Origin of the sequence: Burkholderia cenocepacia, from assembly GCF_900446215.1 — a bacterium.
Classification (GTDB): domain Bacteria; phylum Pseudomonadota; class Gammaproteobacteria; order Burkholderiales; family Burkholderiaceae; genus Burkholderia; species Burkholderia cenocepacia.
The window spans coordinates 518488-575834 of sequence record NZ_UAQZ01000007.1 but is presented as its reverse complement, the minus strand read 5'-3'; the positions used below and the strand labels follow the sequence as shown (position 1 = coordinate 575834).

The window sequence follows — 57347 nt, the reverse complement described above, 5'->3', positions numbered from 1 at the left end:
GACGCCAGCCTGGATCCGGCGACGTGAATCCGGCAGGCGGCAGCGCGGCAACCGGCAACCGGCAACCGGCCACACGGAGGGCGCATGGCATCGAATACGACGACGATCGACATCCGCGCGGCCACCGCCGCCGATGCACCGGCCATCGCCGGCATCCACGTCGCGTCGTGGCAAGCGACCTACACGGACATCATGCCGGCCCCGTTCCTCGCCGGCCTGTCGGTCGAAAAGCGCACGGCCGCATGGCGCGCGGTACTCGACGCGGGCCGGCCATGCGTCGCGCTCGCGTTCGCGAACCACGCACCGACCGGCTGGATCGCGTACGGCCCGACGCGCGACGCCGACAAGGACCGGGCGTGGGGCGAAATCGAAGCGATCTATCTGCATCCTGCGCATTGCGGGCAAGGGATCTGTGCGCGGCTGGTCGACCATGCATGCCGGGCGCTGCACGACGCGGGTCATGCATGGGTGTCGCTGTGGGTGCTGGTCAAAAACCGTCGGGCAAGAGCATTCTACGAACGCGAAGGTTTCGTCGCCGAAGACGACATCAAGACCTTCGAGATCGACGGTACGCCGATCGAGGAAGTGCGCTACTGGCGCGCCCTACCGAAGCGGTCGCGATGACGGCAGCGCCTCCTCCGTCGCCAATCGTTCCTGCATCAGCTGCAGCAGCGCGCGAATCTTCGCGTTGACCGAATTCCGGCTCGCGTAAGCGGCATGCAGCTGCAGCGGCGCCGGCGCCATCTCCAGCGGCACGCGCACCAGCCGCCCTTCGGCAAGCTCCACCGCGCACGCGCGTTCGACCAGAATCGCGAAGCCGATCCCGTTCACCGCCGCGAGGCCCGCCATCTCGCCGCTATTGACGCGATACCGGCTCGCCACCGGAATCTTGTGAATCCGTCCGTCGCGATCGGCGAACTGCCACGGCTGCCCTTTCAGCGTGCTCAACGTCGTGATGCACGGCAACTGCCGGAGCTGCTCCGTCAGGCCGGGCATCCCGACCCGCGCGACCAGTGACGGCGCGGCCACGACGACGCTCGGCAAACTCGCGAGCGGCCTGACGACGAACGCACTGTCGTCCAGCTTGCCGCGATTGACGATGATCGACAGGTCGATATCGTCGCGCAGCGTCGACATGCCCGCGAGGCTGGTATCGCAGTCGATCTCGACACGCGGATGGCGGCTCGCGAATTCCGCGACGATCGGCCCCAGCATGCGCGGCCCGATTTCGCCCGGGACGCAAAGCTTCAGCACGCCGCGCAATTCCGTTTGCTGCGACGTCAGCTCGCATTCGGCCTGCGTCAGCGCGTCGAGCATCGGCCGCGCACGCTCGTGCAGCAACCGCCCGGCCTCGGTCATCCGCAGGTGGCGCGTGCTGCGCTCGAGCAAACGTACGCCGAGCCGCGACTCCAGTTGCGCCACATGACGGCTCACGTTGGAACCCGGCAGCGCGAGCATGCGTGCGGCGCCGGCAAAGCTGCCTTCATCGACGACCGTCACGAACACACGCACCGCATTCAGATCCAGCTTGCTACGCATCATTATCCCGTTTTAGGTATCAAAGCCTGCCGATTTCGATGGCTTATCCCGCCAGAGACCATAATTTACGATGCTCATCCCGTCAATGCGACGCCCGGGCACGCACCCGCGGCCAGCGAGCGTTCGCACGACACAGGCAAGGAGCGTCATGAACATTGCAATCCTGGGCGCCGGCGTGGCCGGCATGAGCACCGCACTCGCGCTCGCCGGGCGCGGCCACGAGATCCGGCTGTACGAACGCAGGCCGACGGAATCGACGATGGGCGCAGGCGTGGTGCTGTGGCCGAATGCCGGCTTCGTCCTCACCGAGCTCGGCCTGCTGCCGGACATCGTCGAGGCCGGCGGCCGCCTGCATGCGATGCGGCGCATCGACCGGCACGGCACCCTGCTCAAGGCCACCGAGATCGGCGCGCTCGACCGCCGCATGGGCTTCCCGACGGTGTCGATCCTGCGGCGCGACCTGCAGGCCGTGCTGACCCGGCACCTCGCCGCGCGCGGCATCGAGGTCCACTTCGGCCACGGCGCAACGGCCATCGATACCGGCGCGGACGGTCGCGCCGTCGTTCGCTTCGACAACGGCACGACGATCGCCCCCGATCTCGTGATCGGCGCGGACGGCCGCATGAACTCCGTCGCGCGACGTCATGTGGTCGGCGACAACACCCCCGTCTATCAGGGCTTCGTCAACTGGATCGGCGTCGCGCAAAGCAATGCGCCGCTGGTCGACGAAGTGTCGATATTCGATTACTGGGGCACGCGCGAACGCTTCGGCATCGTCGCGCTGGACCGGCATCGCGTGTACTGGGCGGCGGCATGGCCGGAAGCCGACAGGTGCGATACGGCGGAAGACGATCCGCGCGGGATGCTGGAACGGCGCTTCGCGCCGTGGCCGGCGCCCGTCACGGACGTGATACGTGCGACGCCAGCGGACACGCTCACGAAGATCCGCGTGCACGATCTGGATCCGGTCGACGCATGGCACCGCGGCAACGTACTGCTGATCGGTGACGCCGCGCACGCGCCGCTCCCGACCTCCGGACAAGGCGCCTGCCAGGCGCTCGAAGATGCGTGGCATCTTGCCCGGTGCCTCGACGAATACGATTCAGCCAACGGCGGCGATCTCGATGCGGCGCTTGCGGCGTTCACGCTGCGGCGCAGCGGGAAAACCGCCGCGATCACCGAGCGTGCGCGTGAATTCGCGCACCTGTTATTCAGCGACGACGTAAGCGACAGCGCTCGACAACGGATCGATCCGGTCGCCGAAATCGAAGCGCTGACGAACGCGTGGGGCGCGCACCTGCCGATGGAACAGGCGCGCGGACGATAAGCCGTGCGGACGGCGGCATCGGCTCACAGAAACCAGCGATACTCCCGCGCGCCGATCTCATTGCGGAAATCCAATTCCTCCTGCCGCTTGTTCTCGCAATACACCATCACGAACTCGCTGCCGAGCCCGTCGCGCACGGCCGGATGATCCTGCATCGCGGCGACCGACGACAGCATCTCCTTCGGAAAATCGATCCCGCTGCCGCGATCCTCGTTGAGTGGCGCGATCGGTTCGAGGCGCGCATCGAGCCCGTGCTCCATCCCGCTGAGGATCGCCGCGAGCACCAGGTACGGGTTCGCATCCGCACTCGCGAGCCGGTGCTCGATCCGCAGGTTGCGGGCGTCCGACTCGGGAATGCGGATGCACGCGTCGCGATCCTCGAAACCCCAGCTCGCGCGGCTCGCCGCGTTGACCATCGACCCGTAGCGGCGGAACGCATTGTGATTCGGCGCGAACACGGGCATGCAATGCGGCAGCAGCGCGAGGCAGCCGGCCACCGCGTGACGCAACGGCCGCTGCCCGTCCGCCGCAAGCAGGTTGCGCCCCGCGTCGTCATACAGGCTCACGTGCACGTGCATGCCGCTGCCCGGCGCATGCAAATACGGCTTGCCCATGAAGCTCGCGCGATAGCCATGCCGCAACGCGACACCGCGCGTGCTGCGACAGAACAGCGCCGACCAGTCGGCCGCGCGCAGCGCGTCGTCGGTATGCCCGAAATTGATCTCGAACTGGCCGGGCCCGAGCTCCGCGGTGATCACCGTCGCATCGACGCCCTGCTCGCACGCGGCTTCGACCATCTCGTGCAGCACGTCGGAGAAACGCGACAGGCGCTCGATATGCATGTTCGGCTGATCGTCGCGGTCGTCGCTCAGGCGGTCGCGCGGATACTGCGGCATCCCGTCCGCGAGCTGCGCGGCGAACAGGTAGAACTCGAGCTCGAATGCGACGACCGGCCGGATGCCGCGCGCCGCGAAGCGCCGCAGCACGCGTGCGAGCACCTCGCGCGGCTCGAATTCGATCGGGGAATCGGTGCCATCGGAACTGATCAGCATCTGCGCGAGCGGTTGCCGCTCCCAGCGCACGGGCTTCAGCGTGCCGGGGATCAGGCGGCGCGGCGCATCGGGATCGCCGTCGTTGAAGCAGTAGTCGCCGATCTTGTAGAGGCCGCCCTGCGTGCCGAGCAGCACGCAGTTCTGCGGCAGCTTCAGCAGCGAGCCCGATGCGACTTTCTCGAGCGCATCGATCGGATAGCGCTTGCCGTAGAAGTGCCCGGGCAGGTCGAGGCAGATCAGGTCGACATAACGGATCTCGGGGTGCGCCTGCCGGAATGCGCGGACTTCACTGACCAGCGCGGGAACGACGTCAGCCATGTCTCATCCTTTCCATGTCTTGTATGGCGGTGCCGCGGCGCGGCGATCCGGATTCATGCGACGCACGGGGCAACACATGCCGCATCTCGATCAGTACTGCAAACAGGCTGCGCGGCGGGGCCGCCTCCAACACCGCCCGCCCCGCTGACTACTCAGGTGAATACCCAGATCACGCGCGTCGGCGCGTCGGTCAGGTTCGCGTAGCGGAAGCGCTTGTGCGCGGGCAGCTGGAACGCATCGTTCGGGCCGAGCGTGACCGGCGTGTCGTCGCCGTCGATCCAGATCGTCAGTTCTCCTTCGAGCACGAAGCCGCCCTGCTCGTCGCTGTCGTCGACCGGCCGCTCGCCGCTGCTCGCGCCCGGCCCGAGATGGCTTTCGAGGATCGAGAAACGCGACCGCATGTTCGGCGACACGAGGATGTCGGTAATGCCGGCCGCGTAATACACGGTGCGGCGTTCGTCGGGCCGCGTGACCCACGGCACGCTGCGCGGCTTGCTCAGGCTGTAGAAATAGGTGGTCGGCACGCCGAGCGCCTCGCCGATCGCGGTGAGATCCGCGACCGTCGGACGCGACAGCCCGCGCTCGACCTGCGACAGAAAGCCGACCGAGCGGCCGATCCGTTCGGCGAGATCGTTCAGCGTGACCTTGCGATGCTTGCGCAGGTCGCGGATCAGGATCGCCAGACTTTCTATCTCTTCCTGTTCGTTCATGATGGATTCCGGTGCAATCAAACGGTATCGCGCAAACGGTACCAGGCCTTGCCGATCGCCTCGAGCGGCGCGGCCAGCCGGCCGCCGCCGGGAAAGCGCGGGTTGCGGATGCGCTGGTACTGCGCGAGCAGACGGGTGTCGCCGAGCACGGCGTCGGCCACCGCGCGCGCGCCGGCGAGCGTCGGCAGCACGCCGTGCCCCGAAAAACCCTGCAGCCAGAAGCGCTGCCCGTGGCGGCCGATGTCCGGCGTGCGGCGCATGCTGATGTCGATGTGACCGCCCCACGCGTAGTCGAGCGGCACGCCGGCCAGGTGCGGAAACACGCGTTCGAGGTGCGGGCGCGTCGCCGCCGCGATATCGGCCGGGATGCCGCCGAGATACGTGCAGCCGCCGCCGAACAGCAGCCGGTTGTCGGGGCTCAGGCGGAAGTAGTCGGGCACGAACTGGTTGTCGATCACGCAACTGTTGCGCGGCAGCAGCGCACGCGCGACGTCGGGTGCGAGCGGCGCCGTTGCGACCTGATACGTGCCGACCGGCAGCAGCCGGCGCGCGAGATCGCGGTCGAGCCGGTCGACGTACGCATTGCAGGCGAGCACCAGCACGTCCGCCCGCACTTCGCCACGCGTCGTGCGGGCGACGTGGCCGCCGGCCGTCTCGCGGCAGTCGAGCACGCGACTCTGTTCGAAGATGCGGCCGCCCGCGCGCTCGATCGTCTGCGCGAGGCCGAGCGCGAGCTTCAGCGGGTTCAGGTGGCCGGCCTCCGGATCGTGAAGCGCGGCCAGATAGCGCGTGCCGCCGATCCATTCAGGCATCTCGTCGCGCCCGATCACGCGCAACCGATCGTAGCCCCAGCGCTCGGCCGCCTCGTCGCGCGCCTGCGCCAGCATCGCGACGCGCCGCGGCCGCACCGCGGCCCACAGGCTGCCGGGCCGGTAGTCGATGTCGAACCCGTGCCGCGCCGGCAGTTCGCGCACCTCGGCCGCCGCCCAGCGCATGCTGTTCCACAGCAGCCGCGCGCCGTCGCGGCCGAGCGCATCCTCGAGGGGCTGCATGTCGCACGACCAGCCGAGCAGCGCCTGTCCGCCGTTGCGGCCCGATGCGGCCCACGCGACGCGGCTCGCTTCCAGCATGACGACGCGCTTGCCGGCAAGCGCGAGCCGCAGCGCCGTATGCAACCCGCTGAAACCCGCGCCAACGACCAGCACGTCGGCGTCGACGCGTTCGTCCAGCACCGGCCGATGCGGGATCGGCGCCGGGTAGGTGCCGGCGTAGTAGCTTGCGACGTGACGGTCGGACTGCACGAACATGCGGACTCCCGTGAAAATTACGCCGAGAAATTTCATGAAAAACTAGCATGACAATTTCACGAGAGCAAGCGTGAGACCGACGGTCTATCAGTCCGACCCGACTGTCGAGATGCGTCCAACTTGGAATTTTTTCGTTCAAGTTGAAACCGACCCTAGCCTGGGTCCACAAGACTGTCCCGTTTGGAAGTGGAAAATTCCGGCATGACGTTGTCATCGAGACCAGGAGAGCATGCCGGCACGCCAGCATGGGCGCTGCAACCTAGGAGACCAGGTCGTGGCAGGTGTGAAGAAAGACGCGACATCTTCATCACCGATAAGGTGCAACAGTTGCTTTGCTCTCGACAGCCCGACGTAACGCAGTTGCGATTCACCGTGGGTCCGTTAATGCCGCGAGCTTCGTGTGTAGCGTCCTAGGCCTTCAATCAGCGGCGAACCACGTTGAAAACTCACTCAGACACCCGTGGTTAGCAGACTGCTTCGGCAAGCTCGACGTTCTTCGAGCTTGCCCAAAACCTCCACAGTGCCTTGCCTCGCGAATTTCTGACCTACACCATCGGCAACTGCCGCACCGACTTGCCGGTGAGTTGCGCGACGGCGTGCGCCACGGCTGGCGCGACCGGAGGCACGGCAATTTCACCGACCCCGGTCGGTTCGGCCGTGCTCGGCACGACGTGGATTTCGATCGCTGGCGCCTCCGCCATCTTCAAGACCGGATAGTCGGGGAAGTTGGATTGAATGACCCGTCCGTCCTTGATCTGAATCTGGCCGTACAACGCAGCGCTCAGCCCGAAGATGATCCCGCCTTCCATCTGCTGCGCGACGATGCCGGGGTTGACCACCGTTCCACAGTCCGCCACGCAGACGACGCGATGCACACGTGGCTTGCCATCCTTGAGCGACACCTCCACCACCTGTGCCACCACGGAGCCGAATGCGTTGTGCAGCGCCAGCCCGCGCGCACGCGGTGCGCCATCGGCGGCGGGCGCGAGCGGCTGGCCCCAGCCTGCCGTCTGCGCCGCGATGTCGAGCACCTTCCGCTCACGCGGATGCGCTTTGAGCAAGTCTCGCCGCATCGCCAGCGGATCGAGCTTGGCGGCGGCAGCCACATCGTTCAGGAAACTTTCGAGGAAGAACCCCGTGTACGAGTGGCCGACGCTGCGCCAGAACCCGATGGGTACCGGTAAGTCGACCACCAGATGCGCAATGTGTTCGTGCTCGATCTCATACGGTTGGTCGAACAAACCTTCGGCCGTATAGCGGTCAATGTCGAGCGACGGCGCACCGAACAGGCGCTCCAACTCGCCTGCCAGGATCGACTGGCCCGCACTGCGCGAGGCGATGGCCGTCACCCTGCCGTTCTCGACGCGAGCCTTCAGCCGTGCGATGGCCTGGGGGCGGTAGAAGTCGTGCTTGATGTCATCTTCGCGCGACCAGATCACCTGCACCGGGCGGCCTGCCGTCCTGGCGGCGATCGTCACCGCCTGCCCGACAAAGTCCGACTCCAACCGTCGCCCGAAGCCGCCTCCGATGAGCGGGATTTCGATGTGTACCTGGTCGCGGCTCACGCCTGCCGCGCGGGCTGCGACCAGTTGGGCCAGCGTGGCGACCTGCGTGGGTGCCCAAAGCTGCACTCGATTCTTGGTCACCTGCGCCGTGCAGTTGATAGGCTCCATCGTGGCATGCGCAAGATACGGCGCACTGTATTCGGCCTCGACAATGGTCGCACCCTGTGCATTCTCAAAGGCCTTCAGCCCATCACCCGTCGAACGGTAGGTGAAGCTCCCCTTGTCGCTGTTCAGCGCGCCGACGAGTTGTTGATGGATGTCAGCCGAATCCAGGGTGGCATGTGGGCCATTGTCCCACTCGGGTTCGAGTGCCCCAAGGGCTTGGCGTGCCTGCCAGTAATGGTCTGCCACCACGGCGACGCCCGGAGCGCCGCCCGTCGAGCCGTCGAACGGCACGACATACCGCACGCCGGGCATCACAAGGGCCGCTTTCGCGTTGAAGGTCTTGAGCTTGCCGCCGAATATCGGGCACATAACGACAGCGGCATACAGCATGCCGGACGGCCTCACGTCGATGGCGAAGCGGGCGCTGCCATCCGTCTTGGCGGCGATGTCGTTGCGCGGCGCAGGCTTGCCCACCAGTTGATATTGCGAAGCGGGCTTGAGCGTGACATTGGACGGCGGAGCAATCTCGCGTGCCTTCTGCGCGACCGCGCTGAAAGGCATCTGCTTTCCGCCCGGCCCGATGAGTTGCCCTTCCCGCACCGTCACCAGCGTCGACTGCACGCCCCATTCGCGCGCGGCTGCCTCCACCAGCGTGGCGCGCGCGGTTGCGGCGGCCTCGCGCACGGGTTGCCACCCGTCGGCCATGCTGCTGCTGCCGCCGGTGATGATGAGACCGATTTCGCGCGCGCTCTTGGCCATGATCCAATGCAGTGCGCGCGCCCAGAGCTTGTCCGCGTCGTCCGGATGCAGCGGCAGCGAGCTGTCGCCCATTGCGACGACATTACCGTAGATGCGTTCGATCGGCGATGACTCGATGCTCACCCGCGTCAGCGGAATATCGAGTTCCTCCGCGGCCAACATCGACAGCCCAGTGTGGATTCCCTGCCCCATCTCGACACGCGGCATGGCCAGGATCGCATTGCCTTCCGAGGTGATCTTGATCCAGCCATTCAGGGCAATCTGACCGGACGTTTCGGGAAACACCGCGGGATCACCGAGCCGGCTGCGTGGAGGCATCACGCCCCAGCCCACCACCAGCGCACCGCCAAGGCCAACCGCCCCCAGCAGAAATCGGCGCCGCCCAGGGCGTGCAATCCTGGTGTCGGCGCTCATGCGTGGCCGTCCCGCAGCACTTTCGCCGCACGCTTGATCGCTATGCGCACGCGCGGATAGGTCCCGCAACGGCACAGGTTGGTGATCGCCGTGTCGATATCGGCGTCAGTCGGATCGGGCTGTCTCGTCAACAGATCTGCCGCCGCCATCAGCATGCCGGACTGGCAATAGCCGCACTGAGGTACCTGTTCGTCGACCCACGCCTGCTGTAACGCATGGCGTTTCTCCGGCGATTCCGCCAACCCTTCGATCGTGGTGATACGCTTGCCGGCGACCGCTGCCACGGGCAGGACACAAGATCGTACCGCCGTACCATCCAGATGCACGGTACACGCGCCGCAGGCAGCGACGCCGCAGCCGAATTTCGTGCCCGTCAGGTTCAGGTGGTCACGCAGCACCCACAGCAACGGGGTAGCCGGGTCGCAGTCGACGTTGACCCGTTGGTGGTTGACGTCAAGATCCATGTATCGCTTCCTTGCCTCGTATCACAATGGCCCAGCCTACTACCCGCACCTTAAGGTCAAACCAAACTTTAATGTCAAGCGCCCGGACGCAAATAACTTTTGGCTGGTCGCACGGTGACCGGCCAGAATACGCAATCCACAAGGACGCCAGCCGAGCAGACTGCGGCTCCTGATAACGGCAGACCCAGGCGGGCACCGCGTACTCCGGAAGGCGACTGTTGCCGTCCAGTGCCCGTCCATCGACCGCATTGCAGTTTGCACCGACGCTATCTGAATCGCACTTCCGCGTCGGCGCCTACGCATGATCGCCTTCATCGGTGCGTTCATGATGAACGACCTGGCGTGACGTCGGGAACGAAGCTCCCTGGACTCCTCAGCTCGCCCTCGACCGATAACGTGCACATGAGAGTCACGTGCTTGCATCGATACCGCCGAATGATGTGGTCAGCGCGAAGCACTGCTCAGCCGAAGGAACGCAAAAAAGCTTGACCATAGACTTAACTTGAAGGTTATGGTTTGCCATGGCATGCGCTACGAGCCCATGGTCACGCTTGTGGCATCAGGCAAAGGGCGACATGTTCGCGGCTATCGCCTGTGACCGATGAAGGGAGACTCACCATGACCAAACGCATACTTCACGTTGTCAGCAATGTCGCCAACTACGCGGATCAATCCGAGCCGACCGGCCTGTGGTTGTCGGAACTGACCCATGCGTGGCACGTCTTCGCCGAACACGGGTACGACCAGCGCCTCGTCAGCCCCAGGGGTGGCGAGTCCCCGCTGGAACCTCGCTCGCTGAAATGGCCGCTCGCCGATGCCTCGGTAAAGGAGTGGCTGAACGACAAGGACCGCCAGAAGCTTTTGGCGACGACGGCAAGCCCCGATCAGATCGATCCGGCGGATTTCGATGCGATCTATTTCACGGGCGGGCACGCCGTCATGTGGGACTTTCCCGACGATGCCGGACTTCAACGGCTCACGCGAGACATCTACGAGCGCGGCGGTATCGTGTCGTCCGTATGCCATGGCTACTGCGGCTTGCTGAATACGAGACTCGCCAACGGCACACTGCTCGTCGCCGGCCGCCGCCTCACCGGCTACTCGTGGGTGGAGGAGGTGCTTGCGGGCGTCGCGAAGAAAGTGCCCTACAACGCCGAGGAAGAGATGGTGAGGCGCGGCGCACTTTACGAAAAAGCGTTGCTGCCGTTCACGTCGAAAGTCGTTACAGATGGCCGCTTGGTAACAGGGCAGAATCCCCAATCGGCAAAAGCAACGGCCGAGCAGGTCGCGGCTCTCCTGTAACGGCAGGCAGCCCGGGACGCCAGCGGACATCCTCGCCTAGCCTTTTCCGGACGGTCGGCGGCGTCCGGCCTTGCCGGCGCCCTTCGTTCGGGCCGCACCGTCCAGTTCCCTCGACTGCATCTGCGACAACAGGCGCGTTGCATTGGCGCTGCAATCGATCTCGTCGGGCTTGGCCTCGATCTCGGCCATCAACGACACGAGATGCACCTTGTTCTGCGCCAGCTTCACCTGCATGGTCTCGATATCCCGCACCTTATGACGGAGCGCCTCGAGCAGCGCACCGCGCTGCCACTGCACGAGGTCGGGCGGCAACAACATGCGGATCTCGTCCAGGCTGAAGCCGGCCTTTTGTGCTGCCGTGACCAGACCGAGCACGACCACAGCGTCCGGCGAATAGATCCGATAGCCGTTGGGTTGCCGCTCGACGGCCGTCAACAGGCCGATGCGTTCATAGAAGCGGATGCGCGACGGCGTCAGGCCAGTACGCTCCGCCAGATCCCCTATCTTCATGTCTTGGGTGCGAAAGTGCCCAGACGGGTGGGCATGTTCAGGACCAGTTGCGCGTCCTTGACGACGTCCATACGAAGCACGGTGGACGCTCCGAGTCCGTCAAGCAGCTGACTCAACGGCCCGCCGTGCCGCGACAGTTCGACGTCGCGCGGAAAGAGTCGCTGCACGAACGACAGCATGTTGGTCTGCACCAGTGTCTGGTGCCACTCGCCGTCGATCCGGTTGATCATGGTTGCCGTCGCCATATGCGACTGCGACGGAACATTGCGCAACTCGGGAAGCGGCGCACGCAAGGTCAGGTCCGGCTTGCCGCCGGGACCGGCGATGCTGGCTTTTACGTCGGCGCCGATGTGCACGCCGATTTCCGTGCGCCATTTTGGCAACTGATATCCATACAGTCCGCGCACCCGCGCGATTTCCGTGGTCACCGGCAGCGCAAGAACATGCGCGTGGAAGCTGCGGTGTCAAACGCATTTGAAATCTGAGCCACTTCGCGCCTGATCGCGCAAAGTAAAACTGAGCCAGTCGTTACTTCTTCGATGACGAGACGTGACCGGCTTGACGTTGCTGTCTCAGTCTGTAGCTGTCTCCTTTGATCTGGATGATGTGGGCATGGTGCAGGATGCGGTCGAGCATCGCTGCAGTCAGTGTGGTGTTGCCACCGAAGGTCTCGTCCCACTGCGCAAACGGCAGGTTGCTGGTCAGGATCATTGAACCGCGCTCGTAGCGTTTGGCGACGATCTGGAAGAAGTGGCTGGCCTGATCTCCCGAGAGTGGCAGATAGCCAATCTCGTCGACGATGAGCAACCTCGGGCCGAGAATGTTGTGTCGAAGTACGGCGTCGTATCGCTCCTGTCGGCGTGCGGCCTCGAGCTGCAACATTAGATCCGCCGCCGTAATGAACTTCGTCTTGATGCCGGCCTGCGTTGCAGCGTATCCGATCGCTATCGCGAGATGCGTCTTGCCCACGCCTGACGGGCCAAGCAACACGGCGTTCTCGCCCCGTTCGATGAAGCGCAGGGTGGCGAGCTCGTCGATCGTCTTGCGCGGGGCCCCGACGGCGAAGCTGTAGTCGTAGTCATCCAGTGTCTTGAGAGCGGGGAACCCCGCCATGCGCACCAGTGTTTGCCGCGAACGAACTTGCCGCGTCTCTCGTTCGTGCGCGAGCGCGTTCTCGAGGAAATCGAGGAAACTCCATTGTTTGGCCGCCGCGTCGCTGGCCAGAGCGACGTATCGGTGCATGAGCCCCTCGAGCTTCAAACTCTGGCAGTGCCCGTCGATGCGTTCCTGCTGCAAGTTCATGCGCGCACCTCGGTCAGTAATTGCTGGTAGACGGACAACGGGTGCTGGATCGACATTGCTGGATCAACGCGTGGCCGAGCGACGGCACGAGCCGGCAATCGGGGCACCGCGTAACCCGGCATATCGCGCAAGCAAGCCCGTTCGCGTTGCTCCAACAGAATCGCGGGTGCCAGCCCTGTAACCGGATGCACTCGCTGGTTAGCCACGTCGCGCAGCCATTTACTCACCTCGACGTTCGCAGTCACGGCATCGAGCATCAAGCCGGATTGCTTGAGCCGGCTCGCCAGCGGCACATAGAAATTGCCACGCAGGTAGCGGTGGAATCGCTCGACCTTGCCTTTGGTTTGCGCGCGGTACGGTTGGCACAGTCTGGGTAGGAAGCCGTACCGCTTGGCCAGATCGAGCATGCCGGCGTGCCAGCGGTGTTGACCGTCGCCATATGCATCGCGCTCGACAACGATAGTCTTGGCGTTGTCGTAAAGGATCTCGCGAGGAACGCCACCCAAGGCTTCGAACAGCGCATGATGACAGGCGACCAGCGTCTCGGCGCGTTCATCGGTGGTGAAGCGTGCCCAGCGCCACCGACTAAACCCGAGCGTGGCGGTGAAGGCGTAAAGCGGGTCGGTGCCTCGGCGGAAGACCACGAAATCGCACTGCATCTGCCGGCCAGGCTCGGTCTCGAACCTCACGACCGGGTCTGGCTTGGGCACGGACTTATGCGCGTTCATGAAAGCCTGCAGGCTTCGCAGTTGGCCCTCGTAGCCGCGCGCACGCAGCTCGCGCAGCAGCGCCGGCGCAGCGATGATCTCGGGTGCTGCGGCGCTCATGCGATCGAGGATGTACGCCTCGAACGCTCCGAGCTTGGTTGGCCGCGGTTCACGCGGCTTGTAGCGCGGCACGTCCTCGGCCGACAGGTACCGCGCCACCGTGTTGCGAGAAATACCCAGGCGCCGCGCGATCTCGCGCTCCGATACGCCTTGGGCTTTGAGCACATGGATTTGCATCCACTGTTCCTTCTGGAGCATCGCCAGCCTTTGCGCGCAAAAGGCTGACTGTACTGAAAGGTGGCTCAGATTTACTTCGCGCGAAGTGGCTCATTATTACTTTGCGCCCAACATGCGGCGTCGCATGGAAGCGAGCAGTTCCGGCGCATGGGGCCCCCGCGCCCCCGGCCGGCGGATCACCACCGCTACGGAAACTTCGTCGTAGGGGTCGTTATCGCAAACGGAATACGAGAAGAAGGTCAACGCCACGAGTCCATGGCCCGGATAGGCGCGCAGTGGCTCGAGAGGCGTCGGCAACATTGCACGCAATCGATCGGCAGGCGCCAGGAACAGCAGCTGAACGTTACTTGAGCGGTAGTAGAAGTTCGGCGCCCACGTCGGACCAACCGTGGATGTGACGAGCCGCTTCGGGATCCTGCGAAAAAAATCGATGTTTCCTGCGGCAGGGTCTCTCGCCACCTCGTCGAGATCCGGGTTCATCCGGTAACGGTCATAGTAGCCGCCGGCAGGCACCTCGACCTTGTGCTCGCCAAACTCGACCTGAATGAACCGCTTATCCATATTCGTTGACCTTTCTCGGTGATTGAACCGGCAGGCGAGCCTGAAAAGGCATACCGATTAACAGCCGGCAACAATCACTCTAAGATTGAATATGACTTTAAGGTCAAGTACTTCGCAACGAATCGGAATGAATCGATACGCGTGGTCTACGCCGCAGCCGCTGGCTTATGCGAATCCCGAACCGAACGGACGACGGGGACCTCCGGCTGCGGCGTTTGGTCAGTCACTGACGGATCCGGAACGGATATCCCAGTCGGCGCGCTGGAAGGCAAGCGCGCTCGCCGCACGGCGCGCTTGCTCGGCAGGTGTGGGGATCAGCCGGTGGTGGAACCGTCGGGCTTGCCTAAATCAGGCGTAATTCCTGCTTCGCGGAGACGGTCCAGCACGCGCTTCTTGTTGTCGACACATTCAATTCCGTCCGGCCTGTCCTCGATACTCGCGATCGCGACGACAAGTTGGGCCCGGGTATGGTCGAGACGCTTGCGGATGCCATCGATCTCCTCCACCTTCTGCTTGAGTGCATCGAGCAATGCGCGATGATCCCATGCGCCCGGGCCGACCGGTAGCAGTTGTCGAATCTGCTCGAGCGTAAACCCCGCCTGCTGCGCGATCGAGATCAACCCCAGGAGAATTTCCGCCTCCGGGGGATACTCCCGATAGCCATTCGCTTGGCGCTCCACCACCCTGATCAATCCCTCTGCCTCGTAGAAACGAATACGTGAGGCCGTCAGACCACTGCGCTTCGCCAACTCTCCGATTTTCACGCCACACCCCAAAAAACTATTGACATTAACGTTGACTTTAATCCTAAAGTTGACCGGCGACTACATGGTGAAGCCCGACTGACTCGGGGGCAAGCGACCGCCTCGCGGCCTACCGAGTATTTCGAATTGTCTCAACAAACGGAGCGCATTGTCTCACCCAGGCCGCAAATGGTGACGTCGGCCTGCGCGTCGCCGGCAGAGTGACCGGATCCCAGCGCCATCGTCACGTTGCCGTTTCGTCAGTCACCGTCACAAAAGGAGTCGCCCGCTACCGAGCAGCAACGATCGCCGTACACGTCACTGGTTGTCAACTTGAATATCGAAAAGGAGTGCTGATCATGGGATACGTCACAACAAAGGATGGCGTTCAGATCTTCTACAAGGACTGGGGTCCGCGCGACGCGCAGGTCATCTTCTTCCATCACGGTTGGCCGCTCAGCGCGGACGACTGGGATGCCCAGATGCTCTTTTTCCTGTCGCACGGGTACCGGGTCATCGCGCATGACCGCCGCGGTCACGGACGCTCCAGCCAGGTGTGGGACGGTCATGACATGGATCATTACGCGGACGACGTCGCCGCTGTCGTGAACCATCTCGGCGTGCAAGGCGCGGTTCATGTCGGCCACTCCACCGGCGGTGGCGAAGTCATTCACTACGTCGCCCGTCATGGCGAAGACCGCGTCTCGAAGGCCGTGCTGATCAGCGCTGTGCCGCCGCTGATGGTCAAGACAGACAAGAACCCGGGCGGCCTGCCGAAGGACGTGTTCGATAACCTGCAGGCGCAACTGGCCGCGAACCGTGCTCAGTTTTATTACGACGTTCCGGCCGGCCCGTTCTACGGCTACAACCGTGCCGGCGCGAAACCGTCGCAAGGCGTGATCTGGAACTGGTGGCGCCAAGGCATGATGGGCAGCGCCAAGGCGCATTACGACGGCATCGTCGCGTTCTCGCAGACCGACTTTACCGAGGACCTGAAGAGCACCACGATTCCCGTGCTCGTGATGCATGGTGATGACGATCAGATCGTCCCCTATGCCGATTCCGGCTTGCTGTCGGCGAAGCTCGCTCGGAACAGCACGCTGAAGACCTACAAGGGCTTCCCGCACGGCATGCCTACGTCCAACGCCGACACGATCAACGCCGATCTGCTCGCGTTCCTGCGAGGGTAATCGCGACGGGTGCCGGAAAAGAAACACGCCCGGCACCCGCCTGCCTCCTTCCGGGAAAGCACACTGCCTCCCCGAGAAACACTCACACATTATTCAAGTGTCCGTTCGCGCGGCTCACAGCACGCGGGAGCATTGCTCCCGGCGACCGCTCCGTGCATAGCGATACACCCACACGTCCTCATACAGGTGCTTATGTCGAACGAAGGGCAGTGCCCATTCAACCATGCCAACGGCGGCGGCACGACCAATCGCGATTGGTGGCCAAACGAATTGCGCCTGGATCTGCTCAGCCAGCACTCGAGTAAAACCGACCCGCTCGACCCTGGCTTCAACTATGCCGAAGCCTTCAACAGCCTCGACCTCGACGCGCTCAGGAAAGATCTGGCTGCCCTGATGACCGACTCCCAGGACTGGTGGCCGGCGGACTTCGGCCACTACGGTCCGTTATTCGTACGGATGGCCTGGCACAGTGCCGGCACCTATCGCATGGGCGACGGGCGCGGCGGCGCCGGGCGCGGCCAGCAGCGCTTCGCGCCGCTCAACAGCTGGCCGGACAACGTGAGTCTCGACAAAGCTCGCCGCCTGCTGTGGCCGATCAAGCAGAAGTACGGTCAGAAGATCTCGTGGGCCGATCTGCTGATTCTCACGGGTGACGTTGCGCTTACCACGATGGGATTCAAGACCTTCGGCTACGCCGGTGGCCGCGAGGACACGTGGGAGCCGGATCGCGACGTCTACTGGGGCAGCGAGACGACCTGGCTTGGCGGCGACCTGCGCTACGACAAGGGCGGCGCCTGCGAATCGCAACACGGTGGCAACGCCGGGCGCAACCTCGAAAATCCGCTTGCCGCGGTGCAGATGGGCCTCATCTACGTGAATCCGGAAGGTCCGGACGGCAATCCCGATCCCGTCGCGGCAGCGTACGACATCCGGGAGGTCTTCGGACGCATGGCGATGAACGACGAAGAAACCGTGGCGCTGATTGCCGGTGGTCATGCCTTCGGCAAGACGCACGGCGCGGGTCCGGCCGACAACGTCGGTCTGGAACCCGAGGCTGCCGGTCTCGAGCAGCAAGGGCTTGGCTGGAAGAACAGCTTTGGCACCGGCAAAGGCGCGGACACGATCACGAGCGGCCTCGAAGTCACGTGGAGCGACACGCCGACTCAATGGGGCATGGGCTTTTTCAAGAACCTGTTCGGATACGAATGGGAACTCACGAAGAGCCCCGCAGGCGCTCACCAGTGGGTGGCGAAAAACGCCGAACCGACGATCCCGCATGCACACGATCCGTCGAAAAAGCTGCTGCCCACCATGCTGACCACCGATCTCTCGCTGCGCTTCGACCCCGTCTACGAGAAGATCTCGCGTCATTTCATGGACAACCCCGACGTGTTCGCCGACGCGTTCGCGCGCGCGTGGTTCAAGCTCACGCACCGCGACATGGGACCGCGCGCCCGATACCTCGGGCCGGACGTGCCGACCGAAGAGCTGATCTGGCAGGATCCGATTCCTGCGGTCGATCATGTGCTCGTCGACGACACGGACGTTGCCCCGCTCAAGGAGACGATCCTTGCCTCGGGGCTTTCCGTGGCCGAGCTCGTGTCCACCGCATGGGCGTCGGCATCGACATTCCGCGGCTCGGACAAGCGCGGCGGCGCCAACGGCGCGCGTATCCGCCTCGCGCCGCAGAAGGACTGGGCCGTCAACGAGCCCGCACGATTGGCCAAGGTTCTGAAAGTTCTCGAGCGCATTCAGGGCGAGTTCAACAGCACGCAGCCTGGCGGCAAGAAGATTTCGCTGGCCGATCTGATCGTACTGGCCGGCGGCGCCGGCATCGAGCAGGCGGCGAAGCGCGCTGGCCACGACGTGGTTGTGCCGTTCGCGCCCGGCCGGATGGACGCCTCTCAGGAACAGACCGACGCGCACTCCTTCGCGGTGCTCGAACCGGTCGCAGACGGTTTCCGTAATTTCGTCAAGGGCAAATTCGCGGTGCCGGCCGAAGCGCTGCTGATCGACAAGGCGCAACTGTTGACGCTGACCGCCCCACAGATGACGGCGCTCGTCGGCGGACTGCGCGTGTTGAACGTCCAAACCGGCGACGAAAAACACGGCGTTTTTACCGACCAGCCCGAAACGCTGACCGTCGATTTCTTCCGCAACCTGCTCGACATGGCGACCGAATGGAAGCCGATTGCCGGCGAAGACACCTATGAAGGACGTGACCGTCGGACCGGTGAGCTGAAGTGGACCGGTACGCGCGTGGATCTGGTGTTTGGTTCGAATGCCGTGCTGCGGGCATTGTCCGAAGTCTATGCGAGTGCAGACGGCGAGGCGAAGTTCATTCGTGACTTCGTGGCGGCCTGGGTCAAGGTGATGAATCTCGATCGATTCGATCTCGCCTGACAAAAAGCGGTGGTACATCGATGCGAGCGGGCTGCCGGGGGAACCGGCCCTGTCCGCTCGCATCCAGTGGCGATGACTATCGCTGTTCGGCCCGACATGGCAAGTGCCGGGCCGTGAAGCTCGTACGCGGAGGTACGACGCGACAATGCCGCTGTTCCGAATCGTACTACTGCTTCCGGCCCGGAGTCGGGCCGGCACGCAGTCGTCACTCCAAATCTATCCGAGAAACGCAATGCCTGCTGACGCTTTCACACCTCCTACCGAAATGACCGCGATCGAAATCGTCCATCCCGGCGGTCCCGACGTACTCGTTCCAGCCCGACGTCCGGTGCCGCGCCCCACCGACGAACAGGTCCTGATCCGCGTTCACGCCGCTGGCGTCAACGGTCCCGATGTCTTCCAGCGCAAGGGCTTCTACAATCCGCCACCGGGCGCATCGGACATCCCGGGCCTCGAGATCGCGGGCGAGGTCATCGACGTGGGGAGCGCAGTGAAGCGCTTCAAGCGCGGCGATGTCGTGTGCGCGCTCGTTACCGGTGGTGGTTATGCCGAATATGCAGTGGCCGATCACCGGGTCACCATGACGCTCCCGAAGGGACTTGGTGTCGTCGAAGCCGCGGCAATGCCGGAAACGTTCATGACGGTCTGGCTCAATCTTTTTCAGCGCGGCAAATTACAAGCCGGCGAGTCGGTTCTCATCCATGGCGGCGCTTCAGGTATCGGCACCACGGCGACAATGCTAGCCAAAGCATTCGGTGCGTCGAAGGTCATGACCACCGTCGGATCGGAGGTTCATCGCGAGGCCAGCCTGCGTCTTGGGGCCAATCACGCGATCAATTACCGGGACGAGGATTTCGTCGAAAAGGTGAACGAGTTCACGAATGGAAACGGTGTCGACGTCATTCTCGACATCATTGCCGGAGACTACGTCGCACGTAATTACACGATCGCTGCAATGAACGGCCGCATCCTGCAGGTGAGTGTATTGAAAGGCCCCGCCAAAGACCTCGATCTGTGGCCGATGATGACGAAACGCCTGACGCATATCGGTTCGACGCTGCGCTCACGAACACCCAACGAGAAAGCGGAAATTATTCGTGAACTGGAGATGCATGTCTGGCCGTTGATCCAGGCGGGAATGGTCAAACCCCAGGTTTACAAGACCTTCCCGTTGAAGGACGCGCGCGGGGCTCACGAGTTGATCGATTCCGGCGTGCACATTGGCAAGATCGTTCTCGTCACCGACGCGCTCCCGGCAGAGTGAGCCCGATCGACAGATCGGCGCGGTATCGGAAACAGGCGGCCTCTTGCTGGAGAGGCCGCCTTGACCTTTAGCTCTTGATGAACTTCAGAATGTCCGCGTTGATGACATCCGCATTGGTCGTCAGCATCCCGTGCGGGTAGCCCGGATAGATTCTCAACCTCGCGTTCTTGAGCAGCTTTGCGGACAGCACGCCGGCATCCTTGTATGGCACGACCTGGTCGTCGTCACCATGCAGGACCAGCGCCGGTTGCGTGATCTTCTTCAAGTCTTCGGTGAAATCCGTTTCCGAGAAGGCCTTGATGCAGTCGTATTGAGCCTTGATTCCACCCATCATGCCCTGACGCCACCAATTGCGGATGACGCCTTCGGACACCTTCGCGCCCGCCCGGTTGAAGCCGTAAAACGGTCCCGACGGCACGTCGAGGTAGAACTGCGCCCGGTTGGCGGCAAGCTGCTTCCTGAAGCCGTCGAAGACTTCAATCGGCGTTCCGCCGGGGTTGCGCTCGCTCTTCACCATGACCGGTGGCACTGCGCTGACCAGAACGATCTTTGAAGTCCGCTTCATGCCATGACGCGCTACGTAGGCAGCAACTTCCCCGCCCCCGGTCGAGTGCCCGATGTGGACGGCATTCCTGATATCGAGCGCCTCGGTCAGGTCCGCGAGATCGGCAGCGTAGTGATTCATGTCATTGCCGTCGGCTGTTTGCGTGGATCGCCCATGCCCACGACGATCATGGGCGATGACGCGATAACCATGCTCGACGAAGAACAGCATTTGAGCGTCCCAGTCATCCGCCGACAGCGGCCAACCGTGACTGAAGACGATCGGCTGGCCTTTGCCCCAATCCTTGTAGAAGATCTCGACGCCGTCCTTCGTCACGATCTTGTTACCACGGTCAGCCTCTCCTGCCGACGGATAAATCGGATGCTTGGCTGATGCGGCACCGGCCGTGCCACTCGAAGAAAACAAGGGCAGCGCCATCGAGGCAGCCGCTACTGCACCCGCTCCGATCATCAGTTCGCGACGAGATTTGCTGATGACGTCGACTTCATCCTTACCGATCATGACAGCCTCCTTTGGTAATCGAAAAGCGGCTACATCTGACCACCCGATACCCGAACCGCGTACGATCACGCTCCCGGTACCCCCGTTGCGCAAACTCGATGACCACGCGCCCCGTTTCCTGCTACTTGCTCTGCCGGCATCGGCAGCCAGTCAATTCGTTTCCCTGAGCCGCTTGACGACCGCCTCGGCAATTTCCTTGCTCGATTGCGGGTTTTGCCCGGTGATGATCCGGTCGTCACTGACGACATAGGATGTAAAGGGAAGAAACGCCTTCTTGTAGCGCGCACCACGGCTCACAAGTGCATCCTGCAAGAAGAGCGGAACCTGTGACTTCATGCCGGACAGCGTCTCCTCCATGTCGGAGAAGCCCGTCACCGGCACGCCCGCGAGGAGAGACTTGCCTTCGGCGTCCTGGAGCGGCAACAACGCGGATACGCCATGGCAAACGGCCGAGACGACACCCCCCTGACGATAAATCTGCTCGCTGACGGCCTTCAGCGCCGCGTTGTCGGGAAAGTCCCACAACGTACCGTGCCCGCCAGTGAAGTAGATCGCCTTGTAGTCGGCGGGATCGACGGCCGCGGCCGGCAAAGTCGCCTTCAATCGCGCCATGAAAGCAGGATCGGCCAAATGTGCGCGTGCCGAATCATCCAGGTAGAAAGACTTCAGGCTGCGCTCGTCGATCGGGACTTCACCCCCCGCCGGACTCGCAAAATCCATTTGCAGCCCGGCTGCCTGGGCGACGTCATAGAAATGAGTCAACTCGGTGAACCAGAGGCCGGTCGTATCCGATCGAGACGGATACTTCGAGTGATTGGTCATCACGACCAGAACCTTGCCGTTCAGCTGTGGCACGCCCTCGTTCCGCGCAACGTCGGCTGCATAGGCGTATCCGCCCGTCAGCACGGAAATCATGATGGCCAGGAGCCAATGCCTCAAAAGCCAACGCTTGAACATTCTCGATTCCTCATATAAGTCGGCGCGACTTCGGGTCATGACTCGATCGCACCGCACTGAAGCAACGACGTGAAAGGATGCAGACGAAATCCTAGGATTGAAGTTAAGTTGAATGTCAAGTGATCACGGTGCGCCATCGCCACACCGCCACGCGTCCGGATGCCGTGGCGCTCGGCGGCGTCCGTCTCGAGAATCAGCATCGCCACCGATCGATACGACGTTGTCGTGTCACCGATCCGGTCGCATGCCCGCACCAACCCGGCCTCGAACCGACTGAGCATCCATGGCCGTGGATCGCGTTAGCTGATGCAGGCAGGTGCCTCACCGACATAATTTTTATTAATTTAGCTTAGCTAAATACATTTCCGGCGAGAACGAGGAATGCCTTTCCCAGTCGCGAACAGTGCCGGGCATCGAGCCGTCGGGAGACCGAATACTGCAGGGTCGGATGTTCTCGCACACCGATACGCAGATGTACCGCCTCGGCGCGAACTTCAATCAGCCGCCGATCAACCGTCCGCGCGTGCGCGTCACGAACAACAACCAGGACGGTGCGCTGAACTTCGGCGACCGCAAGGGCGAAGCGAACTACGAGTCGTCAACGCTGAACGAACTCGCGCAGAACCCGCGTGACAAGTCAGAACAGCGCTGTCGTTCGCCGCGCTGTTCGGCCGCCTCGACCTGCTGCCGGTACTCGTCGCACATGGCGCGAACCCGGATCACGTCGATGCGCTCGGTTGTACCGCGCTACAGAACGTGATCCTGCAAGGCAACGACGCACGGTTGCCGCGCTCGAAAAGGTTGGCTCCGCACCGAGTGCGGATGTAACGTTGCGATCGTTGCCGTAACCGCTTGACTTTGAACTTGCCTTCAAGGTTAGCCTAGTGTCCATCGTCATTCGACACAAGGTCACGAAGGTATCCGACATGCAAACGATACTGGGAGCGAACGGTCAGATCGCCACGGAACTGGCGCGGGAATTGCGCCGCCTCAACACCGGCGAAATCCGCCTCGTCAGCCGCAATCCGCGCAAGGTCAACGACACCGATAGCTTGGTGTCGGCCAATCTGCTTGATGCGCGACAGACCGCCCAGGCGGTGAAAGGCAGTGACATCGTCTACTTCACGGCGGGCCTGCCCCCGGACACGGAGCTGTGGGAAACGCAGTTTCCGGTGATGTTGAAGAACGCGCTGGATGCGTGCCGCGCGGAAGGTGCTCGATTCGCCTATTTCGACAACACCTACATGTACCCGCAGAACAACCGGCTGCAGACGGAGTCGACACAGTTCGCGCCGGTAGGCCGCAAGGGCAAGGTGCGCGCGGCAATGGCGTCGATGGTGCTCGAAGAGATGGCGCGTAGCGACATCCCGGTGCTGATCGGCCGGGCACCCGAGTTCTATGGCCCCGGCAAGACGCAGAGCTTCACGAATGCGTTGGTCATCGACAAGCTGAAGGAAGGCAAGAAGCCGAAGGTGCCGTTGCGTGACGACACGCGGCGCACGCTCATCTGGACGCCCGACGCGAGCCGTGCGCTCGCGACGCTCGGCAACTCGCCGGACGCGTTCGGGCAGACCTGGCATTTGCCGTGCTGCGACGACCGGCCGACCTACCGGGAGTTCGTCGACATGGCCAGCGCCGCGTTTGGACGACCGCCCGCCTATTCGATCATCGGGAAAGGGGCGTTTTGGATCGCGGGCCTCTTCTCCCCGCAGGTACGTGAGATCCGGGAGCTTCTGCCTCGCTACGAGCAGGACAATCTCTTCGATTCCACGAAGTTCAAGCGCCGATTCCCCGAGTTTGAGGTGACAACTTATCGACAGGGCCTTGAACTGATTCGACGGGAATTCTAAACGTTTGGGGCACGCGGACACCGTCACCCCCTCGTTGCGCGATCCAGCGGGCTTGGCGGGCTCACCGGGCTTAGTCGTGGGGCAGCGTCACACCCGCCTCAATAAAGGAACGTCAACGATGACGCGATTCAGCGATGCGCCGATCATCGGGCAGTCGCGACAGGCGTGACATCGACCGACCCGCCCCCAACCTCGTCGCCCCTGCCACCCACTCCCAGTCCTTCGGGCTGGCAAGATATCTCGCCGCCGGCCGGATGCGGTTCGTCTGCGCCTGCCCGACGGCGACCGCCGAGCGTTCTTCAAGAATGCATCGGAAGCGTCAGCGCACCGATGCTCACCGGGCCACCGGTCAGCATGACAGGGCCATCGTCGCCGATCAACACGGTGTCGGAATGGCGAAAGCCACCGATGCCTTCAACATAAATTCCGGGCTCGATGGTCAGGCACATGCCTGGCTCGATGATGCGTTCGTAACCGTCAGCGAAAAACGGCGCTTCGCGCCCGGTCACGTCCATACCGTGCCCAGTGCGGTGCAGCAGTCGGTCACTCATACCGGCGCGCCGGAAATACGTGCGCGGGCTTGAGTGCGGTCCGCGGTTGCTCATTGCACGCGGCAAATCGACCGAAAAGGTGACGGTCAACAAGCGCAGTTGATACGCCATGTAAAGCAAGGGTTAGTACGTACGGCGGCGAGCGCGACATGCACCAGATTCATGTCGTCCATTTTTGTCTCGAATTTGACCGCGATTATGGACGCTCATATCGTGGGGCACATCGAATCGATACGACTCGCGCCGCTTCTGGAGCATCAGGGAAGCGGGAACCATCACTTCATGTCTTCCCCCACCATGAACCCTGAAGCTCTGAACTCCGATCTGGGCGCGCTCGCTCATCCCCGATCCGCGCGGTCCGCGAGCAACGTGCGTCGTGCCGTTACCACGGCCGTACTCGGCCAAATCCTCGAGTGGTACGACTTCTTCTTGTACGGCACCGCGGCCGCGCTCGTCTTCGGCAAGCTGTTCTTTCCGGTCGGCACCGATCCGCTGACGGGCACCATCGCTGCATTCGGCGGGTTCACGGTCGGCTTTATCGCCCGGCCGATCGGTGGCGTGCTATGTGGCCATATCGGCGACCGGTACGGCCGCAAGGCCGTCATGACACTTACGCTGCTCACGATGGGTACGGCCACCGTCCTGATGGGCGTTCTGCCAACGTATCGGCAGGTCGGCATCGCGGCACCCGTCATGCTGGTGCTGTTGCGCATTCTTCAGGGGCTTGCCGCCGGCGGTGAATGGAGCGGCAGTATTTTACTGATCCACGAGAACGCGCCGCGATCCAGGCGCGGTGCACTCGCCGCCTGGAGCCCCTGTGGCGCCGCACTGGGCTTCGTATTGTCCACGGGCGCGTTCCTGCTGGCGAAAAACGTTCCGGCGGACGACTTCCACAGCTGGGGATGGCGCCTTCCGTTTCTGGCCAGCGCCGCACTCGTCGTCCTCGGCCTCTGGATGCGCCGCTCGATTGGAGAAAGCGCCGCGTTCGCCGAAGTGAAGGCGACGCGCCATGAAAGCCGGATGCCTGTCATCGAAGTGTTGCGCCAATGTCCGCGCGAAGTGCTCACTGTGTTCGGCCTGCGGTTTGGCGAGGGCGCGGCATCCTACCTCTTCTTCGCTTTCTCGATCACCTACGCGCAGTTTCTCGGCATCACGTCGAGCTGGATTCTCGGCGGTCTGTGCATCTCCATGCTGCTGATGATACCCGTCTCCCTGTTCTTCGGCTGGGTGACCGACAAGGTCGGACGCAAGCCGGTCTATCTCGCCGGCGCGATCGCGATCATGCTGGTGGCATGGCCCTACTTCGTGCTGTTGGGTTCGGGCGAGTATTGGAAGGTAGTGGCCGCGCTTATCCTCGCCAACAGCGTCACGCTCGGCATTCTCCAGGGCGCACAGCCCGCGTTCATCAGCGAGATGTTGCCGGTGCACCTGCGCTTTTCGGGACTCGGCATCGGCCGCGAAGTCTCGTCCGTGCTCGGTGGCGGCCTCTCGCCGATGATCGCGACCGCGCTGCTCGCGCACTATCACAGCGCCGTGCCGGTCGCCATCTATCTGGGCGTACTCGGACTCGTGACCGTCGTCGCCACGTTGCTCGCACGCGAGACATTTCCGAAAGCGATGCGCGCTGCTGTTCGTCAGCAGCCCGAATGACATCCCCACACCAGCAACCGCGAGGTATCACTCATGCAAGACCTTCAAAGCGAAGCCATCATCGAATCGCATAACGACTATCCGCAGTATGCCGCGCCGCTATCGCTCGATGCGCTGATTGAAGAAGTCGAGCGTCGCCGTGACGAATTCGACAAGGTATCTCATGTGCCGCGCGATATGATCGGCAAGATGAAACGCGCGGGCATTTTTCGCGCGAGCACGCCGAAACGTTTCGGCGGCGATGCGCTGCCGCCGGCGCGCTTCCTCCAGATGCTCGAACGCATCGCGATTGCCGACGGCTCGACCGCGTGGGTCGCGGCGTTCGGCTCCGCCAATACCTACCTTGCGTCATTGCCGGTTGAAACGCAAGCGCAGATCTACGCATCGGGACCCGACCAGGTCTTCTCAGGGGGCTTGTATCCGCTGCAAAAGGCCGAGCGCGCACCCGGCGGCTTTCTCGTGTCGGGACAATGGCGCTTCGCCAGCGGCTGTAAAGGTGCGGACTGGATCGGCGTAGGAATCGGCGGTGTGCCTGCTGGCGCGGACGACAAGAACGCCGGCAAGCCGTTCACGGCGGTCTTTCCGGCAAGCGAAGTCGAGATCGTCGACAACTGGAACGTGGTCGGCATGCAAGGCACGGGCAGCCACGATCTGCGCCTGAAAGACAAATACGTCGACGAACAATGGACCTTCGTGCGCGGCGGCACGCCGCTGATCGATGAGCCTCTGTATCGGTATCCCGCCATCGCCTACCAGGCGCAGGTGCATGCGGCAGTCAACCTTGGCCTGGCGCGTGCCGCACTCGATCTGCTGGCGGGGATGTCTGGCGTGACGAAGACCACCACGGGCGCGCCACGTCTTGCCGATCGCGCGTACTATCGTTCAGGGCTCGCGCAGGCGGAAGCCCAGTTGCGCAGCGCGCGGGCATTCTTCTTCGAGTCCGCGGAAACATCGTGGCAAACGGTGCTGGCTGGCGATCCGGTGCTGCCCGCGGAAGCAAATTTGCTGCGTCTGTCTGCCACCCACGCGGCTCACACCTGTGCGGATATCGTGATGCAGGCGTACAAGATGGCGGGCATCGGCGCGATCTATCGCGAGAACCGCATGCAGCGTCTTGTACGGGACTCGATCGTCGTCACCCAACACGCTTTCCTCGGCGAAGGCAACTACGATGCATCGGGTGCGGTTTTCGTGGGTATTCCTCCCGTCACGCCGTATCCCTGAATATGCGCCTCTCCCCGAAAGGACAGCAGCCATGACCCACGATCAAGCGCGTGCACAGTTTCGCAACGCAATGGCCTCGCTCGGCGCGGCCGTCAACGTCATCACCACGGACGGCCCGCACGGGCGCTGCGGTATCACCGCAAGCGCCGTATGCTCCGTGACCGACACGCCACCAACGATGCTCGTCTGCATCAACCAGTCGAGTTATGTTCACGACGTACTGCTCGGCAATGGCCGCGCGTGCATCAATGTGCTGGGCGCGCACGCGCAAGCGCTGGCGCGTGTTTTCGCGGGCATGGACGGATGCTCGATGGAAGAGCGCTTTGCGCGCTGCGGCTCGCGCCCGGGCGCCCTGCAGCTCCCCGTGCTCGACGATGCGATCGCGAGTCTTGAAGGCCGCATCGTAGACAGCAAGCAGGTTGGCTCGCATTCGGTGCTTTTCGTACAGGTCGAACACATCGCCTCGCACGAAGACGGCGACGGCCTCGTGTACTTCGCCCGGCAGTTTCATCGGCTCGCGCGCGTGGCCGCTCCATGCGAGGTGGCGTGATCATGCAAGTCTGCCTGTTTCTGATCGGGGGGAGTGGACAGCCATCCCTACTGGATGTCGCGCCCCTGCAGCGCATTGAAGGATTACGCGGCCTGGTCGTGCATGAACCGATAAGCCAACGGGTCGACCCGCGCATCGCACCAACTGCCGATGCGCCGTCGAGCGTGCTGCAACTCTATTTCGACGAACTGGCGACGCTCGAGGCGGCCGCGGCCTGCGACGGTCCGATTCACCACGCTCTGCAGGCGCAATCGACAGTCGAGCACTTCACGCAGCAGGCCATGGCGGTACGCACCCTGGCACCATCCACGCCGGGGGGCGAAGCACGCGTGCAGCGGTGCACCTATCTCGTCGCTTACGACGGCCCGGCGGATGACTTCGACACATGGCTCGCGCATTACCTGCAGCATCACGCGCCGCTGATGTCGACCTTGCCCGCACTGCGCGAGCTGGAGATCTATACGCGCATCGACTGCACCATCGGCCTGCCGTGCGCGCGCGCGGAAGCGATGCAGCGCAACAAGGTCGTCTTCGACGATGCGTCGGCGCTCGCCGACGCGCTCGCTTCGCCGGTGCGCGACCTGATGCGCAGGGACTTCCACACCTTGCCGCCCTATCGAGGTGGTACGCCGCATTTTGCAATGCGCAGCACATACGGTAATCTCGCCACACATTGATGGCCGCATGGCGCGACCAGCGCTCGTTCGTGAGTCAACCCGTATGACGAAGCCCAACTCCGGTATCGCCGATCTGAACCTGCTGCGCGTGTTCCTTGCCATCTGGGATCTGCGCAGCCTGACCGCTGCCGGCGACCGTCTGGAATTGACCCAGCCCGCGGTGAGCCATGCCCTGCGGCGCTTGCGCACCATCTTCGACGATCCGCTTTTCGTGCGCACGCCCACCGGCATGGTGCCGACCGATGCCGCGCATCGGCTGTATCCGCCGCTCGCGCAGGCGTTGTCGATCATCAACGAGGCGGTCCAGCAACTCGCCAAGTTCGATCCCGCGACCGCCCGGCGCGTGTTTCGCATTTCGATGTCGGACATGTCGGAATTCTATTTTCTGCCGCCGCTGGTCGCGCTGCTGGAACGCGACGCGCGCGGCATTCGAATCGAAGCGGTCAATGTTCCGGTGGAATCCGTCAGCGCCGCCATGCGCGCCGGCGAAATCGATCTGGCGCTCGGCTACGTGCCGGGCCTCGACGCGGGATGCGTCAGCGAGACCCTATTCGTCGACGAGCATGTCTGCGTGGTGCGCGCCAATCATCCGCTAGGCAAGGCGCGGCCGACACGCGACGATCTGACCGCCTTGCGCTACGTCTACGCGAGCACCAACGCCACGGGCCATCGCATGGTCGAGCAATGGCTCGACGAGCTGAACTTCAAACGCGATGTCGTGGTACGGCTGCCGCACTTCGTCGTGGCGCCCGAAATCGTGATGAACTCGGACCTGGCGGTGATCTTCCCCAAGAGCCTTGCGCAGCGCTTCAATCGCGGGAGGGCCTTTCGCATTCTGCCATTGCCATTCACCCTGCCGCCCATCGAGATCCAGGTGCACTCACACACGCAATTCACGAGCGACCCGGGCGTCGCATGGTTGCGCGACACGATCTATTCGATGTTTCGTCAACCCGACGGCTGACGCGCATTGGCTGCGTCGATATCAGGCCATCCTTTCGGCGAATTCGACCGCGCCGACTGTCACCTTGACACTGTTCGTCATGCGAAGGCGTTTGCGGCTCCTGCATGGTGGACGTCGTGAGCGGCGAGCCGGAACATCGCGATCAGGTCCGAGTCAAGCGGAACGCTCCAGCTCCGACCGGGATCACATCGTTTTGAAACTCGCGAGGGTGTCGGTCATCAGGTCGCGCATCCACGCGTTGCCTTCATCGTCGTGAAAGTGTTCGTGCCAGTGCATCGTCACCGCGACTTTCGGCAACGGCACCGGCAGCGCGTAGATGTTGAACGCGTCGCCTTTGTTGAGAATACGCGCGAGTTTTTCCGGCAGCGTGGCGAACAGATCCGTGGCAGCCAGCACGCCGGGCGCCGCCACGAAATGCGGCAACACCAGCGCAATATTGCGCCCGACGCCCTGTGCGCGCAGCGCATCATCCAGCGCGTCATGGCTGTGTTCGAGCGAGCGAACCTGAACGTGCGACGCGGCAAGAAACTGCTCCAGTTTCAGTTTTTTGCCGTCGGGCAGATCGTCGCGTTTGCGCGTCATGCACACATACGATTCCTCGAAGAGCACGCAATGGCGCGTGCGTGGCAGTAGCGACGGCAGGTTGCCGATTGCGAAATCCAGCCGACTCGCGCGCAACGCTTCTTCGATTTCTTCGACCGGCAATGGCGCTACAACAAGTTTCACGCGCGGCGCGGCGTCATGCAGCACGGCGCAGATCGCTGGCAGATACGCCATCTCCCCCGCATCCGACAGCGACAGGCGAAATGTTCGCGTGCTGGTAGCCGGATCGAAGCGCTCGGCGTGACGCAACGCTTGCCGCACGGTGTCGAGCGCGCTCCCGACGATTTCGGCCAGCTCGAGTGCGACGGGCGTGGGCTGCATGCCCGTGCGGGTCCGGACGAACAGCGTGTCGTCGAACAAAGTGCGCAATCGCCCAAGCGAATAGCTGACCGCCGGTTGAGACAGTGCCAGACGCTCGCCCGCGCGCGTCAGACTGTGCTCTTCCACGATAGCCTGGAAAACGCGCAAAAGATTCAGATCGATATGGTCGATGGATGTCATGACGGACAGCTTGATACATGGGCCGAACTGATTTGACGGCGCGCGGTGAAGCGATTTGACGCATGGTCATCGAAAAGCGAGACCGGTGTCAACGAGAGGATTCGCCGAGCGCATCGCCAGGCTCGCGTGACTCGCCCGTCAACCCGAGCGGACATCATGTCAAAGAGAGTCGTGCTCGTGAGCGACGCGGGCTAACTCGCGGGCTTGCACAACGTCTCAGCGGGGCTTCCGGCCTGATGACGGGACGCCCGCTTCGTCACGTCCGATCGGCATTGCTCACGGCGCACGTGCATGAACCCGATTCATGCCGGCCATTATTGGCCGGAATTTGACGGCATAAAGTCGTCCTTCGATACTCGATTCCGCTCTGCGCCGCAGCGCTCGCCGACACAAGAACCATGGTGACAATTAAAACGTTCCACGCTTGAACGATGGATTCAAGGAGAGATGACAGCCATGATTTCACGGAAACACAACCCGTTGAAAAAAGCCAAAGCCTGCGCTTCACCGATGCACGATAGCGGAAGGCGTTTGCCCGTGCTGTTCGTTTCGTCAACGCTCGCCGTCTTGCTGTCAGGTTGCGGCGGCGACGGCTCCTCCGTCACTTCGGACCCCACGATCGCCGTGACCGCCGACGGCGCCGTACAAGGCACCCTGAACAACGGCGTGATCGCATTCAAGGGTATTCCGTTCGCGGCTCCGCCAGTCGGCGACTTGCGCTGGAGACCGCCGCAGCCCGTGGCCGCATGGAGCGGCGTGCGCCAGGCCACGTCTTTCGTTCATGACTGCATGCAGACGAGCGGCCCGAACGCGACGCTGACGGTCACACCGTCTGAAGATTGCCTGTACCTGAATGTATGGCGCCCGCTAAGCGGCAACGGCAAGAATCTGCCCGTCATGGTCTGGATTTACGGTGGTGCATACGTCATTGGCGGCACGTCGATGCCGACATATGACGGCACGCAGTTCGCCAGGCAAGGCGTCGTCATCGTCACCGTGAACTACCGTCTCGGCCGGTTCGGTTTCTTCGCACATCCGGCCGTGACGGCGGTCGCCGCGCAATCCGGCGAGATGTTGGCCAACTACGGCTACATGGATCAGATCGCCGCGCTCAAATGGGTACAGCGCAACATCGCGAACTTCGGCGGCGACCCGGCAAACGTCACGCTCTTCGGGGAATCCGCTGGAGGAGAATCGGTTCACAACCTGCTGACTTCACCACAGGCATCGGGACTGTTTGCAAAGGCGATCGTCGAGTCCGGCAATGGACGCGTCAACCAGTACTTCGGGCGCACGCTCTCGCGCAACGCGAAAACAGTCGGCGCGTCCGCGGAGGAACAGGGTTCCGCGTTTGCTGCAGGATTCGGCATCACCGGCAGCGACGTCCGTTCCTTGCACGCCTTGCGCGCGCTCTCGGCCGATCAGGTTCTCGACGGGCTGGACACTACGACGCTGAATACCGCACATAGCCTCGCGACGTTCTCCGGCAGTTCCATCATCGACGGCAAACTCGTGGTCGACGAACCCGAGAATCAGTACAAGGCCGGCCAGTTCGCGAAGGTTCCGCTCCTGCTCGGCGTCAACAATGCGGACCTCGGATTTGCCACGCGCGGACTCACGACCAAGGAGCAGGCCTATGCGATCTTCGGTCAGCAAAACCTGAGCGCGGCTGCCGCGGCGTTCGACCCGACGGGCACGGCGTCCGTTTCGACAGTGGAGAACCAGATCGCCCGTGTCATCACCATGGACGAACCCGCACGGTTCGTTGCACGAACCTTTACCGCGCGGGGTGTGCCGACTTATCTGTATCGCTTCTCGTACGTTGCCCAGTCGATACGCGGCAAGGTCAGCGGCGCGACGCATGCGGCCGAGATTCCCTATGTGTTCGACACGCTCTCCGCCGCGTACGGCACAGCCGTGGCCAGTCAGGACGAACAGGTCGCGCACGACATGATCGCCTACTGGACGGCATTCGCCAGAACGGGGAATCCTTCCGACGCCGGTCTGATTGCGTGGCCGATGTATAACGCCGATCTCGACAATCAACTGGCGTTCACGTCGGCGGGCACCTTGAGCGTTGACCAGCCGAATCCACTGAAAGCGCAGATCGATCTCGTCGAGCCGCTCAACGACACCGACCAAACAGCGAATCGTCAGTACCAGCCGTAGCCGCACGACTCGCGGAAATGCGGGTCGATGGTCGCGGCCAGGCACCGGATGCGCCATCGACGTCCTGCATCATCCTGCGCATGATGTGTGGGTTCGGATTGACGGAACCAGTCAACCATGTCGGCCGTTGCGCGTCGACATCACCGGTCCGCGCGCAATTTATCGAACAACGCCCCGATGTGCTAGGACATATTCAGAATCTTCTCCGAACTCATGAATCGAAAGGCGTAGGCAGTCCCCATGCGACAAATGAACCCCGCACACGGATAGGGAAAGTGCGCTGGCAAAATCAGCGTATCCGTGTCGGCATGTGCGTCAAAGAACGCTCGCCTGGCTTGGCGGGACTGATCGGGATCGACACAAAACCTCGTGCTCCAGTCCGGATTTTCCAATTGAAGCGCTGTGTGAAACAGGTCGCCGGATATAATCGCCCGCCTCCGATTGCTTTCAATGCAAACGCCGACGTGCCCCGGTGTGTGTCCGGGCAGCGGAATGACGCGAATGGACGAATCGATGACATGCCGGGAGTCGATCATATCGGCGAGTCCAGCCTCGAAAAGCGGCATGACGCTGTCCCCGATGTAGTCGCCGGTCCTTTCCAGCGGTGATCTCGCCAGCTCGCTCGACCAAAACCCGAATTCCTCGCTGACAAACAGATAGCGCGCGTTGGGAAACGTGGGGCGCCACCAGCCGTCAGCGTAGTAGGTGTTACAGCCGACATGATCGACATGCAGATGCGTGGAAAGCACCAGGTCGACATCCTCGACGCGGATGCCCGCCGCCTGCAACCGGCTCAGCCAGCCGAAACGGGCTTCATTGAATTCGCCTCGCGCTCGGGCCTTGCAGTCCCCGACGCAAGTGTCGACCATCAGCGTCGTCCCCTCGCTTTCAATGAGAAAACCCTGGATAGCGATGACGAGCCGCCCGCTGCCGACGTCGTAGAGTTTGGGATCCGCGGTCGCGATGGATGCCGACACGGACCGCTCCGTCGCGTCGGGATAGAGTTCCTGCCATCGGAGGAGCGGCGCGACCGACTCGGCGATCACGGTCACTTTGACAGCACCGACATTCAATTGATAGACAAACGGCTGATGCTGACGGGAAGCCGACAAGGTTCGCATGTTGGTTCACCAGAATCGAGTCGCAGCCATTCGCTGCGACTGTCGAAGAAACACGAGGCAACGCCGCCCACGGCAGCTCAATGCGCGTCGCTCATGATCGGCTGTTGGCGCTTTAACAGATCCAGCGCGACGTCGACGATCATGTCTTCCTGGCCGCCGACCATCTTCCGCCTGCCGAGTTCGACCAGAATGTCGACGGTCTTCAGCCCATATTTGCCGGCGGCAACTTCCGCATGACGCAGGAAGCTCGAATAAACGCCGGCGAAACCGAGCGCAAGCGTTTCGCGGTCGACGCGTACCGGCCGATCCTGAAGCGGTCGCACAAGATCGTCAGCCGCGTCCATGAGCCGGTACAAATCGCAGCCGTGATTCCAGCCCTGTCGCTGTGCCGCCGCAATGAACACTTCGAGCGGCGCATTGCCGGCGCCCGCACCCATGCCGGCCAAGCTCGCATCGATGCGATCGCACCCCTCCTCCACGGCAACCAGCGAGTTGGCCACGCCGAGGCTCAGGTTATGGTGTGCGTGCATCCCGGTTTGAGTGTCGGATTTCAACACCGCCTTAAGCGCGCGAAACCTGTCCCGTACCTCATTCATGCCGAGCGCACCACCCGAATCAACCACATAAACACAGGTGGCGCCGAACGTTTCCATCATCTTCGCCTGCTCAGCCAGCTTCTGCGGGGTGGTCATGTGGCTCATCATGAGGAACCCCACCGCATCCATACCCAGCTCACGAGCAAAATCGAGATGCTGGCGGGATACATCGGCTTCCGTGCAATGCGTAGCCACGCGTACGACCCGTGCGCCGGCATCGAACGCATGCCGGAGATCATGGGTCGTGCCGATGCCGGGAATCAGCAGCGTCGCGATCTTCGCCTTCTTGACGCTTTGCGCCGCCGCCGCAATCCATTCGACATCGGTGTGAGCGCCGAATCCGTAGTTGAAGCTCGATCCCTGGAGCCCGTCCCCATGAGCAACCTCGATGCTGTCGACGCCGGCATCGTCGAGCGCCGCGGCAATCGCCCTGACATGGTCGACGCTGTATTGATGACGGATCGCATGGCTGCCATCGCGCAACGTGACGTCCGAGATGTAAAGCTTCTTTTCTGCTGAATTCATCGCGCCGTCTCCTTGAAGCCGCGAGCGATGCCGGCGGCCATCCGGCGCCGGGCCATCATGTCTCCGCACGCGAGTGCCGCCGACGTCATGATGTCGAGGTTGCCGGCATAGGAAGGCAAATAGTGGGCTGCGCCTTCCACTTCGAGAAATACCGAGGTTTTCAAGCCGTGCCGCGGCCCGATGCCCGGCACGTTGAGCGGCATGTCCGGCGGCACCGCGTCGAATTGAACCGACTGCTTCAGGCGGTAGCCCGGAACGTATTCCTGCACGCTGCTCACCATTTCGGCGATACTCGCCTCGATAGCCGCCGGCTCCGCGTTTTCCGACAGCACGAATACGGTGTCGCGCATGATCAACGGCGGCTCCGCGGGATTGAGAACGATGATCGCCTTACCGCGCTCGGCGCCGCCAAGCTTTTCAATCGCGGCTCGCGTCGTCTCGGTGAATTCGTCAATATTCGCGCGCGTTCCCGGCCCGGCGGACCGGCTGGAGATCGACGCGACGATCTCCGCATAGTGGACTTTGGCGATGCGTGAAACAGCGGCGACGATCGGAATGGTGGCCTGCCCGCCGCACGTGACCATATTCATGTTTGTCGCGTTTTCTTCTTCCAGATTGATCGATGGAATCACATACGGCCCGATCGCGGCAGGCGTGAGGTCAATCACCTGAACCCCATGCGCCTGCAGCAATTCATTGTGACGTCCGTGCGCGCCCGCTGACGTCGCATCGAAGACGATATCGATCTCCTTGAATACGTCCAGCCGTAGCAAGCCGTCGATTCCTTCTGCCGTCGTCGCGACATCCATGCGTGCCGCACGCGCCAACCCTTCCGAATTCGGATCGACGCCAACCATGGCACCCATTTTCAGATGCCTGCCGTTTCGCATTATCTTGATCATCAGATCGGTGCCGATATTGCCGGGACCGATGATGGCGACCTTCACCCTGTCATTCATGTGCGACTCCCAAATGTGACGGTACGGCCAACCAGACTACGCTGTCCGCCGCTGATGCGGACGGCAACGAGCCTGCCGCACCCGTGATGCTCGATTCGTCTATCCGCGAGCGTGCGCGCCCGCAATCGCGACGCAGGCGCCTTCAGCGCTTCGCGCCGAAGTTGGCGCCCCCCATCCTGCCTTCCGGAAAACATGACCGGTACCTTTGCGTCGAGAAGACCTGCGCCGCATTACTTCCTGGTGTAGAAGCACGCACTGCCCAATTGTTCGATATCGACTGACACGTGCTGTCCGGGCCTGATCCATTCGGCCGGAGTCGCACCGCCGGCCATCACGATCCAGCCAGCCTGCAAAGGTTCGCCCGCTCGAGCTGAAAGCCGAGCGGCGGCTACGAGCGAACGTAACGGATGGCCCAGCAACGCCGCGGTCGATCCAACCTGCACGGCACGTCCATCGATATTCAGCGTGAGGCCGAGATTCGAAACGTCGACACGAGGATCGCACCAGGGACCGAGGACGAAGCCGCTCGACGACGCGTTGTCCGCTATCACTTCCGGCAACGTGAACTTGAAGTCCTTGTAGCGAGAGTCGATGATCTCGAGCGCAGGCGCGATGGCCTCGACAGCGGCCAACGCTTGCGGCCCCGTCACGTCGCCGTCGAGCGATCGCTTCAGAACAAACGCAATTTCGGGCTCGACGCGCGGATGCACGAATCGCGCGACATCGATCGCCGTGCCTTCCTCGATCTGCATGTCGGCCGTCAAACGTCCCCAGATCACGTCTGACAGACCCATTTGAAGCATCTTCGCGCGGCTGGTAAAGCCCATCTTGACACCCACGCGTCGATGGCCGCGTTCGACACGGCGTTGTATCGACGCTGCCTGAATCGCATAAGCCATATCGAGCGGGAGCTGGCTTTCCGGGTCGAATTGGGCCACTTCGGTCGCATGGACTGCTGCCTCGTCGAGCAGCCTGGCGTATTCCATGGTGGTGATCATTGGCGTGCCTCGCTTCAATCGTGGTCAAAAACCGCACGGACGGAGCCGAGCCCGTTGATGCGCGTCTCGAATACGTCGCCGGGGCTGACGGCAACCATCGGACCCAAGGCGCCGGACAAGACCAGGTCGCCGGCCTTGAGCGGCGTGCCGAGCGCATGCATCGTTCGCGCGAGCCATACGACAGCGTTGAGCGGGTTGCCCAGACATGCGGCTCCCGCGCCCACCGATACGAGTTCCCCGCACCGCTCCATCGCCATGCCGCAAAGACGCAGGTCGATACCCGACAGCTGGCGCGGACGGGAGCCCAGCACGTACGCGCACGACGATGCGTTATCGGCGATCGTGTCGGCGATGCGAATATCCCAGTCGGCGATGCGGCTGCCGACAATTTCAAGTGCCGGCAGCGCGTACTCGATGGCACCGAGCACATCCACGTGGCCTGGATCGCTTACCACGATATCGCGACCGATGACGAATGCGATTTCGGCTTCGATTTTCGGCTGGGTAAGGATTTCAGCCGGAATGGGTTCGCCGTCGCCGTAGCCCATGTGATCAAACAACATGCCGAAGTCCGGCTGATCGACCCCGAGCTGCTTCTGCACCGCCACGGAGGTCAGGCCGATCTTGCAACCAACGAGGCGCCGACCATCCGCCAGATGCTGGTCCGTGTTGATCCGCTGAATCGCATACGCGTCGGCGATGCTCAGTTGCTCGTATGTCTCGCGCAACGGCGCGATGTATTTGCGTGTCTTTGCCGCGTCACGCAGCGCGGCCGCCGCCTCTTGAATTCGCATGGCTTTCATGGACCTCTCAGCTGTCAGTGCCTAATAGAAGATCTGCTTGAGCGCGGCACCCGGGTTCTCGGCGCGAAGCAGCGCTTCGCCGACGAGGAAATGCTCCACGCCTGCTGAACGAAGCCTTCGTGCATCGTCCGCATTCCGAATTCCAGACTCCGAAATGACCATCCTGTCGCCGGGGATGAGCCGGCGCATCGCGACGGTTGTTTCGATATTCGTTGCGAAAGTCGCAAGATCGCGGTTGTTCACGCCGATCAGCGGGGTCTTCAACGTGAGTGCCGCGTCGAGCTCATGAGCGCCGTGAATCTCTACGATCACTGCCATGCCCAGTTCGGACGCGAGGCATTCGAGTTCCCGCATCGCGCCGCCATCGAGGACCGCCGCTATGAGCAAGATGCAATCGGCCCCCATCGCACGCGCCTCCCAAACCTGATAGGCGTCCACGATGAAATCCTTGCGAAGCACCGGCACGCTTGACGCATCGCGCGCAGCGCGAAGATCCGATGCACTTCCGTGGAAGAACACCTGATCGGTGAGCACGGAGAGGCAGGCGGCGCCGGCTTCCTCGTACGATGCCGCGATAGCCGCAGGGTCGAAGTCCGGCCGCAAAATCCCCTCGGACGGGCTCGCCTTCTTCACCTCGGCGATGACGCCGGTCAAGCCTTGCCTGGCCTTGTTGCGAAGCGCGGCGATAAAATCCCTTGAGTCGACAGTCGCCGCGATCTCGCGAAGCTCGGCTTGCGGCATGCACTCGGCTGCCAGCCGGACTTCACGAGTCTTGCGATCGACAATCCGGTCGAGAATCGTATTCATCCTGTTGTCCAAATCATTGCCGGGACCGTTATGGCCCGGCGCTCAATCAGCCTGATCCCGACTCAAAACTTGTGACGCACCCCTACCACCACGGCCGTTTGCGCATTCGTGCTCGATTTTGAAGAGAGGAACAACACGGCGGGGGCGTTGGATCCGGAGGCACGGATGTAGTTGACGTACGCATAGACGTCCGTTCGCTTCGAAAGGAAATAGTCGACGCTCACTTGTCCCTGGTTCCAGTGCGGATTCGAGACGACGCCACCGTAGCTGCCGTGCGTGTACAGGTAGGCAGCCGAGGCGAACAAGGCTGGCGTCAGCTTGTACACGCCGACGACGCTAAGGTTGTCCAGATGCAGGCTCGTGCTATCGAGATAGTTGTAGCGCACGTCGGAAACGATGGCGCCGAGGCTGAGTTTTTCGGACTCGTACTCGGCCCCCCCGGCAATCACGCGCTGTTTCCGTACGCCCACCGACGAACTGAGCGGGCTGGTATGGAACAGCTGGAACGGAGCACCTGCGTAGTCGTCGCTCACCGCGCCATTTGGATTGCCCGTGCCCGGATGGTCGATTTCGACGTAGACCAGCGCATATCGTTGCGTATGCTGGTCGAAATTGACGCCTGCGCTGAACGCACGGTTCTGCTGGAAGCTGCCGGCCTTGTTGCTGAACGCGTACAGGGATTCGAATCCGAAGCCGCCCCAGACCGGGCTCGTATACTTGACGGCGTTGCTGTAGCGGAAGTTGCCTTCGATATTGTCGTTGCTGCCGACACTGACGCCAAGGCCTGGACCCATGGCCTGTGGTTCGATACGATCCAGGTAATCCCACAGCACGTCGTACTGTCGACCGAAAGTAATTTTCCCGTACGTCGGACTCGACAGCCCGACAAACGCCTGCCGCCCGAACATCCGGCCGCCTTGCCCCAGTTTGCCGCTGTTGCTATCGAAGCCGTTCTCCAGGACTCCGATAGCGGACAGACCGCCGCCCAGATCTTCGGTCAATCTGAATCCCAGGCGATTGTTCTGATTGGCTCCGCTAATCATTGTCCAGTTGCTGTGCCCGCCCTGATTGCTGACATAACCGAGCCCGTTCGAGATGATTCCGTATAGGGTCACCGAGCTTTGCGCCGATGCCGAGGTTGACGCAACCGCCATAACCGCCAGTAGTCCTGACTTTAGTTTCATGATGGAACCCGTGTGGTTGATGCGCCGCCACGCGGCGCGATTTTCCTTCTAAAACCAGGCTCGACCAGCGGATCCTGCTGCGCCCGCGATTACGCGCCCCGCTGTCTACGGAACCTCAGATCGGCTTGCCTTCGCTCGACGCCCACTTCGTCATCAGCTCGTTGCTCGGCAATGTCTCGTCTATCAATTTCTTCGCGGTACGGATGCCGGCAACCGGCAGTCCCGTGGGATCCAGAACACCGATCTGGACGAGCACCGAAGCCTGGTCCCAGTAAATGTGCTCGTTGTACAGCTTGTCGCCACGGAAGCAGATGACTGCCAGCATCGGAATCTCGATGTACTTGCCGGTCGGCGCGAGTCCGGGCAGCATCCAGTCGATCTCGCGGTCGTGGGTGGCACAGAAAATGAATTCATCGACGATACGGTCCGCGCCGATGGTGCGCGAGATCGGAATGAAATGCGTGTCCTTCGGATTGGCGTGAACGAAGTGATACTTGTAGAACCGTTTGAGATCGTCGTAGCCAACGCCTCCCGTCATGGTCGGCACATGGTTGACGTATGGCGCGGGAACCATGGTCGGCAAGATCGAATCGACGTCGCGCGAATCGAATTCGTGATAGCAGTGCAGCTCCCACAGCGCGTTCAGGTCATAGACGGGTCCGAGCACTTTACGCAACAGCGCGATGGTACGCGAATAAGCCATCATCGCCGCCGGCTTGTCGAAATGCTCGCGTTTCGGGGTCGCGAAAGCGTGATCGCACCCGGGATACACGTATTGCTCGACCGCAGGCAGCGCGGAAAGCGCCGACTGGATCGGCTCGCGTGTTGCCTCGGGGCACAGCGCGTCTTCACCGGCGAAATGAAAAACCATCGGGCATCGAATCGACGGCACCTCTTCCAGATATGCATCGAGCCCCACACCGTAGTAACTCACGGCGCAGTCGATGTCCGTGCGAGCGGCCGCCAGCATCGCGAGTTTGCCGCCCAGGCAATAGCCGACGGCGCCGACCTTTCCGGCGTGCTGCTCGAGCGAGCGGAGGGTCTTGATCGTCGATGCGATGTCGGTGATTGCCCTGTCGACATCGAACTCGTCGTTATATCGCAGCGCCGTGGCGAAGTCCTCGCCGGTGTAGCCGAGGTCGACACCATGCTTCATGCGCCAGAACAGATCGGGCACCAGCACGACATACCCTTCCTCGGCAAACCGATCGGCCGTTTCCTTCATGTAGTCGTTGATGCCGAAGATTTCCTGCAACAGGACCAAGCCGGGGCCGGAACCTTGTCGGGGCCGCGCGAGGTACGCGGAAAAGGCTTCGCCATTGCCGGCGTCAATGTCAATGTATTCACCGTTCATCATCTCTTCGTCCTTTGCTCAATGCAATGTCGTTGCGATTCTCGGAGTCGCTCAAGGCGTCAAAAGGCGCGCGTGCAGCGCCTGGCGATCCGCGGCGAGTCCCTGCGCGATTTCTTGTGCCATCGCGCCCATGTAGACCTCGTCCGCTCCGCCTTCCAATGCGGCCAGCACGGCGTCGACTGCTTCTCGGACCGCAATCTTCGGAGGGGGAACGTTCCGGCTCATTTCCGTGTCGATCGGTCCGGGCAGCACGGAGATGACCCGAACGCGATGCGGCGCGAGTTCGGCGCGTGCGCCTTCCGTCATTCGAAGCGCCGCAGCCTTCGATGCACTCAACGACGCCATGGACGGCAGCGCGACGCGCGCGAGTATCGAAAGAACGTTGATGATGGCGCCGCCATTCGATTTGAGTGCCGGTGAAAATGCACGCATCATGTTCAACGTCCCGAAGTAGTTCACTTCCATTTCGGCACGCGCCGCTTCCGGGTCATGCGCTTCCAGTACCGGTTGCATCCGGTTCAGCCCCGCGTTGTTGATCAGGAGCGTGATGTCCTTGGCACGCGACGCCGCCCTCGCCACCTGCTCGACGTTCGTGATGTCTATTTCAACCGGCACGACGCGCGGACCAACGTCCGAAAGACATTCCTTTTTCCGGACGCCCGCATAGACCTTGCGCGCGCCCCGCTCCAGCAACGCTTCAAGCAAGCCCGCACCTAGCCCACGGTCGGCACCCGTCACACATGCCACGCAGCCTTCAATTTGCATGACGACCTCCCGAACCGGGCTCGGGCGCCAGATTGAAAAAGCGTTGCGCATTCACGCCGAGGATTTTCTCCTTCGCCGCGTCGCTCAATTGCGGATGATTCGCAACCAGATCGCCCACGACCTTCTCTCCGAGCGGGAACGGATAGTCCGAGCCGAGCAACACGCGGTCTTCGCCCATCGTCTCCACGAGCAACTGCAACGCACCATCGCTGAAAACGGCGCTATCGACATGGAAACGATCGACATACGAAGCGGGTGGATTCGGACAATTCTCGCGTACGATGTCTCGTTGCTCCCACGCGTTCTGCACGCGCCCCAACAGGAACGCAAAGCTGCCGCCGCCATGGGCGAAGCAAAGTTTGAGCGTCCTGGGAATGCGCTCGAACGCGCCCGAGAGAATCAGCGACACGATGCTCAACTGTGTTTCGGCCGGCATGGCGACCAGCCAGGGCAACATCCACTTTTTCATGCGGCCATCCGTCATCATGTCCCACGGATGCACCAGAACCGGTATGTCGTCATGTGCGCAATGCGTAAGAAACGTCACCAGTTGATCGTCGTCGAGATCGCGCGGGCCCAGGTGATTGCCGATCTGCACGCCACGATGACCGGCACGGCGCGCACGCGAAGCTTCCCGACAGGCCAGTTCGACGTCCTGCAGCGGCACTTGAGCCAGCGGCATCAGGCGCTGCGGTGCGTGCGAGCAAAATTCCAGCGCGCGATCGTTCATTCGCGTGGCCCATTCATGCGCCGCGACCGCGTCGTACCGGTAGCCGAACATCACGGGCGTCGCGCACATCAGCTGGATGTCCACGCCGCATCGATCCATTTCGGCAATGCGCGTGGCAGGGTCCCACAACGCACGATAGACGGGCCGGAAATCACGCTCTCCGGTCATGATCGTCCCGGTGGCGCCGTCCGGATCGACCCGGAGCCACGGCGCATGCTCGGGATCGAGCGTCCTTGCTTCTTCCCGCGTAATACGCGGAAAAAAGTGGGAATGCATATCGATTCGCACTGTCATGTTGGTTCGCTTTGGACAGGTTCGGTTAATCGGTTCGGCCCTGCTTGCCCGGATGGACGACGCCGCAGCGTGGGCAGCGGCGCTTCTCTTCCGATTCGTAAAAGGCATCGAAGAGCGGCGGCAGATCGTTGACGATGCTCTTGAGCTGCAGTTCGACGCGATGAACGCGCTCTCCGCATGCATCGCAATACCACTCGAATCCGTCCACGGTGCCTTCCGGACGTTGGCGCTCTATCACGAGGCATGCGCTACCCGACTCCGGCCGCTGCGGCGAGTGACGTACGTGCGGCGGCAACAAGAACACATCGCCTTCCTTCAGTTCAACGCGCTCGCGCTTGCCGTCGATCCAGAGATTCAGGTATGCGTTGCCGCGCAGTTGATAGAAAAACTCTTCGAGCGGATCGTCGTGGTAATCGGTTCGACGATTCGGCCCGCCCACCACCGTGACGATGAAATCGCTGTCTTGCCATACCTGCTGGTTGCCAACCGGCGGCTTCAACAGATGCACGTGTTCGTCGATCCAACGTTGAAAGTTGAATGGCTTTCCATAACTCAGCATGCTCGTCTCACTCAAAGTGATCGGTATGTCGATCCTGCGGTTCGCATTTCAGCGCGCGGGTACGTATGCAACTGCCTTCATCTCGATGAGCAGGTGCGGATGAGGTAACTGATGAACGGCGACAGTCGTTCGTGCGGGCCCCGACTCGTCGAAATACTCCGCGTACACTTCGTTGTAGCCACCAAAATCGCTCATGTTCACGAGGAACGCCGAGATTTCGACGAGATTCGACAGGTCCGCGCCCTCGCTTTTCAGTATGTCGCGCATGTTTTCGATGACGGCGCGCGTCTGTCGGCGAATATCGAGCGCGGCAGTGCCGAATTCGTCGGCTGACGCGCCATCTATCGTGTTGTCCGGGCGTCGTGAACTGGTGCCGGAGACGAACAGAAAATCGCCGGCTCGCGTGATATGCGGGAAGCGCCCACGCGGCGTGGCCTTGCCCGGCACGACACGCGCTGAAGTCGTCGGATTCATGCAATCCTCACGCAAACGTTCGTCAATTCGGAATAGAAGTCGAGCGAATGGCGGCCCCCCTCGCGTCCCAGTCCTGACAGTTTGGTGCCACCGAAGGGTGTGCGCAGATCGCGCACGAACCACGCATTGACCCACACGATGCCCGTCTCGATCTGCTTCGCGACGCGATGGCCGCGCGCAAGCTGCGTCGTCCAGATGCTTGCGGCAAGACCATAAGCACTGTCGTTGACGCGCTTCACGACCTCCGCTTCGTCGTCGAACGGCGCGATGTGGCACACCGGTCCGAAAATCTCTTCCCGTACGCATCGGGCGGAATCCGGCAAGCCCGTCCAGATCGTCGGCATCACAAACGCGCCGTCGTCCCGTGCATCGCCGAAGCTCGGGGCGCCACCACCGGTCACGACCGTCGCGCCTTCTTCGACGGCAAGACGAAAATACGACAGCACCTTGTCGCGATGGCCGCGCGAAATGAGCGGTCCCATCGTCGTGGCGGGATCTTCCGGCGCGCCAACGCGCAATGCTTGCGCCTGTTCCTTGAGCGCCGCGACGAAGCGCTCGAAGATCGGCCGCTCCACATACACCCGCTCACTGCACAGGCAGACCTGGCCGGCGTTCGTGAAACTGGACCGAAGGACGCCGGCAACCGCGGCATCGAAGTCCGCGTCCGCGAACACGACGGCCGCGTTCTTGCCGCCCAGCTCGAACGAAACCTCTTTCACGCCGTCCGCAACGGCCTTCATGATCGTGCTGCCGGTGCGCGACTCGCCCGTGAACGTGATTGCACTGATATCCGGATGACGCGTCAGGAATTCGCCGGCCGCGTTCTGGCCGTGCCCATGAATCAGATTGAAGACGCCGGGTGGCAAGCCGACGTCGTGCATGACTTCGGCGAGCAACGTTGCGGAGCTGGGTGTCTCCTCGGAGGGCTTGGCGACCACACAGTTGCCCATTGCCAGCGCCGGCGCCACCTTCCACGTGAACAACAGCAGAGGCAGGTTCCACGGCGATATGATGCCGATCACGCCGAGCGGCTTGCGCGTCACGTAGTTGATCAGCTCGCTGCCGTCCGCCGCATGCGTTTCGAAGTACTCACCGCTCGCGGTGCGGACAAGGTCGGCAAAGGTCCGGAAATTGGCAATGCCACGTGCGATGTCGAGGGTGCGGGCCTGCGCGACAGGCCGACCGGTATCGGCGACTTCCGCCGCCACGAATTCGTCGAAGCGGGCCTCGATGCCGTCCGCGATCTTATGCAGCCATGCCGCCCGTTGCGCGGGCGTCGTGTCGCGCCAGCCGGCCTTCTGCGCCGCGTGAGCCGCCTGTACGGCGCTATCCACGAGCGCCGCATCTGCTTCGCAAACGTCGGCAAGCTTGCGACCGTCGACCGGACTGAGGTTTGGAAAGGTTGTGCCGCTCGCCACAAACTCACCGTTGATGTAATGGCGCAACAACTGCCGGTCGCGCGAGGTCGAATTCAATTGAGTTGTCACACCCTTCTCCTGCTTGATTAATTTTGCCGTTCCGTGCACATGTCCGAGCGCGCATGGATCCTGACGCCTTCCCGCCGGCGCCACCGGCATCGTTCAACGAACCGATTTCCACCTGGGTCACGCGACGGGCAGCGCAAGAACACCGTTCTGTTCGTCGACTGCAAGGCGGACGCAGTCGCCAGTCCGCACCGCGCATTCGAGTCGCGCGATGACGGTCGGGCCAGCATCCGTCGTCACGCTTGCAAGAAGCACGTCGCCGCCGTCTTGCGCGCCGACGCGCCGGCGCACGGTCGTCAATTCGCCGACGCGGCCGTGTTCGACCACTCGCTCGCGCCAATCGGCGCCGCCGCATTCGAAACAGAAATAGCGCGCAGGAAACACCGTCGAACCGCACTGCGTGCACTGGAATACCTCGAGTTTCATTGCACACCCCGCTCAACCGCTTCCAGCACGACGGCATTCGCACACATGCCGTAGCGATACTCGACCATTCCATAGCCACTCACGACCGCGAGCCGAGCATTCGGCACCTGCCGCTCCCCCGCACGTCCGCGCAACTGGGTCAACGCCTCCACGAGCCCATGCATGCCGCCCGCGGCTCCCGCCTGCCCGGCGGACAGTTGACCACCGGATGTATTCACCGGCAGGGCGCGCGATTCGACGCGCGCGATCATTGCGCGCAAGTCGCCGTCGGGCGCGAAGCCGAGATCGTCCAGTTGCGCAATCGCCATCACGGGATAGTCGTCGTAGACCGAAACCATGTCGATGTCGTCGGGCGCGACACCTGCCTGTCGCCACAATTCGCCGGCAATCGCGGACAATGAAGTCCGAGTGCCATCCCCCGTCTGGTGATCGCTGTTGTAGCGGCATTGCAAGGAGCGCACACGGACGTTCCTGGCCTGACGCACGAGATCGGCGCGCGCGATGATCACGGCATTGGCGCCGCTCACAACGGGGACGCAATCGAATCGTCCCAACGGATCGGCGATGATCGGTGCTTCGAGATAGTCTTCGATCGTCAGCGGCGTTCGATAGACTGCGTTCGGGTTCAGCGCCGCCCACGCCCGTTGCGCCACGCACAGCGCCCCATAGTCGCGGCGGGTCAGGTCGTGACGCTTCGCGTGACGTTGCGTGAGCATCGCGAACAGTCCGTTCGGTCCACCGAGGTCGAGCGGCCGTAACCAGGTGCGCGTCGTCAGGTTGTAGTGATCGACCAGTTGCTTGAAGTCAGCCGGCTCGAATCGATCGCCGGACACCAGCGCAATCACGTTCGCGTCGCCATGCTGAATCGCGCGTATCGCGTGCTGCAGCATGTTGATGGCGCTTGCTCCACCGTGACAATCGTCCATGCTCCAGCGCGGGCTCAGCCCGAGCCGCCACGCGAGGTCGATGGCATGGTCCGGAGCCAGCGTAAAAGACGCGACGCCGAGTCCGTCGACGTCCTTCGCCGAGAACCCCGACTCGTCGAGGGCAGCGGCGAACGCCCGGGCAAGCAGGTCGCCAGTGGAATCCGACGGAGCGTGTCGCCTATACGGTACTTCCACCCCGGCTGTCAGCAGGACTTCGTCGCATTTCTCGAGTGTCATATTCGATCTCCTTGAGCGCGACGATCAACGCTCGCGACGGGCAACCGTCTCGTGGGTGAACAACAGCGAGATCACGGTGATCATCCCGAGGGCCGCCATCAGCAATGCCACCGGCCAGGCTGCGTGGTAGTGCGCAAGCAGCGCCGTCGCCAGCATCGGTGACAAGCCGCCTGCGAAGACCGACGAGACCTCGTGACCGAGCGCCATACCCGAGTAACGCACTTCCGTGCTGAACAGCTCGCCCATCAACGCGGGTTGCGTGCCGAGCATCGCGCCGTGACACACGGCATTACCGAGCAGGAAGGCCAGCCAGATGAGCGCCGGGACCTTCGTATCGAGGAGCCAGAAAAACGGAAACGCGATGATCACGACGCCGACAGCGCCGATCATGTACACGGGCTTGCGGCCCAACCGGTCGGACAGGCGGCCCCACAACATCAGCGTGACCAGTTCCACGGCCATCGAGACGATCACGCCAGCGAGCATGATCTGGTTCGGTACGCCGATGAATTTCCCATAAACGAGCGCAAACGCAATGACGATGTATGAAGCGCCGTTTTCCGCCACGCGCAGCCCCATTGCCATCAGCACTTCCTTCGGATGCTTGCGGATCACGTCGAGTACCGGCATCCGGGCTCTTCTTCCCTCGGCCTCGGCCTTCGCGAATTCGGCGCTTTCAGGCAACTTCGAACGGATATAAACGCCCACTCCGAAAATCGCGATCGACAGCAAGAACGGAATCCGCCAGCCCCACGACATGAACGCGTCCTTCGGCAACATCTGCACGAGGAAGAAAACACTAGCCGACAGCACGAAACCGCCGCCGACGCCGATCTGGCTCATGGACGCGTAAAATCCGCGCCGTTCAGGCGGCGCAGACTCGCTGATCATCAGCACTGCGCCACCCCATTCCCCGCCAGCCGCGACGCCTTGCAATATGCGCAGGACCATCAGCAGCACCGGTGCCCACAGCCCGACCTGCGGGTAAGTCGGCAGGAAGCCGATCAGGAACGTCGCACCGCCCATGATCGACAGGGTCCACACGAGCGCACTCTTTCGACCATAGCGGTCGCCGATATGCCCAAACAGCGCGCCACCCAACGGACGAGCGGCGAACCCGACGGAGAAGCCCGCGAATGCGACAAGCGTGCCCACGAGCGGATCGGTTCCTTTCGGAAAGAACAGCTCGCCAAAAACGAGCGCTGCGGCAGTGCTATACAGGAAAAAGTCATACCACTCGAGCGCGTTCCCCGCGACGGACGCGAACACGATTCGCCGCAGGGACCTTTCGTCGACAGAGACCGCTGCGGGCTCGGGCGCCACTTGAGGGGGCGTGCTCGCGGCAGAAAACGTTCTCATGCTGGCCATGGGAGGCTCCATGTGTACATTCGAGATGTACTGATTGCTGCTGTCTCAGTTGCCAAGCGTCGACGAATCGCCCTGTCGCGAACTTGTCCGCCGCGCCTTCCGGAAAATAGTGACCGTCGCGTCATCGACGCTTGAGCTGGTATCCAGACATTTCCAGATCCCACGTCGTGGCAGTCACGCCGGTCTCCCGTAACTTGAACTTCTGGATCTTTCCGTTTTCCGTCTTCGGCAGTTCTTGCTGGAAGTCCAGATAGCGCGGCACGGCGAAGTATGGCAATCGCGGTTCGCAGTAGCGGATCAGATCGAGTGGCTCCAACGCCTCGCCGTCTCGCAGGCCGATGACTGCCATCACCTCGTCTTCAGCGAGCGTCGACTTCACGGCAAACACCGCTGCCGTCTCGACCGAAGGATGGCTCAACAGCACTTGCTCGACCTCATATGACGAGATGTTCTCGCCGCGGCGGCGGATCGCATCCTTCTGACGATCGACGAAACGGAAATAGCCGTCGGCCTCGCGTATGACGCGGTCACCCGTGTGAAACCACAGATTGCGCCAGGCCTTCACCGTTTCGGCCGCCATGCCCAGATAGCCGTTCGCAAAGGAAAACGGCTCGTTGGCGCGCAGGATCAGTTCGCCCGGCTGGCCGTCAGGTACCGGCCGATCGTGCTCGTCGACGACACGCGCTTCGAAGCCTCGAGCCAGCCGGCCCATATATCCCGGGCGTCGAGCGCTCGCGACGCCGCCGATCACTGCATTGGTTTCCGTCGAGCCGTACCCGTCGATCAGGGCAATGCCGCAGCGAGCCGTGAATTCTTCCTGGAAATGTCCCGGCACGCCCGGCGCGAGCGCGACGCGTACCCGATGTCCACGCTCGCTCGCAGTTGCCGGCCTGCCCAGCAGAATGGGCACCATCGCACCGAGAACGAACGTAACGGTTGCTTGCGTGGCCACCAACGCGTCGAAGAAGCCGCTCGCGGAGAAACGCCGGCCCACGACGAGTTGAGCATCGTGCAACATGGCCTGGAAAAAGCTGTTGAGTGCGTTTGTATGAAACAGCGGCAAGCACGTGTACAGAACGTCGCCTGCGACAACGCCGAGATCATGCGCCGTGTTGTATCCCCACCAGTAGAACTGGGCATGCGGACAGATCACCCCTTTGGACAACCCCGACGTACCGGAGGTATAGAGCACGGCAAAAGCATCGCCGTCTTGGACGTTCGCGGCCGGAACCGACTCTGCTGCCGGGGGGAGCGGTGTCGTGCTGTAACGGGGCGCAAGCGAATTCGCCACCGGTTCGTCGATCAGCCAGATGTGCTCGAGGGGAAGATCTCGCGCGTCGAGCGCGTGCACGACGTCTACAAGATGCGCTTCGGCGACCAGCAAGCGCGCGCCCGAGTTACGCAGGATATGCTCGAGTTGCGGACCGCGCGAGGCGGTGTTGATCGGCACGACCACCGCGCCGAGCCAGCCGCAGCCGAGGACGACTTCCATGAATTCGGCACGGTTTCCGCAGAGCAATGCGACGCGATCACCGCGCTTGATGCCATGCGCGGCCAGTGTACCGGCTCGGCGCGCCGCGATCTCGATGGCATCGGCGCCGCTCCATACCGTGGTTCCGTCCGAAAATAGCGGTCCCTCGGCGTTTCGGGCAACGCGCGCTGCCAGCAAGGCCGGCAGCGTGCGCGACGAAACAACCGCTGGTTCGTCTGCACGCTGTTCGACGATCGTATCTGTCAGTTCCATAAACACTGGCCTCTCCTATGTGTGAGGCCAGTCTAGGTTCCGCTAAGATATCGGTCAAATCGATCAATTTTAGGGGGTACATAGACGTGATCAATTTCCATAGCATCGATCTCAACCTGCTGCGCGTGTTCCAGGTGATTCTCGAAGAGCGCAGCCTCACGCGTGCAGCGCAGCGGCTGCACTTGTCACAGCCCACGATCAGTTATTCGCTGGGACGTCTGCGCTCGCTGTTCGACGATCCTCTTTTCGTTCGCACGCCGGATGGAATGTTGCCCACGGCGACCGCGGAAAGATTGGCTGTCCCGCTCAGCAACGCCATCGCGTCGATCCGCGAAGCCTTGCGGCAAAGCGAAGAGTTCGACCCTGCGACGAGTACGCGCGAGTTTCGCCTGGCAATGTCCGACATTGGGGAACACGTTTTCTTGCCGCGCATTTGCGAGAAATTGCAACGCGTTGCACCGGAGGTGCGGCTAGCGGCCGAGCAAGTGCCGCTGCGCGAGGTCGAGGAGAAACTGCGACTTGGGCAGATCGATCTCGCTATCGGCAACCTTCCGTCGCTCATGCCGGTCACAAACCACGCGCTGTTGTTTCGCGACGAGTTCGTGTGCATGACGCGAAAACGCGCCGGGCTACCGGCCCGGAAGTTGTCACGACAGAAGTTTCTGGAATTTCTGCATGTGAGCGTCACAACCAGCGACAGCAGCCATCTTGCGATCGACGATATTTTGCGCACGCAGGGTTTGCACCGGCGTATTGCATTACGCGTACCCCATTTCACGGTTGTTCCACAGATTCTGCAGCGCACGGACTGGATGGTGACGCTCCATAAAGGCGCGGCGCTCATGTTCAATGAAACGGGCCAGTTCTCGATCTATCCGATACCTGCGGAAATTCCCGACATTGAATCCACCGTTCATTGGCATCGCAACTTCGACAATGACGAAGGAATCTGTTGGCTCCGCGAGCTCGTCATCGAGACGCTGCATCGCGGTTGACTCCGCATCGAAATTGTTCGTCGCTTCAGCCGGGTCGACCACCCGCGTCATTGCCGCGATAGCCAGCTGGGCCAGGCGCTGATCGAGTCATTTCGTCCCGGGATATCACCCCGATTCCTCCCACACATTGCTGTTCCGAACCCAGCTACCACCGTACGGGCAACGGACGTGAACTTTTTGCCGGCGCCTCGTCGGATATATGGCGTTACACAAGACACGCCGGCTTCCGCTCAAGCACATTCGCCCGGGTGGCGGAAATCGCGCTACTCTCGTTCACGCATCCAGTTTGTCCTGAATTCATCGATGTTCTGTCTCGCGGCCTCCGACGCGCACCGCCAAGGCCGCGGACCGACCCACCGTGTATCGACACGAGGAGGCACACCCGGCATGACCACCCCATTCAGGCTGGGCGACCACGTCCGCTGGAATTCCGAGGCCGGCTACGTGACCGGCACGATCATCGCGATCCATACCGCCGACTTCGACTACAAGGGGCATCGCCATCGCGCGTCGCCCGACGATCCGCAGTACGAGATCAAGAGCGACCGGACCGACCACATCGCCGCGCATCGCGGCCGCGTGCTCGAACGCATCGCCGGCAAGGACGACGCATGACGCTCCCGTTCTACACGATCGGCCATTCGAACCGCACGCTCGACGCATTCGTCGACCTGCTCGATGCGGTCGAGATCACGCTGCTCGCGGACATCCGCAAGATGACGCGTTCGCGCACCAATCCGCAATTCAACGAAGCGACGCTGCCGGACGCGCTCGCCGCCGCCGACATCGCGTACGAACACATCGCCGAGCTCGGCGGCCTGCGCGGCAAGTCGCGCGGCGTACCCGACGACGTCAACGGTTTCTGGACCAACCGCAGCTTTCACCGCTACGCGGACTATGCGCTGTCGCCGGCGTTTCATGCGGGCCTCGACCGGCTGATCGCGCAGGGGCACGAGCAGCGCTGCGCGATCATGTGTTCGGAAGCCGTGTGGTGGCGCTGCCACCGGCGCATCGTGTCCGATTACCTGATCGCGCGCGGCGAAACGGTGCTGCACATCATGGACCGCAACCGCGTGGAGCCCGCGCGGCTCACGGCCGGCGCCGCGATCCGGGACGACGGCACGATCGTGTATCCGGATGCCGAACGCAACGACTCGGCGTCGCACCCATGATCGTGCCGCGCCGGCGCGTTAGCGTTCGCGCAACGCCTCGGCTGCGCGGTTCAGCGGCTTGACCAGGTAGTCGAACACGGTGCGGCGCCCGGTGCGGATCTCCGCGGTGGCGACCATGCCCGGCAGGATCGGATGCCGCTTGCCGTCGCGGGTTTCCAGATACGCGTGCTGCGTGAGCACGTAAACACGGTAGTAATACACGCGCCGGTCGACCTGGTCTTCGATCGTGTCGGGCGAAATCCGCTCGACCTTCGCCGGCAGCGACCCGTAGATCGACGACTCGAACGCCGTGATCTTCACGGTCGCCTCCTGCCCCGGATGAATGAATGCGATGTCGCGCGGGCTGAGGCGCGCCTCGATCAACAACTGGTCGTCGAGCGGCACGATCTCCATCAGCATGCCGCCCGGCGGAATCACCCCGCCGACCGTCGACACCCGGATGTCTTTCACGATGCCGCGCGCCGGCGCGCGAATCACGGTTCGCCGCAATTGATCGGCACGCCCTTCGCGAACCTTGAGCAGCGGCTCGAGATCGGCCATCGTCTTCGAATAGTCGGCTTTCAGCGCGACGTAGTATTCGCTCTGCGCCGCTGCGAGCTTCGTCGAGAATTCGGCGGCCTTCTGACGCAACCGGAGCACCTCGACCTCGTTGGTCGCGCCGGTTTTCAACAGCGGCAACGCAATCCGGAGCTCGTCCTCGGCGAGCCGCAACTGTTCGCGCAGGTTGGCGACGTTCTCGCGAAACGCGCGCCGGTTTGCGACGAACAGCTGACGCTCACGCCCGGTCACGGCCTTCTCGTTCGCCAGTTCCGCCGGGAATTCGATGCCGGGCAGGTCGTTCATCTCCGCATACAGCCGCGCGGCACGGCCCTGCAATGCGGTGATCCGTTCCAGCGTTTCCTCCATCGACGAGCGCGCGAGCACCGGATCGAGCGTCGCGAGCCGCTGGCCCGCGTCGACGACATCGCCTTCGCGCACCGCCAGTTCCAGCAGGATGCCGCCTTCGAGACTCTGGATGACCTGCCCTTTCGATGCCGGCGTGACCTTGGCTTCGCCGACCGCGACTTCGTCGAGGTTCGCGAACACGGACCACACGAGGAAGATCGCCAGCGCAGCAACGATCAGCCACAGCATTCGCCGGGCGGGTGCCGCTTCGCGTGCGCGATGCGCCGACCACGGAAAATCGCTCATCGTGCCTCTCCCGCCATCTGCGCCGGCAACGGGCTCGACTCGCCAGCCGGCGCGCGCGAAGCCGCCGCCGGCTCCGGCGTGCCGGCACCGCGTAACGCTGCCAGCACCTCGTCTTTCGGACCGTCACGCACCACGCGCCCGCCATCGAGCACGATGATGCGATCGACGATCGACAGCACCGGATAACGATGCGTCGCGACGATCAACGTGCGATGGCCGAGCCACTGCCGCAGGCGCTCGACGATCGCGCGCTCGGTCGCCTCGTCGAGCGACGCGGTCGGCTCGTCGAGCAGCAACACGTTCGGTGCACGCAGAATCACGCGGGCCAGCATCAGCGCCTGCTTCTGGCCGCCGGACAGGCCGAGGCCGCTTTCGCGCAGTTTCAGGTCGAGGCCGTGCGGCTGCCGCAACAGCAACTGGTCCGCGCAGGCGACCTTCATCGCCGCGAGCATCGCATCGTCGGTAGCGAGCGGATTCGCGATCAGCAGGTTCTCTCGCAGCGTGCCGTAGAAGAGACTCGATTCCTGCAGCAGCATCCCGACGTCGCGACGGACGTCAGCGACGTCGATCAGCGGCAGTGGCGTGTCGTTGAACAGGATGCGCCCCTGCACCGGCGTCGCGAGTCCGCCGAGCAGCCGCAGCAGCGTCGATTTGCCCGCACCGACCCGGCCGAGAATCGCGATCCGCTCGCCCGGCTCGATCGACAGATTCGGAATACCGAGCACCGGCTTTGCCTGCGGATCGAAGCTGTATCCGACCTGCTCGAAGCGATATCGGCCGACGAGCGCCGGCTTGTGATACGCATCGACCGCCGGATCATGATCGACCGGCAGCGCGAGCAGGTTGTCGAGCCCCTTCTTGCCCGCGCGTACGTTCTGGATGCGCGACAGCACGGCGGGAATCTGGCCCAGCGGGGCGATCGTGCGGCTCGTCAGGATGGAACAGGCCAGCACGGCGCCGAACGACAGGCTCGCGTCCAGGATGCCGTACACGCCGGCGACCAGTACGCCGGCGTACGCAAGCTGCTGCACCGTCTGCGCGAGATTGACCAGCAGACCGGCCAGCCGGCGTTGTTGCAAGCCGATATCGGCATTCACGCGATTCGTCCGCGCCCACAGCTGCCGGAATCGCGGCTCCGCCTGCAACGCCTTGATGTCCTCCGCGCGATAGATGGCCTCCATCAGGATCGCGTTGCGCAGCGCCGATTCCTCGAGCCCCTGGTTCGACAGCTTCGCCAGCGGGATTTGCGCGAGCACGCCCGGCAGGATCAGCAGCGGGATCGCCGCGAGCGGCACGAACGCGAGCGGCCCGCCGAGCAGCCAGATGATGAACAGGAACGTGATGACGAACGGGATGTCGATCAGCACGCCCATCGTGCTCGACGTCAGCAGCTCGCGCAGCTGTTCGAGGTCGCGAAGCTGGGCGACCAGCGTGCCCGGCGAGCGCGGCCGCGCGTCGTTGCGGATATCGAGCACGCGCGCGAAGAACATCGCGGACAGCTTGAGGTCCGCCTGCTTGCCGAAATGATCGGCGATCGATACGCGGGCGGTACGCAGCAGCAGTTCCAGCGCGAGCGCGAGCACGACGCCTGAAGCCAGCACCCACAGCGTGTGCGTCGCCCGCGCCGGGACCACACGATCCCACACCTGCATCGCGAACAGCGACGTCGCGATCGCGAGCAGATTGCCAAACAGCGAGCCGGCGCCGAGATCGAGCAATACCTTCCATTGCGCCGAGAACAGATCGTGCAGCCAGGTGTCGGGTTTGGCGGACAGGTAGCCGTCGACGCGTTCGTCACGCCGCGCGACCCGCTCGTGGACGATCAACATGCGGGCCGGCCACGCCGGCGCCGGCGCGTCCAGATCGATCGCGCGTTCGACCGGCTTGCCGTCGAAGACGAACTGGACGACCGCACGCCCCGCCGCGACCGATACGATCACGCCGACATGCGCATCGTCGAACACGGCGAGCGCCGGCAGCATCGCCGGCGTGAGCCGTGCCGGCGGCAACGCGACGAACTGCGCGGCCAGGCCCGCGGACGCGGCGACTTCGATGACGGCGGCGTCCGGCTCCGCGACGCTCGCCCACGACGCCGCGCCACGGACCTGCTCGGGCGAAACGGCGAGACCGAGATGCCGTGCCGCGAAAATCAGCGGGTCGGTCCAGCGCGCGATATCGGCGCCGGCATCGCGCCCGGCGCGAAACGCATCATTCATGACGACTCCCCTCGTGTTCGCGCAGCAATTCGACGAATTTGCCGACTGCCACGTATGCCTTGATGCGCGCGATCGCGCCGTCGGCCAGTGCGTTGATCGCCTCGACTTCCGATTCGAAGATGTCGCGCTCCGGATTCACGACGTCGGTCAACGTACGCTTGTTCAGGATGTATTCCTGCCAGTACAGGTCGCGCGACGCGCGCGACAGCGCGGTCACTTTCTCGTAGCTGTTCAGGCGCGCGGCCGCGCCGGACGCTTCGATTTCCGCCGACTTGAGCGCGCTGCGCGTGACGAGCCGCCGGTTCTCGAGGCTTTCGCGGTTCGCGCGCAGTTCGGCTTCGGCGGCCGCGATCTGGTGTTTCGCCAGGCCGCCGAGCGAGTAGTTGCCGCTCACCGCGAAACCGATCCATGTGTCATTGGTCGCGTTCGGGCGGCCGCTCGATATCGAACGGCTCGCGCCGATACCGATCGACGGAAAGCGTTCCGCCTGCGCGACCCGCACGCGCGCATCGGCCGCATCGACGGCCGCCGCCGCGGCAAGCACCGACGGCGTGCGTTCGATGTCGCCGCCGGCGTGGCCGAGATCGCCGACGAAATCGACCGTGCCGCCGAGGGGCGCCACGCGCCGCGGGCGGGCGCCGATCAGTTCGGTGAGCTTCGCGGCGGCGACGTCGAAGCGCGTGTTGGCCTTCAGCACTTCCGCCTGTGCATGCAGGATCGCCAGTTCGACCAGATTGCGGTCCGACGAAACCGACAGTCCGGCCCGCACGCGATCGAGAATCTTCGTGCGCGTGTCGCTCAGCGCGGCGACCTGGCGCCGCGCGGCGGCGACGACGTCCTGGCTCGCGGCCAGTTCGATGAACGTCGACGCCGTCTGATACGCGACCGTCTCGATCGTGTCGGCCAACTGGTACTGCTTCTGGCTGCGCGTCGAGTCCGCCGCGGAAATCCGGCCCGACGTACGGCCGAAGTCGTACAGCAACTGCGACACGCCGATCGAGGCGCGCGTGCCGGTACGGTTGCCGTTGCTGCCGAAACTGCCGCCATAGCCGGGGCGCACGCCATAGTCGATCTTCGGGTACCAGGCCGCTTTCGCGACCTCGACCTCCGACAGGCTTTGCGCCACTTCCGCATGCGCGCGACCGATGTCCGGATGGCGCGCGATCGCGACGCCGACCGCGTCGCGCAGCGTCAGGCGATCGAGCGCGATGCGCAGCGTTTCGCCCGATGCGCCGGCGGAATCCTCTGCATCCTCGGGATCCGCTGCGTGCGCGGCGGCGGGCGTGTCGAATGCGTCCGGCAGATCCGGCGTGATCGTCGTCACCCCGTCGTGCGGCAACGGCACCGGTGATGGCAGGTCGCCCGGCGCCATCGCACGGGACAGGTTCGCGAGGACGATGCGCCGTGCCGGGTCCGCAGGCGGCAATGGCGGCGCCAGGTGCCGGCGCGGGGCGGCAGCGGCGGCGGCGGGCATGCCGGCCGGCAACGGCACGAACGACGGCGCCATCGCGGTGTGCATCGCCGGAGCGGCACCCCGGGGAGACCCCGGCGGCAACGAACGCGGGGGAGATGCCGCGGCAGCCTGGGCCGCAGGAGCCGGCACGCGGACCGCGGTCTCGAACGAATCGGTCAGTCGGCCGCTCGGCAGCGGCGACGACGATGACGCGAACGCCACCGAGGCGGTATCGAACAGCGCGATCGCGAACAACACATGGCCTGGATGAAAAACGGCACGCGCCGCGCGAGCGGCGCGACGCACTGTGAATCTGGAGCAAGCGGTTGTCTTGAGCATCATCGGGACGCCGGCGGCGAGCCGTC

General features: G+C 63.1%; 51 protein-coding genes and 5 pseudogenes (1 of these 56 running past the window's edge). 20 read left to right on the top strand and 36 right to left on the bottom strand.

Going from position 1 to position 57347, the window contains the following annotated elements; translation table 11 throughout:
* Together DTA15_RS16545 and DTA15_RS16540 are read left to right on the top strand one after the other, a co-directional pair.
* Positions 1-27 carry the 3' portion of a hypothetical protein gene (locus DTA15_RS16545; protein ID WP_006490280.1) on the top strand. 552 nt of this gene lie to the left of the window's left edge, so the window shows 27 of its 579 coding nt (coding positions 553-579); its start codon lies off the left edge, out of view; it ends in the stop codon at positions 25-27.
* 57 nt (positions 28-84) lie between these two features.
* Positions 85-624, top strand: a complete 540-nt coding sequence (locus DTA15_RS16540; protein WP_006490295.1) for a GNAT family N-acetyltransferase — start codon at positions 85-87, stop codon at positions 622-624.
* Here the strand turns inward: DTA15_RS16540 and DTA15_RS16535 are convergent.
* Positions 604-1539, bottom strand: coding sequence for a LysR family transcriptional regulator (locus DTA15_RS16535; RefSeq protein ID WP_012493478.1), 936 nt, complete (start codon positions 1537-1539; stop codon positions 604-606). The two genes, DTA15_RS16540 and DTA15_RS16535, sit on opposite strands and share 21 nt — an antisense overlap.
* Before the next feature lie 148 nt (positions 1540-1687).
* Between DTA15_RS16535 and DTA15_RS16530 the strand changes: the two genes are divergently transcribed.
* Entirely contained in the window at positions 1688-2866 is a 1179-nt protein-coding gene (locus DTA15_RS16530; protein ID WP_012493479.1) for an FAD-dependent oxidoreductase, read from the top strand.
* A gap of 23 nt (positions 2867-2889) precedes the next feature.
* On the opposite strand, the gene DTA15_RS16525 is transcribed toward DTA15_RS16530, so the two are convergent.
* The 5 genes from DTA15_RS16525 to DTA15_RS16505 all read right to left on the bottom strand — a co-directional run bounded on the left by DTA15_RS16525 (position 2890) and on the right by DTA15_RS16505 (position 9560).
* Positions 2890-4236, bottom strand: a complete 1347-nt coding sequence (locus tag DTA15_RS16525; RefSeq protein WP_006490374.1) for a glutamine synthetase family protein — start codon at positions 4234-4236, stop codon at positions 2890-2892.
* 152 nt (positions 4237-4388) lie between these two features.
* Positions 4389-4946: a helix-turn-helix domain-containing protein gene (locus DTA15_RS16520; RefSeq protein ID WP_006490367.1), complete on the bottom strand. Its 558-nt coding sequence runs from the start codon at positions 4944-4946 to the stop codon at positions 4389-4391.
* A gap of 17 nt (positions 4947-4963) precedes the next feature.
* Positions 4964-6253 carry an NAD(P)/FAD-dependent oxidoreductase gene (locus DTA15_RS16515; RefSeq protein WP_006492916.1) on the bottom strand — a complete coding sequence of 430 codons (1290 nt, stop codon included), beginning with the start codon at positions 6251-6253 and terminating at the stop codon, positions 4964-4966.
* A gap of 545 nt (positions 6254-6798) precedes the next feature.
* Complete coding sequence (locus DTA15_RS16510) at positions 6799-9096, bottom strand: xanthine dehydrogenase family protein molybdopterin-binding subunit (protein WP_006490320.1); 2298 nt, start codon at positions 9094-9096, stop codon at positions 6799-6801.
* Entirely contained in the window at positions 9093-9560 is a 468-nt protein-coding gene (locus DTA15_RS16505) for a (2Fe-2S)-binding protein (RefSeq protein ID WP_006490350.1), read from the bottom strand. The genes DTA15_RS16510 and DTA15_RS16505 overlap by 4 nt, the downstream gene beginning before the upstream one ends.
* A gap of 618 nt (positions 9561-10178) precedes the next feature.
* Here DTA15_RS16505 and DTA15_RS16500 point away from each other — a divergent pair.
* Entirely contained in the window at positions 10179-10862 is a 684-nt protein-coding gene (locus DTA15_RS16500; RefSeq protein WP_006490335.1) for a type 1 glutamine amidotransferase domain-containing protein, read from the top strand.
* Between the two features lie 36 nt (positions 10863-10898).
* Here DTA15_RS16500 and DTA15_RS16495 read toward each other — a convergent pair whose 3' ends face one another.
* The 6 genes and pseudogenes from DTA15_RS16495 to DTA15_RS16465 form a co-directional block, all read right to left on the bottom strand.
* The gene (locus tag DTA15_RS16495; protein WP_006490276.1) at positions 10899-11372 is read right to left on the bottom strand and encodes a MerR family transcriptional regulator; all 474 of its coding nucleotides are present in this window, start codon (positions 11370-11372) and stop codon (positions 10899-10901) included.
* Positions 11369-11833: pseudogene (locus DTA15_RS16490) on the bottom strand (acetoacetate decarboxylase); the annotation flags it as partial. The pseudogene DTA15_RS16490 and the gene DTA15_RS16495, both read right to left, overlap by 4 nt.
* 67 nt (positions 11834-11900) lie before the next feature.
* Entirely contained in the window at positions 11901-12674 is a 774-nt protein-coding gene (gene istB / locus DTA15_RS16485; RefSeq protein ID WP_006482411.1) for an IS21-like element ISBcen13 family helper ATPase IstB, read from the bottom strand.
* On the bottom strand, positions 12671-13699 hold the full coding sequence (gene istA, locus DTA15_RS16480) for an IS21-like element ISBcen13 family transposase (RefSeq protein ID WP_006482449.1): 1029 nt from the start codon (positions 13697-13699) through the stop codon (positions 12671-12673). The genes istB and istA overlap by 4 nt, the downstream gene beginning before the upstream one ends.
* An 81-nt stretch (positions 13700-13780) precedes the next feature.
* A pseudogene (locus DTA15_RS16470) lies at positions 13781-14239 on the bottom strand (acetoacetate decarboxylase); the annotation flags it as partial.
* A 314-nt stretch (positions 14240-14553) separates the two neighbouring features.
* On the bottom strand, positions 14554-15003 hold the full coding sequence (locus DTA15_RS16465; protein WP_012493480.1) for a MerR family transcriptional regulator: 450 nt from the start codon (positions 15001-15003) through the stop codon (positions 14554-14556).
* Between the two features lie 338 nt (positions 15004-15341).
* Here DTA15_RS16465 and DTA15_RS16460 point away from each other — a divergent pair, with 338 nt between their 5' ends.
* From DTA15_RS16460 to DTA15_RS16450, 3 genes are all read left to right on the top strand, one after another.
* Positions 15342-16172 carry an alpha/beta fold hydrolase gene (locus tag DTA15_RS16460; RefSeq protein ID WP_012493481.1) on the top strand — a complete coding sequence of 277 codons (831 nt, stop codon included), beginning with the start codon at positions 15342-15344 and terminating at the stop codon, positions 16170-16172.
* A gap of 192 nt (positions 16173-16364) precedes the next feature.
* Positions 16365-18575: a catalase/peroxidase HPI gene (katG, locus tag DTA15_RS16455; protein WP_006490370.1), complete on the top strand. Its 2211-nt coding sequence runs from the start codon at positions 16365-16367 to the stop codon at positions 18573-18575.
* A 232-nt stretch (positions 18576-18807) separates the two neighbouring features.
* Positions 18808-19839, top strand: coding sequence for an NAD(P)H-quinone oxidoreductase (locus tag DTA15_RS16450; protein ID WP_012493482.1), 1032 nt, complete (start codon positions 18808-18810; stop codon positions 19837-19839).
* 67 nt (positions 19840-19906) lie between these two features.
* Here the strand turns inward: DTA15_RS16450 and DTA15_RS16445 are convergent, their stop codons facing one another.
* On the bottom strand, positions 19907-20905 hold the full coding sequence (locus DTA15_RS16445) for an alpha/beta fold hydrolase (protein ID WP_006490267.1): 999 nt from the start codon (positions 20903-20905) through the stop codon (positions 19907-19909).
* Positions 20906-21055: 150 nt separating this feature from the next.
* The gene (locus tag DTA15_RS16440; protein WP_012493484.1) at positions 21056-21862 is read right to left on the bottom strand and encodes a type 1 glutamine amidotransferase domain-containing protein; all 807 of its coding nucleotides are present in this window, start codon (positions 21860-21862) and stop codon (positions 21056-21058) included.
* Positions 21863-22256: 394 nt separating this feature from the next.
* Between DTA15_RS16440 and DTA15_RS39070 the strand changes: the two are divergent.
* The 3 genes and pseudogenes from DTA15_RS39070 to DTA15_RS16420 form a co-directional block, all read left to right on the top strand.
* A pseudogene (locus tag DTA15_RS39070) lies at positions 22257-22502 on the top strand (catalase); the annotation flags it as partial.
* Positions 22503-22504: 2 nt separating this feature from the next.
* Positions 22505-22710: pseudogene (locus DTA15_RS39065) on the top strand (ankyrin repeat domain-containing protein); the annotation flags it as partial.
* A gap of 78 nt (positions 22711-22788) precedes the next feature.
* Positions 22789-23712: an SDR family oxidoreductase gene (locus DTA15_RS16420; RefSeq protein WP_012493485.1), complete on the top strand. Its 924-nt coding sequence runs from the start codon at positions 22789-22791 to the stop codon at positions 23710-23712.
* Positions 23713-24011: 299 nt separating this feature from the next.
* On the opposite strand, the gene DTA15_RS16415 is transcribed toward DTA15_RS16420, so the two are convergent.
* Complete coding sequence (locus DTA15_RS16415) at positions 24012-24374, bottom strand: M24 family metallopeptidase (protein ID WP_227743165.1); 363 nt, start codon at positions 24372-24374, stop codon at positions 24012-24014.
* A gap of 186 nt (positions 24375-24560) precedes the next feature.
* On the opposite strand from DTA15_RS16415, the gene DTA15_RS16410 reads away from it, so the two are divergent.
* From DTA15_RS16410 to DTA15_RS39440, 6 genes and pseudogenes are all read left to right on the top strand, one after another.
* Positions 24561-25913: an MFS transporter gene (locus DTA15_RS16410; RefSeq protein ID WP_227743193.1), complete on the top strand. Its 1353-nt coding sequence runs from the start codon at positions 24561-24563 to the stop codon at positions 25911-25913.
* Positions 25914-25946: 33 nt separating this feature from the next.
* The gene (locus DTA15_RS16405) at positions 25947-27137 is read left to right on the top strand and encodes an acyl-CoA dehydrogenase family protein (protein ID WP_006490338.1); all 1191 of its coding nucleotides are present in this window, start codon (positions 25947-25949) and stop codon (positions 27135-27137) included.
* Between the two features lie 31 nt (positions 27138-27168).
* The gene (locus DTA15_RS16400) at positions 27169-27687 is read left to right on the top strand and encodes a flavin reductase (RefSeq protein WP_006490344.1); all 519 of its coding nucleotides are present in this window, start codon (positions 27169-27171) and stop codon (positions 27685-27687) included.
* A 2-nt stretch (positions 27688-27689) separates the two neighbouring features.
* A complete protein-coding gene (locus tag DTA15_RS16395) occupies positions 27690-28364 on the top strand; it encodes an ethyl tert-butyl ether degradation protein EthD (protein WP_171984378.1) in 675 nt (224 codons plus the stop codon).
* A 43-nt stretch (positions 28365-28407) separates the two neighbouring features.
* Positions 28408-29328 carry a LysR family transcriptional regulator gene (locus DTA15_RS16390; protein ID WP_006490282.1) on the top strand — a complete coding sequence of 307 codons (921 nt, stop codon included), beginning with the start codon at positions 28408-28410 and terminating at the stop codon, positions 29326-29328.
* A 74-nt stretch (positions 29329-29402) separates the two neighbouring features.
* A pseudogene (locus DTA15_RS39440) lies at positions 29403-29584 on the top strand (2Fe-2S iron-sulfur cluster-binding protein); the annotation flags it as partial.
* Here DTA15_RS39440 and DTA15_RS16385 read toward each other — a convergent pair.
* A complete protein-coding gene (locus DTA15_RS16385; RefSeq protein ID WP_006490264.1) occupies positions 29512-30432 on the bottom strand; it encodes a LysR family transcriptional regulator in 921 nt (306 codons plus the stop codon). The pseudogene DTA15_RS39440 and the gene DTA15_RS16385 sit on opposite strands and share 73 nt — an antisense overlap.
* 447 nt (positions 30433-30879) lie before the next feature.
* Here DTA15_RS16385 and DTA15_RS16380 point away from each other — a divergent pair, with 447 nt between their 5' ends.
* Entirely contained in the window at positions 30880-32601 is a 1722-nt protein-coding gene (locus DTA15_RS16380; protein ID WP_227743166.1) for a carboxylesterase/lipase family protein, read from the top strand.
* A gap of 182 nt (positions 32602-32783) precedes the next feature.
* Here DTA15_RS16380 and DTA15_RS16375 read toward each other — a convergent pair whose 3' ends face one another.
* From DTA15_RS16375 to DTA15_RS16295, 17 genes are all read right to left on the bottom strand, one after another.
* The gene (locus DTA15_RS16375; RefSeq protein WP_006490346.1) at positions 32784-33722 is read right to left on the bottom strand and encodes an MBL fold metallo-hydrolase; all 939 of its coding nucleotides are present in this window, start codon (positions 33720-33722) and stop codon (positions 32784-32786) included.
* A 77-nt stretch (positions 33723-33799) separates the two neighbouring features.
* Positions 33800-34843 (bottom strand): 4-hydroxy-2-oxovalerate aldolase, encoded by a 1044-nt coding sequence (dmpG, locus tag DTA15_RS16370; protein ID WP_006490310.1) that lies wholly within the window; start codon positions 34841-34843, stop codon positions 33800-33802.
* Positions 34840-35802, bottom strand: a complete 963-nt coding sequence (locus DTA15_RS16365) for an acetaldehyde dehydrogenase (acetylating) (RefSeq protein ID WP_006490293.1) — start codon at positions 35800-35802, stop codon at positions 34840-34842. Before DTA15_RS16365 ends, dmpG begins: the two co-directional genes overlap by 4 nt.
* A 230-nt stretch (positions 35803-36032) precedes the next feature.
* Positions 36033-36800 carry a 2-keto-4-pentenoate hydratase gene (locus DTA15_RS16360; RefSeq protein ID WP_006498891.1) on the bottom strand — a complete coding sequence of 256 codons (768 nt, stop codon included), beginning with the start codon at positions 36798-36800 and terminating at the stop codon, positions 36033-36035.
* 14 nt (positions 36801-36814) lie between these two features.
* Positions 36815-37594 (bottom strand): 2-keto-4-pentenoate hydratase, encoded by a 780-nt coding sequence (gene mhpD / locus DTA15_RS16355; RefSeq protein ID WP_006490369.1) that lies wholly within the window; start codon positions 37592-37594, stop codon positions 36815-36817.
* Positions 37595-37624: 30 nt separating this feature from the next.
* The gene (gene trpC, locus DTA15_RS16350) at positions 37625-38410 is read right to left on the bottom strand and encodes an indole-3-glycerol phosphate synthase TrpC (protein WP_006490265.1); all 786 of its coding nucleotides are present in this window, start codon (positions 38408-38410) and stop codon (positions 37625-37627) included.
* A 62-nt stretch (positions 38411-38472) separates the two neighbouring features.
* Complete coding sequence (locus DTA15_RS16345; RefSeq protein WP_006498889.1) at positions 38473-39564, bottom strand: porin; 1092 nt, start codon at positions 39562-39564, stop codon at positions 38473-38475.
* A gap of 145 nt (positions 39565-39709) precedes the next feature.
* Positions 39710-40948: a dienelactone hydrolase family protein gene (locus DTA15_RS16340; RefSeq protein ID WP_006490332.1), complete on the bottom strand. Its 1239-nt coding sequence runs from the start codon at positions 40946-40948 to the stop codon at positions 39710-39712.
* A 51-nt stretch (positions 40949-40999) separates the two neighbouring features.
* Positions 41000-41713 carry an SDR family NAD(P)-dependent oxidoreductase gene (locus tag DTA15_RS16335; RefSeq protein WP_006490321.1) on the bottom strand — a complete coding sequence of 238 codons (714 nt, stop codon included), beginning with the start codon at positions 41711-41713 and terminating at the stop codon, positions 41000-41002.
* On the bottom strand, positions 41703-42737 hold the full coding sequence (locus tag DTA15_RS16330; RefSeq protein WP_006490340.1) for an amidohydrolase family protein: 1035 nt from the start codon (positions 42735-42737) through the stop codon (positions 41703-41705). Before DTA15_RS16330 ends, DTA15_RS16335 begins: the two co-directional genes overlap by 11 nt.
* A 25-nt stretch (positions 42738-42762) precedes the next feature.
* Positions 42763-43296, bottom strand: a complete 534-nt coding sequence (locus tag DTA15_RS16325) for a 3-hydroxyanthranilate 3,4-dioxygenase (protein ID WP_006490322.1) — start codon at positions 43294-43296, stop codon at positions 42763-42765.
* Between the two features lie 48 nt (positions 43297-43344).
* Positions 43345-43770, bottom strand: a complete 426-nt coding sequence (locus DTA15_RS16320) for a RidA family protein (RefSeq protein ID WP_006490306.1) — start codon at positions 43768-43770, stop codon at positions 43345-43347.
* Positions 43767-45257 carry a 2-hydroxymuconic semialdehyde dehydrogenase gene (locus tag DTA15_RS16315; protein ID WP_006490292.1) on the bottom strand — a complete coding sequence of 497 codons (1491 nt, stop codon included), beginning with the start codon at positions 45255-45257 and terminating at the stop codon, positions 43767-43769. The genes DTA15_RS16320 and DTA15_RS16315 overlap by 4 nt, the downstream gene beginning before the upstream one ends.
* 117 nt (positions 45258-45374) lie before the next feature.
* Positions 45375-45680: a zinc ribbon domain-containing protein gene (locus DTA15_RS16310; RefSeq protein WP_006493869.1), complete on the bottom strand. Its 306-nt coding sequence runs from the start codon at positions 45678-45680 to the stop codon at positions 45375-45377.
* Positions 45677-46843, bottom strand: coding sequence for a thiolase family protein (locus DTA15_RS16305; RefSeq protein ID WP_006490253.1), 1167 nt, complete (start codon positions 46841-46843; stop codon positions 45677-45679). The genes DTA15_RS16310 and DTA15_RS16305 overlap by 4 nt, the downstream gene beginning before the upstream one ends.
* Positions 46844-46867: 24 nt before the next feature.
* Positions 46868-48223, bottom strand: coding sequence for an MFS transporter (locus tag DTA15_RS16300; protein WP_006490302.1), 1356 nt, complete (start codon positions 48221-48223; stop codon positions 46868-46870).
* Between the two features lie 109 nt (positions 48224-48332).
* Entirely contained in the window at positions 48333-49955 is a 1623-nt protein-coding gene (locus DTA15_RS16295) for an ATP-dependent acyl-CoA ligase (RefSeq protein ID WP_006490266.1), read from the bottom strand.
* 86 nt (positions 49956-50041) lie between these two features.
* On the opposite strand from DTA15_RS16295, the gene DTA15_RS16290 reads away from it, so the two are divergent.
* The 3 genes from DTA15_RS16290 to DTA15_RS16280 all read left to right on the top strand — a co-directional run bounded on the left by DTA15_RS16290 (position 50042) and on the right by DTA15_RS16280 (position 52122).
* Positions 50042-50950 carry a LysR family transcriptional regulator gene (locus DTA15_RS16290; protein ID WP_006490331.1) on the top strand — a complete coding sequence of 303 codons (909 nt, stop codon included), beginning with the start codon at positions 50042-50044 and terminating at the stop codon, positions 50948-50950.
* 387 nt (positions 50951-51337) lie between these two features.
* Entirely contained in the window at positions 51338-51565 is a 228-nt protein-coding gene (locus DTA15_RS16285) for a hypervirulence associated TUDOR domain-containing protein (protein ID WP_006490334.1), read from the top strand.
* The gene (locus DTA15_RS16280) at positions 51562-52122 is read left to right on the top strand and encodes a DUF488 domain-containing protein (protein WP_006490323.1); all 561 of its coding nucleotides are present in this window, start codon (positions 51562-51564) and stop codon (positions 52120-52122) included. The genes DTA15_RS16285 and DTA15_RS16280 overlap by 4 nt, the downstream gene beginning before the upstream one ends.
* A gap of 18 nt (positions 52123-52140) precedes the next feature.
* On the opposite strand, the gene DTA15_RS16275 is transcribed toward DTA15_RS16280, so the two are convergent.
* The 3 genes from DTA15_RS16275 to DTA15_RS16265 are packed head-to-tail and all read right to left on the bottom strand — an operon-like array spanning position 52141 to position 57321.
* Positions 52141-53313, bottom strand: coding sequence for a beta-barrel domain-containing protein (locus DTA15_RS16275; RefSeq protein ID WP_006490268.1), 1173 nt, complete (start codon positions 53311-53313; stop codon positions 52141-52143).
* Positions 53310-55529 (bottom strand): type I secretion system permease/ATPase, encoded by a 2220-nt coding sequence (locus DTA15_RS16270; RefSeq protein ID WP_006490348.1) that lies wholly within the window; start codon positions 55527-55529, stop codon positions 53310-53312. The genes DTA15_RS16275 and DTA15_RS16270 overlap by 4 nt, the downstream gene beginning before the upstream one ends.
* Complete coding sequence (locus DTA15_RS16265) at positions 55522-57321, bottom strand: TolC family protein (RefSeq protein ID WP_012493492.1); 1800 nt, start codon at positions 57319-57321, stop codon at positions 55522-55524. Before DTA15_RS16265 ends, DTA15_RS16270 begins: the two co-directional genes overlap by 8 nt.
* Positions 57322-57347 lie beyond the last annotated feature (26 nt).

Coding starts and splice junctions, on each gene's coding strand:
- DTA15_RS16540 (WP_006490295.1), top strand. CDS start 85: ATGGCATCGAATACGACGACGATCGACATCCGCGCGGCCACCGCCGCC.
- DTA15_RS16535 (WP_012493478.1), bottom strand. CDS start 1,539: ATGCGTAGCAAGCTGGATCTGAATGCGGTGCGTGTGTTCGTGACGGTC.
- DTA15_RS16530 (WP_012493479.1), top strand. CDS start 1,688: ATGAACATTGCAATCCTGGGCGCCGGCGTGGCCGGCATGAGCACCGCA.
- DTA15_RS16525 (WP_006490374.1), bottom strand. CDS start 4,236: ATGGCTGACGTCGTTCCCGCGCTGGTCAGTGAAGTCCGCGCATTCCGG.
- DTA15_RS16520 (WP_006490367.1), bottom strand. CDS start 4,946: ATGAACGAACAGGAAGAGATAGAAAGTCTGGCGATCCTGATCCGCGAC.
- DTA15_RS16515 (WP_006492916.1), bottom strand. CDS start 6,253: ATGTTCGTGCAGTCCGACCGTCACGTCGCAAGCTACTACGCCGGCACC.
- DTA15_RS16510 (WP_006490320.1), bottom strand. CDS start 9,096: ATGAGCGCCGACACCAGGATTGCACGCCCTGGGCGGCGCCGATTTCTG.
- DTA15_RS16505 (WP_006490350.1), bottom strand. CDS start 9,560: ATGGATCTTGACGTCAACCACCAACGGGTCAACGTCGACTGCGACCCG.
- DTA15_RS16500 (WP_006490335.1), top strand. CDS start 10,179: ATGACCAAACGCATACTTCACGTTGTCAGCAATGTCGCCAACTACGCG.
- DTA15_RS16495 (WP_006490276.1), bottom strand. CDS start 11,372: ATGAAGATAGGGGATCTGGCGGAGCGTACTGGCCTGACGCCGTCGCGC.
- istB (WP_006482411.1), bottom strand. CDS start 12,674: ATGAACTTGCAGCAGGAACGCATCGACGGGCACTGCCAGAGTTTGAAG.
- istA (WP_006482449.1), bottom strand. CDS start 13,699: ATGCTCCAGAAGGAACAGTGGATGCAAATCCATGTGCTCAAAGCCCAA.
- DTA15_RS16460 (WP_012493481.1), top strand. CDS start 15,342: ATGGGATACGTCACAACAAAGGATGGCGTTCAGATCTTCTACAAGGAC.
- katG (WP_006490370.1), top strand. CDS start 16,365: ATGTCGAACGAAGGGCAGTGCCCATTCAACCATGCCAACGGCGGCGGC.
- DTA15_RS16450 (WP_012493482.1), top strand. CDS start 18,808: ATGCCTGCTGACGCTTTCACACCTCCTACCGAAATGACCGCGATCGAA.
- DTA15_RS16445 (WP_006490267.1), bottom strand. CDS start 20,905: ATGATCGGTAAGGATGAAGTCGACGTCATCAGCAAATCTCGTCGCGAA.
- DTA15_RS16440 (WP_012493484.1), bottom strand. CDS start 21,862: ATGTTCAAGCGTTGGCTTTTGAGGCATTGGCTCCTGGCCATCATGATT.
- DTA15_RS16420 (WP_012493485.1), top strand. CDS start 22,789: ATGCAAACGATACTGGGAGCGAACGGTCAGATCGCCACGGAACTGGCG.
- DTA15_RS16415 (WP_227743165.1), bottom strand. CDS start 24,374: ATGGCGTATCAACTGCGCTTGTTGACCGTCACCTTTTCGGTCGATTTG.
- DTA15_RS16410 (WP_227743193.1), top strand. CDS start 24,561: ATGAACCCTGAAGCTCTGAACTCCGATCTGGGCGCGCTCGCTCATCCC.
- DTA15_RS16405 (WP_006490338.1), top strand. CDS start 25,947: ATGCAAGACCTTCAAAGCGAAGCCATCATCGAATCGCATAACGACTAT.
- DTA15_RS16400 (WP_006490344.1), top strand. CDS start 27,169: ATGACCCACGATCAAGCGCGTGCACAGTTTCGCAACGCAATGGCCTCG.
- DTA15_RS16395 (WP_171984378.1), top strand. CDS start 27,690: ATGCAAGTCTGCCTGTTTCTGATCGGGGGGAGTGGACAGCCATCCCTA.
- DTA15_RS16390 (WP_006490282.1), top strand. CDS start 28,408: ATGACGAAGCCCAACTCCGGTATCGCCGATCTGAACCTGCTGCGCGTG.
- DTA15_RS16385 (WP_006490264.1), bottom strand. CDS start 30,432: ATGACATCCATCGACCATATCGATCTGAATCTTTTGCGCGTTTTCCAG.
- DTA15_RS16380 (WP_227743166.1), top strand. CDS start 30,880: ATGACAGCCATGATTTCACGGAAACACAACCCGTTGAAAAAAGCCAAA.
- DTA15_RS16375 (WP_006490346.1), bottom strand. CDS start 33,722: ATGCGAACCTTGTCGGCTTCCCGTCAGCATCAGCCGTTTGTCTATCAA.
- dmpG (WP_006490310.1), bottom strand. CDS start 34,843: ATGAATTCAGCAGAAAAGAAGCTTTACATCTCGGACGTCACGTTGCGC.
- DTA15_RS16365 (WP_006490293.1), bottom strand. CDS start 35,802: ATGAATGACAGGGTGAAGGTCGCCATCATCGGTCCCGGCAATATCGGC.
- DTA15_RS16360 (WP_006498891.1), bottom strand. CDS start 36,800: ATGATCACCACCATGGAATACGCCAGGCTGCTCGACGAGGCAGCAGTC.
- mhpD (WP_006490369.1), bottom strand. CDS start 37,594: ATGCGAATTCAAGAGGCGGCGGCCGCGCTGCGTGACGCGGCAAAGACA.
- trpC (WP_006490265.1), bottom strand. CDS start 38,410: ATGAATACGATTCTCGACCGGATTGTCGATCGCAAGACTCGTGAAGTC.
- DTA15_RS16345 (WP_006498889.1), bottom strand. CDS start 39,564: ATGGCGGTTGCGTCAACCTCGGCATCGGCGCAAAGCTCGGTGACCCTA.
- DTA15_RS16340 (WP_006490332.1), bottom strand. CDS start 40,948: ATGAACGGTGAATACATTGACATTGACGCCGGCAATGGCGAAGCCTTT.
- DTA15_RS16335 (WP_006490321.1), bottom strand. CDS start 41,713: ATGCAAATTGAAGGCTGCGTGGCATGTGTGACGGGTGCCGACCGTGGG.
- DTA15_RS16330 (WP_006490340.1), bottom strand. CDS start 42,737: ATGACAGTGCGAATCGATATGCATTCCCACTTTTTTCCGCGTATTACG.
- DTA15_RS16325 (WP_006490322.1), bottom strand. CDS start 43,296: ATGCTGAGTTATGGAAAGCCATTCAACTTTCAACGTTGGATCGACGAA.
- DTA15_RS16320 (WP_006490306.1), bottom strand. CDS start 43,770: ATGAATCCGACGACTTCAGCGCGTGTCGTGCCGGGCAAGGCCACGCCG.
- DTA15_RS16310 (WP_006493869.1), bottom strand. CDS start 45,680: ATGAAACTCGAGGTATTCCAGTGCACGCAGTGCGGTTCGACGGTGTTT.
- DTA15_RS16305 (WP_006490253.1), bottom strand. CDS start 46,843: ATGACACTCGAGAAATGCGACGAAGTCCTGCTGACAGCCGGGGTGGAA.
- DTA15_RS16300 (WP_006490302.1), bottom strand. CDS start 48,223: ATGGAGCCTCCCATGGCCAGCATGAGAACGTTTTCTGCCGCGAGCACG.
- DTA15_RS16295 (WP_006490266.1), bottom strand. CDS start 49,955: ATGGAACTGACAGATACGATCGTCGAACAGCGTGCAGACGAACCAGCG.
- DTA15_RS16285 (WP_006490334.1), top strand. CDS start 51,338: ATGACCACCCCATTCAGGCTGGGCGACCACGTCCGCTGGAATTCCGAG.
- DTA15_RS16280 (WP_006490323.1), top strand. CDS start 51,562: ATGACGCTCCCGTTCTACACGATCGGCCATTCGAACCGCACGCTCGAC.
- DTA15_RS16275 (WP_006490268.1), bottom strand. CDS start 53,313: ATGAGCGATTTTCCGTGGTCGGCGCATCGCGCACGCGAAGCGGCACCC.
- DTA15_RS16270 (WP_006490348.1), bottom strand. CDS start 55,529: ATGAATGATGCGTTTCGCGCCGGGCGCGATGCCGGCGCCGATATCGCG.
- DTA15_RS16265 (WP_012493492.1), bottom strand. CDS start 57,321: ATGCTCAAGACAACCGCTTGCTCCAGATTCACAGTGCGTCGCGCCGCT.